Source organism: Marinomonas sp. SBI8L (assembly GCF_001624705.1).
Lineage (GTDB): Bacteria > Pseudomonadota > Gammaproteobacteria > Pseudomonadales > Marinomonadaceae > Marinomonas.
Map to the genome: position 1 here is coordinate 1 of NZ_JSEO01000018.1, position 57,671 is coordinate 57,671.

The 57,671-nt window shown below is 40.4% G+C and carries 54 protein-coding genes (1 of these 54 running past the window's edge); 24 read left to right on the forward strand and 30 right to left on the reverse strand.

Annotation, left to right across the window (positions count from 1 at the left end; all coding sequences use genetic code 11):
- Positions 1–591 (reverse strand): transposase (locus OA91_RS21245; protein ID WP_197477857.1); only part of this gene is annotated, 591 nt, incomplete at its 3' end.
- Positions 592–882: 291 nt separating this feature from the next.
- Between OA91_RS21245 and OA91_RS21250 the strand changes: the two genes are divergently transcribed.
- From OA91_RS21250 to OA91_RS21265, 4 genes are all read left to right on the forward strand, one after another.
- Positions 883–1,272 carry a VOC family protein gene (locus OA91_RS21250; protein ID WP_063339762.1) on the forward strand — a complete coding sequence of 130 codons (390 nt, stop codon included), beginning with the start codon at positions 883–885 and terminating at the stop codon, positions 1,270–1,272.
- Positions 1,273–1,380: 108 nt separating this feature from the next.
- Positions 1,381–1,800, forward strand: a complete 420-nt coding sequence (locus OA91_RS21255) for a hypothetical protein (RefSeq protein WP_063339763.1) — start codon at positions 1,381–1,383, stop codon at positions 1,798–1,800.
- 67 nt (positions 1,801–1,867) lie between these two features.
- Positions 1,868–2,365, forward strand: coding sequence for a cupin domain-containing protein (locus tag OA91_RS21260; protein WP_063339764.1), 498 nt, complete (start codon positions 1,868–1,870; stop codon positions 2,363–2,365).
- A gap of 33 nt (positions 2,366–2,398) precedes the next feature.
- A complete protein-coding gene (locus OA91_RS21265) occupies positions 2,399–2,749 on the forward strand; it encodes a DUF2956 domain-containing protein (protein WP_082828062.1) in 351 nt (116 codons plus the stop codon).
- Between the two features lie 89 nt (positions 2,750–2,838).
- Here OA91_RS21265 and OA91_RS21270 read toward each other — a convergent pair whose 3' ends face one another.
- Positions 2,839–3,336, reverse strand: a complete 498-nt coding sequence (locus OA91_RS21270) for a GlcG/HbpS family heme-binding protein (protein WP_063339765.1) — start codon at positions 3,334–3,336, stop codon at positions 2,839–2,841.
- Positions 3,337–3,493: 157 nt separating this feature from the next.
- Between OA91_RS21270 and OA91_RS21275 the strand changes: the two genes are divergently transcribed.
- Both OA91_RS21275 and OA91_RS21280 read left to right on the forward strand, forming a co-directional pair.
- Entirely contained in the window at positions 3,494–4,168 is a 675-nt protein-coding gene (locus OA91_RS21275; RefSeq protein WP_063339766.1) for a winged helix-turn-helix domain-containing protein, read from the forward strand.
- The gene (locus OA91_RS21280) at positions 4,149–5,696 is read left to right on the forward strand and encodes a sensor histidine kinase (RefSeq protein ID WP_063339767.1); all 1,548 of its coding nucleotides are present in this window, start codon (positions 4,149–4,151) and stop codon (positions 5,694–5,696) included. The genes OA91_RS21275 and OA91_RS21280 overlap by 20 nt, the downstream gene beginning before the upstream one ends.
- 130 nt (positions 5,697–5,826) lie before the next feature.
- On the opposite strand, the gene guaD is transcribed toward OA91_RS21280, so the two are convergent.
- The 5 genes from guaD to dbpA all read right to left on the reverse strand — a co-directional run bounded on the left by guaD (position 5,827) and on the right by dbpA (position 13,116).
- Complete coding sequence (gene guaD, locus OA91_RS21285; protein ID WP_063339768.1) at positions 5,827–7,128, reverse strand: guanine deaminase; 1,302 nt, start codon at positions 7,126–7,128, stop codon at positions 5,827–5,829.
- 4 nt (positions 7,129–7,132) lie between these two features.
- Positions 7,133–9,499, reverse strand: a complete 2,367-nt coding sequence (gene xdhB, locus OA91_RS21290) for a xanthine dehydrogenase molybdopterin binding subunit (protein WP_063339769.1) — start codon at positions 9,497–9,499, stop codon at positions 7,133–7,135.
- On the reverse strand, positions 9,492–10,934 hold the full coding sequence (gene xdhA / locus OA91_RS21295) for a xanthine dehydrogenase small subunit (protein ID WP_063339770.1): 1,443 nt from the start codon (positions 10,932–10,934) through the stop codon (positions 9,492–9,494). The genes xdhB and xdhA overlap by 8 nt, the downstream gene beginning before the upstream one ends.
- Positions 10,935–11,290: 356 nt before the next feature.
- The gene (locus OA91_RS21300) at positions 11,291–11,671 is read right to left on the reverse strand and encodes a hypothetical protein (protein WP_046018839.1); all 381 of its coding nucleotides are present in this window, start codon (positions 11,669–11,671) and stop codon (positions 11,291–11,293) included.
- 59 nt (positions 11,672–11,730) lie between these two features.
- Positions 11,731–13,116: an ATP-dependent RNA helicase DbpA gene (gene dbpA / locus OA91_RS21305; protein WP_046018838.1), complete on the reverse strand. Its 1,386-nt coding sequence runs from the start codon at positions 13,114–13,116 to the stop codon at positions 11,731–11,733.
- A 182-nt stretch (positions 13,117–13,298) separates the two neighbouring features.
- Here dbpA and OA91_RS21310 point away from each other — a divergent pair, with 182 nt between their 5' ends.
- Positions 13,299–15,632, forward strand: coding sequence for a bifunctional diguanylate cyclase/phosphodiesterase (locus OA91_RS21310; protein WP_063339771.1), 2,334 nt, complete (start codon positions 13,299–13,301; stop codon positions 15,630–15,632).
- Positions 15,633–15,682: 50 nt separating this feature from the next.
- Here OA91_RS21310 and OA91_RS21315 read toward each other — a convergent pair whose 3' ends face one another.
- The 6 genes from OA91_RS21315 to OA91_RS21340 form a co-directional block, all read right to left on the reverse strand.
- Complete coding sequence (locus OA91_RS21315) at positions 15,683–16,618, reverse strand: LysR family transcriptional regulator (RefSeq protein WP_063339772.1); 936 nt, start codon at positions 16,616–16,618, stop codon at positions 15,683–15,685.
- A gap of 82 nt (positions 16,619–16,700) precedes the next feature.
- Complete coding sequence (locus tag OA91_RS21320) at positions 16,701–17,714, reverse strand: ABC transporter ATP-binding protein (protein ID WP_063339773.1); 1,014 nt, start codon at positions 17,712–17,714, stop codon at positions 16,701–16,703.
- Positions 17,711–18,703, reverse strand: coding sequence for an ABC transporter ATP-binding protein (locus tag OA91_RS21325; RefSeq protein ID WP_046018835.1), 993 nt, complete (start codon positions 18,701–18,703; stop codon positions 17,711–17,713). Before OA91_RS21325 ends, OA91_RS21320 begins: the two co-directional genes overlap by 4 nt.
- A gap of 2 nt (positions 18,704–18,705) precedes the next feature.
- Positions 18,706–19,647, reverse strand: a complete 942-nt coding sequence (locus tag OA91_RS21330; protein WP_046018834.1) for an ABC transporter permease — start codon at positions 19,645–19,647, stop codon at positions 18,706–18,708.
- The gene (locus OA91_RS21335) at positions 19,644–20,624 is read right to left on the reverse strand and encodes an ABC transporter permease (RefSeq protein WP_046018833.1); all 981 of its coding nucleotides are present in this window, start codon (positions 20,622–20,624) and stop codon (positions 19,644–19,646) included. The genes OA91_RS21330 and OA91_RS21335 overlap by 4 nt, the downstream gene beginning before the upstream one ends.
- A gap of 54 nt (positions 20,625–20,678) precedes the next feature.
- Complete coding sequence (locus tag OA91_RS21340; RefSeq protein ID WP_046018832.1) at positions 20,679–22,205, reverse strand: ABC transporter substrate-binding protein; 1,527 nt, start codon at positions 22,203–22,205, stop codon at positions 20,679–20,681.
- 439 nt (positions 22,206–22,644) lie between these two features.
- On the opposite strand from OA91_RS21340, the gene OA91_RS21345 reads away from it, so the two are divergent.
- The 4 genes from OA91_RS21345 to OA91_RS21360 all read left to right on the forward strand — a co-directional run bounded on the left by OA91_RS21345 (position 22,645) and on the right by OA91_RS21360 (position 25,762).
- Positions 22,645–23,253 (forward strand): ACP phosphodiesterase, encoded by a 609-nt coding sequence (locus OA91_RS21345; protein ID WP_063339774.1) that lies wholly within the window; start codon positions 22,645–22,647, stop codon positions 23,251–23,253.
- A gap of 356 nt (positions 23,254–23,609) precedes the next feature.
- A complete protein-coding gene (gene ylqF / locus OA91_RS21350) occupies positions 23,610–24,590 on the forward strand; it encodes a ribosome biogenesis GTPase YlqF (protein ID WP_063339775.1) in 981 nt (326 codons plus the stop codon).
- A 75-nt stretch (positions 24,591–24,665) separates the two neighbouring features.
- Positions 24,666–25,046 (forward strand): YacL family protein, encoded by a 381-nt coding sequence (locus OA91_RS21355; protein ID WP_046018829.1) that lies wholly within the window; start codon positions 24,666–24,668, stop codon positions 25,044–25,046.
- Positions 25,047–25,174: 128 nt separating this feature from the next.
- Positions 25,175–25,762 (forward strand): hypothetical protein, encoded by a 588-nt coding sequence (locus tag OA91_RS21360; protein WP_046018828.1) that lies wholly within the window; start codon positions 25,175–25,177, stop codon positions 25,760–25,762.
- Between the two features lie 88 nt (positions 25,763–25,850).
- On the opposite strand, the gene OA91_RS21365 is transcribed toward OA91_RS21360, so the two are convergent.
- Positions 25,851–26,774, reverse strand: a complete 924-nt coding sequence (locus OA91_RS21365; RefSeq protein ID WP_063339776.1) for a lysophospholipid acyltransferase family protein — start codon at positions 26,772–26,774, stop codon at positions 25,851–25,853.
- Positions 26,767–27,480 (reverse strand): 3-deoxy-D-manno-octulosonic acid kinase, encoded by a 714-nt coding sequence (locus OA91_RS21370; protein WP_063339777.1) that lies wholly within the window; start codon positions 27,478–27,480, stop codon positions 26,767–26,769. Before OA91_RS21370 ends, OA91_RS21365 begins: the two co-directional genes overlap by 8 nt.
- 143 nt (positions 27,481–27,623) lie before the next feature.
- Between OA91_RS21370 and OA91_RS21375 the strand changes: the two genes are divergently transcribed.
- Positions 27,624–28,640, forward strand: a complete 1,017-nt coding sequence (locus tag OA91_RS21375) for a glycosyltransferase family 9 protein (RefSeq protein ID WP_063339778.1) — start codon at positions 27,624–27,626, stop codon at positions 28,638–28,640.
- 32 nt (positions 28,641–28,672) lie between these two features.
- On the opposite strand, the gene OA91_RS21380 is transcribed toward OA91_RS21375, so the two are convergent.
- The 3 genes from OA91_RS21380 to OA91_RS21390 form a co-directional block, all read right to left on the reverse strand.
- Positions 28,673–29,119 carry an Rrf2 family transcriptional regulator gene (locus OA91_RS21380; RefSeq protein ID WP_063339779.1) on the reverse strand — a complete coding sequence of 149 codons (447 nt, stop codon included), beginning with the start codon at positions 29,117–29,119 and terminating at the stop codon, positions 28,673–28,675.
- A gap of 20 nt (positions 29,120–29,139) precedes the next feature.
- Positions 29,140–30,303: a methyl-accepting chemotaxis protein gene (locus OA91_RS24760; protein WP_063339780.1), complete on the reverse strand. Its 1,164-nt coding sequence runs from the start codon at positions 30,301–30,303 to the stop codon at positions 29,140–29,142.
- A 272-nt stretch (positions 30,304–30,575) separates the two neighbouring features.
- Complete coding sequence (locus OA91_RS21390) at positions 30,576–31,535, reverse strand: methylenetetrahydrofolate reductase (protein ID WP_063339781.1); 960 nt, start codon at positions 31,533–31,535, stop codon at positions 30,576–30,578.
- Positions 31,536–31,730: 195 nt separating this feature from the next.
- On the opposite strand from OA91_RS21390, the gene OA91_RS21395 reads away from it, so the two are divergent.
- Together OA91_RS21395 and OA91_RS21400 are read left to right on the forward strand one after the other, a co-directional pair.
- Positions 31,731–32,276 carry a DUF1285 domain-containing protein gene (locus OA91_RS21395; RefSeq protein ID WP_063339782.1) on the forward strand — a complete coding sequence of 182 codons (546 nt, stop codon included), beginning with the start codon at positions 31,731–31,733 and terminating at the stop codon, positions 32,274–32,276.
- Positions 32,277–32,343: 67 nt separating this feature from the next.
- A complete protein-coding gene (locus OA91_RS21400) occupies positions 32,344–33,681 on the forward strand; it encodes a DEAD/DEAH box helicase (protein ID WP_063339783.1) in 1,338 nt (445 codons plus the stop codon).
- A gap of 135 nt (positions 33,682–33,816) precedes the next feature.
- Here the strand turns inward: OA91_RS21400 and OA91_RS21405 are convergent, their stop codons facing one another.
- Positions 33,817–34,044 (reverse strand): RSP_7527 family protein, encoded by a 228-nt coding sequence (locus OA91_RS21405; RefSeq protein WP_063339784.1) that lies wholly within the window; start codon positions 34,042–34,044, stop codon positions 33,817–33,819.
- A gap of 303 nt (positions 34,045–34,347) precedes the next feature.
- On the opposite strand from OA91_RS21405, the gene gcvA reads away from it, so the two are divergent.
- Together gcvA and ppnP are read left to right on the forward strand one after the other, a co-directional pair.
- Entirely contained in the window at positions 34,348–35,253 is a 906-nt protein-coding gene (gene gcvA, locus OA91_RS21410) for a transcriptional regulator GcvA (RefSeq protein WP_063339785.1), read from the forward strand.
- 132 nt (positions 35,254–35,385) lie between these two features.
- Entirely contained in the window at positions 35,386–35,673 is a 288-nt protein-coding gene (ppnP, locus tag OA91_RS21415) for a pyrimidine/purine nucleoside phosphorylase (RefSeq protein ID WP_063339829.1), read from the forward strand.
- A 97-nt stretch (positions 35,674–35,770) separates the two neighbouring features.
- On the opposite strand, the gene OA91_RS21420 is transcribed toward ppnP, so the two are convergent.
- Positions 35,771–37,507 (reverse strand): lytic transglycosylase, encoded by a 1,737-nt coding sequence (locus OA91_RS21420; RefSeq protein WP_063339786.1) that lies wholly within the window; start codon positions 37,505–37,507, stop codon positions 35,771–35,773.
- A gap of 59 nt (positions 37,508–37,566) precedes the next feature.
- Complete coding sequence (gene gloB / locus OA91_RS21425) at positions 37,567–38,343, reverse strand: hydroxyacylglutathione hydrolase (RefSeq protein ID WP_063339830.1); 777 nt, start codon at positions 38,341–38,343, stop codon at positions 37,567–37,569.
- A 95-nt stretch (positions 38,344–38,438) separates the two neighbouring features.
- Here gloB and OA91_RS21430 point away from each other — a divergent pair, with 95 nt between their 5' ends.
- From OA91_RS21430 to dnaQ, 3 genes are read left to right on the forward strand one after another with little or no spacing between them, the layout of a single operon-like run.
- Positions 38,439–39,179: a class I SAM-dependent methyltransferase gene (locus OA91_RS21430; RefSeq protein ID WP_063339787.1), complete on the forward strand. Its 741-nt coding sequence runs from the start codon at positions 38,439–38,441 to the stop codon at positions 39,177–39,179.
- Positions 39,176–39,613 (forward strand): ribonuclease HI, encoded by a 438-nt coding sequence (gene rnhA / locus OA91_RS21435; protein ID WP_063339788.1) that lies wholly within the window; start codon positions 39,176–39,178, stop codon positions 39,611–39,613. Before OA91_RS21430 ends, rnhA begins: the two co-directional genes overlap by 4 nt.
- A 2-nt stretch (positions 39,614–39,615) precedes the next feature.
- Entirely contained in the window at positions 39,616–40,323 is a 708-nt protein-coding gene (dnaQ, locus tag OA91_RS21440; RefSeq protein WP_046018815.1) for a DNA polymerase III subunit epsilon, read from the forward strand.
- Between the two features lie 46 nt (positions 40,324–40,369).
- On the opposite strand, the gene OA91_RS21445 is transcribed toward dnaQ, so the two are convergent.
- The 6 genes from OA91_RS21445 to OA91_RS24355 form a co-directional block, all read right to left on the reverse strand.
- On the reverse strand, positions 40,370–41,659 hold the full coding sequence (locus OA91_RS21445) for a GGDEF domain-containing protein (RefSeq protein WP_231870432.1): 1,290 nt from the start codon (positions 41,657–41,659) through the stop codon (positions 40,370–40,372).
- A 229-nt stretch (positions 41,660–41,888) separates the two neighbouring features.
- Complete coding sequence (locus OA91_RS21450) at positions 41,889–43,145, reverse strand: hypothetical protein (protein WP_231870433.1); 1,257 nt, start codon at positions 43,143–43,145, stop codon at positions 41,889–41,891.
- Positions 43,146–43,163: 18 nt separating this feature from the next.
- Complete coding sequence (locus OA91_RS21455; protein WP_063339833.1) at positions 43,164–43,985, reverse strand: outer membrane lipoprotein-sorting protein; 822 nt, start codon at positions 43,983–43,985, stop codon at positions 43,164–43,166.
- Between the two features lie 10 nt (positions 43,986–43,995).
- Positions 43,996–46,353: an efflux RND transporter permease subunit gene (locus OA91_RS21460; protein ID WP_063339789.1), complete on the reverse strand. Its 2,358-nt coding sequence runs from the start codon at positions 46,351–46,353 to the stop codon at positions 43,996–43,998.
- 146 nt (positions 46,354–46,499) lie between these two features.
- Positions 46,500–47,099, reverse strand: a complete 600-nt coding sequence (locus OA91_RS21465) for a TetR/AcrR family transcriptional regulator (protein WP_063339790.1) — start codon at positions 47,097–47,099, stop codon at positions 46,500–46,502.
- A gap of 235 nt (positions 47,100–47,334) precedes the next feature.
- Positions 47,335–47,922: a CGNR zinc finger domain-containing protein gene (locus OA91_RS24355; RefSeq protein ID WP_063339791.1), complete on the reverse strand. Its 588-nt coding sequence runs from the start codon at positions 47,920–47,922 to the stop codon at positions 47,335–47,337.
- Positions 47,923–48,016: 94 nt separating this feature from the next.
- On the opposite strand from OA91_RS24355, the gene OA91_RS21475 reads away from it, so the two are divergent.
- Complete coding sequence (locus tag OA91_RS21475) at positions 48,017–48,817, forward strand: alpha/beta fold hydrolase (protein WP_063339792.1); 801 nt, start codon at positions 48,017–48,019, stop codon at positions 48,815–48,817.
- 111 nt (positions 48,818–48,928) lie between these two features.
- Here the strand turns inward: OA91_RS21475 and hydA are convergent, their stop codons facing one another.
- The 3 genes from hydA to OA91_RS21490 form a co-directional block, all read right to left on the reverse strand.
- On the reverse strand, positions 48,929–50,368 hold the full coding sequence (hydA, locus tag OA91_RS21480; RefSeq protein WP_063339793.1) for a dihydropyrimidinase: 1,440 nt from the start codon (positions 50,366–50,368) through the stop codon (positions 48,929–48,931).
- A gap of 81 nt (positions 50,369–50,449) precedes the next feature.
- The gene (locus OA91_RS21485; RefSeq protein ID WP_063339794.1) at positions 50,450–51,937 is read right to left on the reverse strand and encodes an NCS1 family nucleobase:cation symporter-1; all 1,488 of its coding nucleotides are present in this window, start codon (positions 51,935–51,937) and stop codon (positions 50,450–50,452) included.
- Between the two features lie 143 nt (positions 51,938–52,080).
- Positions 52,081–53,316 (reverse strand): Zn-dependent hydrolase, encoded by a 1,236-nt coding sequence (locus OA91_RS21490; protein WP_063339795.1) that lies wholly within the window; start codon positions 53,314–53,316, stop codon positions 52,081–52,083.
- 503 nt (positions 53,317–53,819) lie between these two features.
- On the opposite strand from OA91_RS21490, the gene OA91_RS21495 reads away from it, so the two are divergent.
- The 4 genes from OA91_RS21495 to cofD form a co-directional block, all read left to right on the forward strand.
- Positions 53,820–54,458, forward strand: a complete 639-nt coding sequence (locus OA91_RS21495) for a TetR/AcrR family transcriptional regulator (RefSeq protein WP_231870434.1) — start codon at positions 53,820–53,822, stop codon at positions 54,456–54,458.
- Between the two features lie 384 nt (positions 54,459–54,842).
- Positions 54,843–55,976, forward strand: a complete 1,134-nt coding sequence (cofG, locus tag OA91_RS21500; protein ID WP_063339796.1) for a 7,8-didemethyl-8-hydroxy-5-deazariboflavin synthase CofG — start codon at positions 54,843–54,845, stop codon at positions 55,974–55,976.
- Positions 55,977–56,000: 24 nt separating this feature from the next.
- Positions 56,001–57,380: a 5-amino-6-(D-ribitylamino)uracil--L-tyrosine 4-hydroxyphenyl transferase CofH gene (gene cofH, locus OA91_RS21505; RefSeq protein ID WP_231870435.1), complete on the forward strand. Its 1,380-nt coding sequence runs from the start codon at positions 56,001–56,003 to the stop codon at positions 57,378–57,380.
- 2 nt (positions 57,381–57,382) lie between these two features.
- Positions 57,383–57,671, forward strand: the 5' portion of a protein-coding gene (cofD, locus tag OA91_RS21510; protein ID WP_063339797.1) for a 2-phospho-L-lactate transferase. 692 nt of this gene lie beyond the right edge of the window; the window shows 289 of its 981 coding nt (coding positions 1–289); its start codon is at positions 57,383–57,385; its stop codon lies off the right edge, out of view.

A 57,671-nucleotide genomic window follows, 5' to 3' on the forward strand; every position in this document is an offset into this window, starting at 1 on the left:
GTCTAAATTATCAGCTTCTGACTCTTCATTATCTAATGCATCCAACATAGCGTGGTAGTCTTGGATTTTTTGTTCAACTGCTTTTATTTGCTGCGTTAAGCGATTTTTCGTCAGAATGCTTTGTTTACTTGCATTGCCATGGAAGAAACTCCCATCAATTGCTATCAGCTCACCACCAACTAAATCAAGCTGTTTACAGAGTAAAATAAAATCACGGTTTACTCGAATGAGAAGCTTATGATGATCTTTTCTAAAGTTAGCTATCGTTTTGTAACTAGGACGTTGATGCTTGATTAGCCACATAAGCTCAATATTTCTGCGACACTCTTTTTCAAGTTTGCGTGAACTTCGAATACCGTTTAGGTAACCATATAAATACAAGCGTAACAGGTCAGCTGGGTTGTAAGCGGGCTGCCCTCTTAAGGAGGATGAAGGCTTATACACACCAACAGCCAATTGATCGAAATTCAATGTATCAATATAAGCATCAATTGCTCGCACTGGATTCGTATCAGAGATGTGCTGATCGAGGTGATCAATAAACAAGGAAAATTGTGCTCGATTCTCAGTTTTTCGATAGCTTTTATTCATAATGACGATAATCAACCTAACTCAGGACTATCAACATACTATAACAAGAATACTTTCACAGCCTGTCCTTCGTGGGAATGCATACTTGCCAGCTCTGCTGGCTAGGAACTTAATACCACCCACCATGCTTGAGTTGGAGCTCAAGGCTATGCATTCCAATGCCGAGCATGGGAACAAGACTTTAGATTTCCCAAATTAGCAAGCGTTGCTATTAGCGCTAAATACAATCTTATACGTAATAAATATACTGCTATAGTATGGGTTCAGCTATCTAACATGGAGGCGTTTAAAATGAAGTCAAATGCGGTTTGTTGGTTTGAGATTTATGTTAATGATATGGCTAGGGCGAAGACGTTTTACGAAACTGTGCTTGGGCAAGCGCTTACCCGTTTGGATAATCCAGAGGTAAAATCAGATTTCCCTCAACCTGAAATGTGGGCTTTTCCTATGGAGGAAGAGGCGGGTGCAAGTGGTGCAATATGTAAAATGGATGGGGTTGAAGCGGGAGGTAATAGCACGCTTGTGTATTTCAATTGCGAAGATTGCTCAGTAGAGCAAAGCAGAATTGAAACTGCCGGCGGTAAGTTAATCGCGCCTAAAATGTCTATTGGCGAGCATGGTTTTATCGCAATAGCTCAGGACCCTGATGGCAATAATATCGGCTTTCACTCTCTGAAATAGTTAACCATTTTTGTGAAAGCAAAGATTTGAGAAAGTTAAGGCGTATTAGAAATGTAACGAGAGGGGGTAGTACTAGCCCCTTTTTCTTAATTTCTTAAGGGATTATGAATGCTTATGAAGATGCACTACAAAGGTGCTTGCAGCTGCAACCACTGGCAGCTTGAAATAGAAGTAGATAAACCTCTTAGTAAGTTTAATCCGCGGGTTTGTGATTGCGATTATTGTCTAAGCCATCCATCAAGAATTATCAGTGATCCAAATATGAGAATTGAATTAGTTGGTGTTGAGCTGTCAATTAGTCAAAATGGGGACCAGTTGGCTAACTTCTATTATTGTAATCAATGCCATGATTTGTTGGCTGTGGGATGTCATTTAAATGACCAACTACGAGGTGCCGTTAATTCTGATCTGCTTCATTGCTCTGATCAACTAGATGAACCCATGCAAATTCAACCTAAGCTATTGAGCTCGTCAGAAAAGTTAGGACGTTGGGGAAGCTTGTGGGGCGTGTTACATGGCGTCTCTTGAATTCATCGTACTCAAGCCTTAATCTACTTTGCAAATACTTCTCTTTCACTAAAGGAATGGAATTTTCATGTCTGCTTCAAAAAAAGATACCTACCTAGTTAAAAAGTCTGAGATTGATTCGATGGAAGGCTTAGATAAAACCCATTTTCTAAATGAAAAAGCTAAGCGTAAGAATAAATCCCTTGGCGACTTGACTGGCTTAACAGGCTTTGGATTTCATATTATTGAAATTGAGCCGGGCTGTGAATCGACAGAGCAGCATTGTCATTATCATGAAGATGAGTGTGTTTATATTCTAGAAGGGGAAGGTACAGCGGTTATCGGCGAAGAGTGTTTTGAAGTTGGTGTTGGTGATTTTATTAGCTATAGAGCTGGCGGGCTATCTCATACACTACTTAATACGTCAGATAAAATGCTTAAGTGTATTGTCGTAGGGCAACGCCTTGATCATGATGTGGCCGATTATACAAAATTGAATAAGCGTATTTATCGTCAAAAAGGGCTGCCTTGGAATTTGGTAGATATTGAGAATATTGCTACCCCTGTGGCAGGTAAGAAAGCATAATCAATTAAGTTTAAGATGGAATAAGGTCAGTCTGTGTCGAAGAAAAATAAAGTATCAAATGAAGTGGTTGAAGACGCTATGAAAATGGCAAAAGCAACTCAGAAACCTGGTCAAACGAAAGAACAAACTAAGTTGATTGCTCAGGGGATTCAAAAGGGTATTGAAGAGTATAAAAAGCGCCATAAACAGAAGGCTCGCGCTTTAGACAAAGAGAAGAATAAGTTACAGAAAAAGGCTGAGTCTCAAGCTCAAGCCAATGCAGAACTTCCTGAAGAAGCTAGAGAAGCTGAAGTGATAATACAGCAGAGTAAGCTGGCTTGGTGCTTATTAGGTTTAAGTTGGGTTGGCTTTATCGCTTATCTAATGCAATCAGGCCGTTTTTAAAACGGGCCTTTTAGGATTCAATTAAAAAGTCTTAAAGCCTTTTAATTATAGATAGGAGGCCACGCTAGAGGCCTCCATTATCTTTCTTTCTATTTCATAACTCTTTTAATCGCCGCTTCTGCGCATGCTAGATCTAGGTGACCACCTGGTGCACCGCCAATGCCAATACCACCTACAATTTGGTCATTAATTTTTAATGGAATACCGCCAGCTAGGAACAATAAGTTTTCATCCATATTTTGTAATGGTCTAAGGACTGGCTTATCTTGAATTAACTTCATTAGGTTCGCTGTCGGTTGCTTCATGCTAACTGCGGTAAAGGCTTTTTGACGAGAGCTTTCAAGCGTATGTGTAGTTGCATTATTGTTTCTAAGTTGTACCAGTACACGGCCTGCTAGATCGACCACTGTGGTTGTCACGTTGTAGTTATCTTTGGCGCATTCACTCACACCGGCTACAGCTAGAGACATGGCTGTCGAAGACGATAGCTGAGTGAAAGTATGAGTTTGTTCTGACTCTTGTGCTGTGGCTAGGCCTGACATTAGAACTAGAGACACGCCTGTAATTTGCTTGATGATTGATTTCATATGACACATTTCCTCTTAAAGTGAGTATTGCTTTGAAGTTGGTAGCCAGTCTATCTGGCTCAGCTTGCAACCACCTTGCGCTAAGATTACAGCTTTGTAATGCAATGCACTTGGAGAGTCGTGCTACCCTTTAGGGTTGCGAAGAAAGAGAGAACCTATGCAAATTTTAGTGATTGAAGATGACCTTCATATCAGCAACTTCCTAAAACAAGGCTTTGAGCAATTAAGCTATCAAGTGACGGTTTGTCATGATGGTTATCTTGGTTATCAGCTAGCGAAGGACGGATCGTTTGACCTTGTGGTATTGGATTTGATGTTGCCTACTTGGGAAGGGGAAAAAGTATTACAGTACTTAAGAGGTGAGGGCTATGACATGCCGATTATTATCTTAAGTGCGAAACATACGGTGGAAGAAAGAGTTAAAGGACTAGAGTCAGGGGCGGATGATTATCTGATTAAACCCTTTGCGTTTGCCGAATTGGCAGCTCGTTGTCAGGTGCTATTAGGGCGACAGAAAAAAAGCCAAAGTAGTAATATGCTTGAATACCAAGGCATTCGATTAGACCTGTATAGCCGTAAGTGTTATCGAGAAGGTCAAGAAATCTCTCTCAAACAAAGAGAATTTGCCTTGATGCAGCTCTTCTTGCAACAACCTGAGCGGGTCTTCTCCAAGACCGTTATTTTAGAGACCATTTGGGGTTATCAGTTTGACCCACAAACAAATGTGGTCGATGTGCTAGTTTGTAGGCTAAGAGCTCAGTTAGACAAAGATTTTGACTCTTCTTTGATTCATACCATCAGAGGAGTGGGTTATGTCCTTAAAACAGACTAGAGGTGAGAGTGTAAGCCAAGGTGGTATTGAAACAACGACTCGTCTTGCCCAAGGGCAGTTATTTTCACGTTTTGTTCTCACCTTGATACTTTGCTTTGTTGTTATTCAATTAATAGTGACGGCACTATTAATCTATCAACAAGACTTCCAAGCTAAGCAAATGATGACAAGTCTTAAGAGTGAGTATCAAAGGCTTTTGATTTTTGAGTCCAGCGATAAACTTGAGCATGTCCTGTTAAGTTATCCGGAAAAGCTGCTCGATAATTCCATGAGTGTTATTAAGCAGACAGGTAAAGTTAACCAAGATTTTATTGCTGGTGTAACTATTGATCAAACACCTATTTCTCTCGACGCATTTCTTTTATCTGATTCTAGCTGGTTAGACTTTTTGCTCGCTCAACCTTACTTATCGATTAAATTAAGCCCCGAGAAAGAGGCATTAGAGGAAGGTAAGCAAAAGGTAAATGATGTTGAGTATTGGTTGGTTTTAAATGTACCAGCTAAGCTTTCAGCCTTAATTGAAAAGTGGGTGTTTGTCGGTTTGATACTAGCGTTACTATCAATTCTTATTAGCTTTATTGTGTGGCGTTTGATTGGCGACACTTTACAGCCTCTACATGCTTTAGCCAAAGGCTTAGATAATCATAAAGTAGGGCAAGGTGTATCAGAGCAAGAAGCGCTTTTAGATATGTCAGCTTTTTTTGTTGAGGCTAAATTACAAGAGAAACAACGTCACCATGCGAGTAAAGGATTGGAGGCGCTAAACCAAGGTGTAAATCAAGTTATGTACAGCTTAAAGGGGGCAAACTTAAGTATGTCTCATACTTTAGACGCGATCGCACATGATTTAAGGACACCACTTTCCAGGATATTGCTTAGTACGGAAAAAGCTTTAGCTTCTTCTCACTCAGATCTTTCAGATGAAACTGTGTATCACAAAAATGAGGTCTTACGGCTGGTTGCAGCTTTATCTGATTGCGCTGAATCGGCATCACAAGCAACGGAGTTATTAACGACTCTGATGAAAATTAACGATGAAGCAATAGGGCGGCATGAGATAGTAAAAGATAGCGTCTCCTTAAAAGAACTAAGTTTAAATGTTATGTCTTGGTATGAAGAAATAACAGAAGAAAGGGGGATTGGGTTAAGTGCTAATCAAGTACCTGATATTGTCTGTCTAACAGATCCAAAACGCTTAACGCAAATACTGGTTAACCTTGTCGATAATAGTATTAAGTACAGTGAAAAAGGTGATGAGATTCAATTGTGTTGGGGTATGAAAGGCCATGATTGTTTTATCAGTGTGAAAGATACTGGTATAGGTATTGAAGCTGACAAACAAGAAGCGATATTTGAGCGTTTGTATCGAGTGGATCATAGTCGTTCACAATCGGGTTACGGTCTTGGACTGGCTATGGTTAAGGTTATGCTGGATAGTTTAAATGCCACTATTAGCGTCTCATCAGAGTTGGGGGAAGGGAGTGAGTTTTGTGTTTTGCTTACTCAGCCTTTCTCTCCTACTCGCTAGCTTTTAGAAAGATAAAAAAAACGGCCAAACCGGAGAAAGTTTGACCGTTTTTATAGTTAGCTGTAGAGCTCAGTTAACTATTTTGTTTTCGTTCTTAGCGCTAACTTGGTGTAAAAGTCGTGAACTTTAATTAACGTTTATGAACGCATTCGCCAGCAACAATAGTGTGAGAGATTGCTCTGTCATCACCGATTGTCATTAATACGAATAGGGTTTCAGCTAGCGTTTTAGATTGGGCTAAACGGTAATCTAGCAAAGGAGTACCTTTGTAGTCTAAAACTAGGAAGTCCGCTTCTGTACCTACTTCTAAAGTACCTACCTTATCTTCTAGTCTCAATGCTTTTGCACCACCTAGTGTTGATAAGTAAAGGGATTTAAATGGGCTTAGTTTCTCGCCTTGCATTTGAATCACTTTGTAAGCTTCATTCATGGTTTCAAGCATAGAGAAACTTGTACCTGCGCCTACATCAGTACCTAAACCAACATTAACATTAAACTCTTCCGCTTTACCTAGGTTGAAGAAACCACTTCCTAAGAAAAGGTTAGAGGTTGGGCAGAATGCAATGGCAGAGCCTGTTTCTGATAAGCGGGTGTATTCTTGGTCGCATAAGTGAATACCATGGGCAAATACAGAACGCTCGCTTAATAGGTTGTGCTTGTCATAGGCATCTAGATAGTTTTTAGAATCAGGAAAAAGTTCTTGAACCCAAGCGCATTCATTCTTGTTTTCAGACAAGTGAGTGTGCATATAAAGGTTGTCGTACTCTTCTAAAAGCTGCCCCGCTTTATGAAGCTGTTCTGAAGTACTTGTTGGCGCGAATCTTGGGGTAACCGCATAATGGTTACGACCTTTTTCATGCCATTTTTCAATCAGTTCTTTGCAATCTTCATAGCTTGATTCTGGTGTATCAGTCAGGTACTCAGGCGCATTTCTGTCCATCATTACCTTACCGCAGATCATACGTAGGTTGTATTGGGCAGACGTTTCAAAGAAAGCGTCAACAGACTCTTTGTGAACCGTGCCAAATACAAGGGCTGTTGTTGTGCCGTTGCGAAGTAGCTCTTTTAAGAATACATCCGCTACTTCAAGGGCATGGCTCTTTTCTTTGAACTCATTTTCCGCAGGGAAAGTGTAGTTATTTAGCCAATCTAATAACTGTTCGCCATAAGAGGCGATCATACCCGTTTGTGGGTAGTGAATATGAGTATCAATGAAGCCTGGCACTATTAAAGAGTCTTTATGCTCACTAAGTTGTGCATTTGGGAAATCTGGTAATAGAGTTTCGGCATTACCGAGGGCGACGATTTTATCGCCCTCGGTAACCAAAAGACCATCTTCAAAATACTCATATGACGCTTCAATTCCTACTTCTGCAGGGTCAGCTATGGAGTGTAAAATGGCCGAACGCCATGCTTTTAATTGAGTCGTCATAATTTTATAGCCCTTTCGCTTTTTCACGAAGCTTTTGAATACCCATCAGAACACGCTCAGGTGTTGCTGGTGCGTCAACTTCTGGTTGATACTTGTAATCTGCAACGGATGCGATCGCATCTTTGATTGCACACCAAGCAGCAATACCTAGCATAAATGGTGGTTCACCAACGGCTTTCGAGTGATAAACCGTATCTTCTGGGTTTTTGCGGCTTTCAACTAGGTTAGTACGGAAGTCGATCGGCATATCAGCAATCGCAGGTACCTTGTAACTTGCAGGTCCTGATGTCATCAGACGGCCTTTATCATTCCAAACTAGCTCTTCTGTGGTTAACCAACCCATACCTTGTACAAAAGCACCTTCAACTTGACCAATATCGATCGCAGGGTTTAATGATTCACCCACATCTTGTAGCAAGTCAGTACGTAGGAACTTGTATTCACCAGTATAGGTATCTACTAATACTTCACAGCACGCTAGGCCGTATGCATAGTAGTAGAAAGGGCGACCACTTGCGCTATCACGATCATAGTAGATTTTAGGTGTCTTATAGAAACCTGTACTAGAAAGAGATACTTGGTTGAAGTAAGCCAACTGAATGATTTCTTCAAAGGCCATGTAGTTTTCACCCGCTCGCACATGACTGTTGTTGAACTCAACTTGAGACTCTTCAACATTAAAGTGCTTAGCTGCAAATTCTACAAGACGTTGCTTGATAGTCAGTGCCGCATTTTGAGCTGCCTTACCATTCAAATCTGTACCAGATGATGCGGCTGTTGGTGAGGTGTTTGGCACCTTGTCTGTATTGGTTGCTGTAATTTCAATACGCTCAGCTTCAACTTGGAACACTTCAGAGACAATTTGTCTTACTTTGGTGTTCAAGCCTTGACCCATTTCTGTACCGCCATGGTTAATACGGATGCTGCCATCTGTATAAACATGGATTAGAGCACCAGCTTGGTTCAAGAAAGTGGCAGTGAATGAGATACCGAACTTAACCGGTGTCATCGCAAGACCTTTTTTCAGGATGCGACTTTCAGCATTGAAGGCTTTAATCTCTTCACGTCTTTCATAATAATCACTGCTAGCCAAGATCTCTTCTGTAATTTCAGGAAGAATATTGTGCTCAACAGTTTGGTGATAAGCCGTTTCATTACGGTCGTCTTTACCATAGTAGTTGGTACGACGAACATCTAATGGATCCTTATTTAGATTACGGGCAATGGAATCCATAATTTCTTCAATCGGAACCATACCTTGAGGGCCACCAAAACCACGGTAAGCCGTGTTAGATGCGGTATTCGTTTTACAACGATGGCCATTGATTGTGGCATTTTTAAGGAAGTAAGCGTTATCAATGTGGAACATAGCGCGGTCAACGATAGAGCCAGAAAGGTCTGGTGAATAACCACAGTTACCTGCTAGATCAACTTCGATGCCTTCAATCATGCCGTCATTGTCAAATGCGACATCGTATTTAACGAAGAATGGGTGACGTTTACCTGTCATCATCATGTCTTCCATACGAGGCACACGCATTTTAGTTGGACGATTTGTTAAGCGAGCAATAACAGCGGACATACAAGCAGGTAGTGCTGCTTGAGTTTCTTTACCACCAAAACCACCACCCATGCGGCGCATGTCGATAACGACTTTATGCATATCTACGCCTAGTACACTGGCAACCAGTTTTTGTACTTCGGTTGGGTTTTGAGTAGAGCTGAATACCATCATGCCACCGTCTTCAGTTGGCATAACAGAGGCAATTTGAGTCTCTAGATAGAAGTGCTCTTGACCACCAATATGTAACTTACCTTGAATACGGTTCGTTGCATTCGCTAGGGCTGTTTTTGAGTCACCTAAAACGTGCTGGTGGCTATCAAGTACAAAGTGTTTTTTCTCTAGAGCTTCTTCGACACATAAAACAGGCTCTAGATCTTCATATTCAATGATGGCTGCCATAGCGGCTTTACGCGCTGTTTCATGATCGTTTGCGGCAACCGCCAATACTGCTTGGCCATAGTATTCGACAAGATCATCAGCAAGGAGAGGGTCACCAGAAACAACAGGGCCAATATCTAGGTTACCAGGAACGTCTTTTGCTGTAATCGCAATGGCTACGCCATCAAACTCATAACATGGGCTAGTGTCTATGCTAAGAATTTTGGCATGAGCACGGTCACTCATACGAGCATAAACATGTAATTGGTTTGGAAACTCTAATTTATCATCGATATAAAGCGCTTCACCACTTACTTGCTTGTCAGCACTGTCATGTTTGATAGAACGGCCAACACCTGTTTTAAGGTCTTTTTTAAAGATGGCTTCTAGTTCAGCTTGTGTTTTTGTTTGAATGAATTGACTAGACATGAGCGGTCACCCTTGTTTGCGTGTAAGTAGATTGAGCAGACTCGGTTTCAACGAAGTATTTGCGAAGTAGGTTTTGCGCACTCAAGGTACGGTACTCTTTAGTCGCTCTGAAATCGGTGAGAGGGGTGAAGTCAGTGGCCAGTGCGGTACAAGCCAATTCAATGTTCTCTTCTGTATAAGCTTGGCCGATCAAGGCTTTTTCAGCATTGTCAGCACGCTTAGGGATACCTGCCATGCCACCAAAAGCAATACGCGCATCAGTTACAACTTTGTTTTCTACAGTGATATTGATCGCTGCACAAACTGCAGAGATATCATCGTCAAGACGCTTAGATAATTTGTAAGCTTTAAACTGATTAAGCTTGGCTTTAGGTACAAATACTTTTTCAATAAATTCGCTAGATTGCTGAACGGTTTTCTTATAATCCAAGAAATACTCTTCAATCGGTAGGCGACGTGTTTTGTCTCCTTGACGCAATTGAATATCTGCATTTAACGCGATTAATAATGGTGGTGTATCACCAATTGGAGAAGCGTTACCTATGTTGCCACCAAGTGTGCCTTGGTTACGAATTTGTAGTGAAGCAAAACGATGTAGTAGTTCACCAAAATCAGGGTATTCAGCAGAAAGTGCTGTGTAGCAATCAGACAAGGACGCAGCCGAACCTAGGATGATTTCATCTTCGGTACTCGTTACTTCTTGCATGTCTTTTACATTACCGACATAAATAAGTTTACCGATAGGACGGTGGAACTGAGTTACTTCAAGAGCCAAATCTGTACCGCCAGCTAATAGCTTAGCATCTGGGTGCTCTAGATACATTTGAGCAAGTTCAGCTGTTGTTGTAGGCACTAGGCTTACTTTTTCACCATCAGAAAGCGATGCGCCGCCAGCTGGAATTTGTTTCAGACGGTCAACGGTAGACACTTCAGTCGCATCAAAGAAATCCACTTCCTTTGTATTACAAGCTTGTTCAGCTGCTTCATAAATAGGGCGGTAACCAGTACAGCGACATAGGTTACCAGCAAGGGCTTCACTCGCTGTTTCTTTATCATAGCCGTCAGTGTTTTTCTGCATTGCAAACATAGACATGACAAAGCCAGGTGTACAAAAGCCACACTGAGAACCATGGCAATCGGCCATTGCTTGTTGTGTGCTGTGAAGCTTGTCGTCTTGTTTTAGGTCTTCAACCGTGATCAGTTGCTTGCCGTGTAGAGCTGAAACGAAAGTTAAGCAAGCATTAAGTGTGCGGTAACGTAATGCATCACCATCCAGTTCTGCGACGACAACTGTGCATGCCCCACAATCGCCCGATGCGCATCCTTCCTTAGTGCCTGTTTTGGAAACCTGCTCACGCAGATAATTCAATACGGTTAAGTTTGGATCAAGATTCTGCTCGCTGCGCAATTCCTGATTAAGTAAAAACTGGATCAAGGTGTATCCTCCTGTGCCTTTTTATGAGGATTCATGACTGCTGAATCACTCATAAATTATGACGTACTTTAGTTATTATGTATTTTCATTCTAGCTAAACATTGTCCGATCGGTCAAAGATTTTTGAGACTTTCTTTTTTCCTTATGTGAAAAAAATTGGTAATTTTTCACTTGGTGACTGACATGACAGGGGTATCATCTTGAATTTATTTGATTTTGCTTGAGATATGTCAAAAATGAATTTTTATAAATTTCTTATAAAAAAGAATGGTAATTCAGTTTTTGTTTAAAAAACGAAGGTTAAAGTTAGGTTTTGTATCTAAGAAGGCAAAAGTGAGCCTTCCTAGATAACTCAATTAGGCTTGGTGAGGGCGCTTAATGAGGGGGTATTTTCTGATGAGAAGTACAAGAAGAAAGACAATGGTAACGCCAAGAAGGTCTCCAGCAAAATCTGCCCACTCTCCATAGCGGTTAACATAGGGTTGAATGACTTCGATAACCCCGCCCCAAAAGGCGATAAAGAGGCAAATGAAAGAGAAGCGTCTAAAATCACCTGCCGCAGGCATAATTGCCCAAGCCGCAAAACCTAAAACATGATGAAGCTTATCTGATCCAGGTGCTGAAGGGAGTTGTTCTGCAGGAAGCAGAGTTGCTAGGCTAATGCCAATCCAGCCAATCAAAAAGAGAGGGATTTGCCAACGAGCATATAGGTTAAACAAGAAGTGAAATGCAGCCATAGATCATCCTTTATAAAACAGAGGCCCAGTTAATAGCATTAACCGGGCCTGTTTTGCTATTAGCGTACGATACGTACTTTAATCGTACGGCCTTTAATTTTCTTCGTTTGTAGTTCGCTGACCACATACTTAGCTTGTTTATTTGCTATAGCAACATAAGCACGGCGATCGAAAACATTGATTTTTCCGACTTCGTCTTTAGCAAGGCCTACACCAGCTGTTAATGCGCCAACAATATCGCCAGGTCTTAACTTGTCTTTACGACCAGCATCAAAACAAATCGTTGTCATGCTAGGTATTAGACGGAATTCAGCATCATACTTAGGGTCAAGATCTAAATAGTCAGCTTGAATTTCAAACCTTTCTTCTATGTCTTTCACTTTATATGAGTCTTTATCTGTTACTAGGTTAATTGCAACCCCTTTATTGCCTGCACGCCCAGTACGGCCAATTCTGTGAGTATGAACATCGATGTCGCGTGTTGTGTCATAGTTAATGACAGTATCAACTTCTTTCACATCAATACCACGGGCAGCCACATCGGTTGCGACTAGAATACGGCAGCTAGCATTACTAAATTGCACTAAGACCTGATCTCTGTCTCTTTGCTCTAGGTCGCCGTGAATCGCCTTAGCGCTGATCTTATGATCGACTAAGAAATCTGCAATCGTTTGACATTCAAGCTTGGTATTACAAAAAACAATCGCTTGTTCTGGATTCTGGTAACGTACAGCACTCATAAGCGCATAAGGTTTATCATCCTTATTACTCTTTACAAAGAACTGCTTAATATCAGGCTTTGATTCTTGAGTTGCTTCAACCTTGATGGTTTTTGGGTTGCGTTGAAACTCTGCGCTAATTTCGCCAATTGTTTCAGGGTAGGTTGCTGAGAACATTAGAGTCTGACGTTTCTTAGGAGTGCTTTCGACTAAAGTACGAATGCTGTCGACAAATCCCATATCTAACATACGGTCTGCTTCATCTAGAACCAAGGTGTTAAGACTGTCTAATCTTAAAGTGCCTTTGCGCACGTGCTCTAATAGACGACCCGGAGTACCTACTACAATGTGAGCGCCATGTTCTAGAGAGCCTATTTGTGGTCCAAATGGCATACCGCCACACAAACTTAGCACTTTAATATTTTCTAGAAAGCGGGCTGTTTTGCGTATTTCCTTACAAACTTGATCTGCTAACTCCCTTGTAGGGCACATGACTAAGCCTTGTACCCCAAAATAACGAGGATTAAGCTTTAGCAACATACCAATTGCGAAAGCTAAAGTTTTACCACTACCTGTTTGAGCCTGCGCTAGAATGTCATTATCTGATAGAATACTCGGCAAAGTCTCTGCTTGGATGGGCGTGAAGCTTTCAAAACCTAAATCTGATAATAGAGATGTGAGTTTTGTTGGAAGTTGTATATCTAAGTTATGGGAGAAGTTAGCCACAAATTACCTGAAATTTAATAAATGAAGGGATATTTGGCCAAAATGATATCAGATACTGCTAAATGAGTGGTGTGATATTTTAATTATCTAGCTAAAGATTCGTTATTTAATAGTGGATAGATTCTTGAAGCTGGCTTAATGTGTTATTTGAGACATTTAATTTTTAATTAAGGTGCTAAATTTTGTTGAAAGGGCGATATCTAAAGCAAGCTCATCTTGTCGTTTTTTTATTTGTATCCCTTTGCGCTCTTATTGTTTTATTTAGTCTACTGCGTGAAGACAATAACCGTATTGCAGTTAAGCAGGAACAAGCTGGTCAGCAACTTAATGAATCTATTATCAATGCTTTGAATGGTTATGAATTAGAGGTTGCGGGTTTAGCTGCTTTATTTCATTCTAGTCAGTTCGTCTCGGCTCTAGAGTTCGATACTTTTAGCCAAACCTTGATCAACCACAAAAGAATCCCCGTCTATAACAGCTTTTATGCTGAGTCTGTATTAGCGACACAAAAGCAAAATTTTATTGCCGATCGAACTCAGAGGTTCAATGGCCCATTTCGGATTTTGCCTGAAGGCGAGCGCCCGCTTTACTTGCCGATTACTTACGCCTTTCCTGATAAACGCTTTGTGGGCGTAGATACTTTAGAAAAAGGGGTTTTCTTTCTTTATGAGGGGACCCAAGACTGGAATACACGACAAACAAAACTGATTAAACCAAAAACCGCTAACGATAATTTTATCGTTAAACCAAGCCAATCTTCTAGCCTTTATGTGCTAAGTAAAAATGTTTATAAAGATGAGGCTAATAGAAGTAGTAATAAAGAAAATTGGCTAGGAGTCGTTGCAGTCTCCTTCGATATGAGTTCTATGCTACAGGCGATTAGCCTCAAGTTTGATCATGACTTGTTATTTCGATTATCAGATATTACTGATTCAATTGAGGCTAAAAACTACTTTTACCGTTCCCATTCTGCCGATATTTCTGAGTGGTCAAAGCGAGAATTTGATCAAACACAAATTATCTACGGAGGCAGAATTTGGCTACTGGAGAGTAGCTACCTAGATACCAGTATTGCCTTATATGACTGGGGCTCTATTCTATTACCTGTTGTCGCATTACTTATTTTGGCGGTGTTTTTAAGTATTTATATTCGCAGTTTAAATTCGTCGTTTTTAGGCATGATGAAACGGGTAAATCATCAGTTAGAAATCGATGATTTAACGAACCTATATTCCCGATATTTTATTCATGAAAAGCTAGATAAAGCCATCTTAAAAAGCGAACAAAAGCAGGGTGATCTTGCTGTTATCTTTATGGATTTAGATCACTTTAAAACAGTGAACGAAGCTTTTGGACATGAAGTGGGTGACAAGTTACTTAATAAAGTTGCCCAAAGGTTAACGTCGGTTTGGCCTTCTGATGCTGTACTAGGCCGTCTAGGTGGTGATGAGTTTTTAGCCTTCATAGAACTTAATGGCAAGATGAGCCATGATGATTTAAAAATTCTTTGCCATGAAGTGATCACCCAAGTTAGCCACAGTTATTTAATTGATAATCGTACTCTAACGATAGGTTGTAGTATTGGTGTTGCTCTATATCCAAACTTTGGCGACGATGCTATGACCTTGGTAAAAAATGCCGATATGGCGATGTACAAGGCTAAAGCTCTGGGACGTTCTACTTATCATTTTTATGATGGTGATATCGGAGCTCGTTTAGCCCGTAATGTGAAGATAGAAACCCGTTTGCGTTTAGCTATGCAGAATAGCCAACTAAGACTTTATTTTCAGCCTAAGGTAAATTTAGACACGCTTGAATGTGTAGGATTAGAAGCTTTGTTACGTTGGAATGATGAAGAGTTAGGCCCAGTTTCACCGATGGAATTTATTCCGATCGCAGAACAGTCTGGCATTATTCTGCCTCTTGGTGAGTGGGTAATAGAGCAATCATGTCGACAAATAGCGGCTTGGCAGTCTCAAGGCTTAACGGTTCCTCCTATTGCGATGAATTGCTCCGCTGCTCAACTAAAACGAGATGACTTTTTCTCCATCTTGCTACAAAACTTGAATAGCTATGATATCTCTCCTGATCAAGTTGAGTTAGAAGTCACCGAGTCTATGTTAATTGAAGACTCAGAACGTTGCTCTAAGCTGTTACAGCAGGTGAGTCGTTTAGGTGTAAAGATCACCATAGATGATTTTGGAACAGGCTACTCTAGCTTGAGCTACCTAAAAGACTTGCCTTTCAATTGTATTAAAATTGATCAGGTATTCATTCGTGATATGATTGAAGATGTGAACCACGCAGCGATCACAGCAGCCATTATTAAGATGAGCCAAACATTAAACTTACAGGTAGTCGCAGAGGGCATTACCAGTCATAAGCAATTAGACAGGCTGCGTGAGCTAGGTTGTACGATAGGCCAAGGTTTCTTATTTGGGGAAGCATTCCATGCCGATCATTTAGCGATTAATGATGAAAAAATTAAACAGTCATTATTAGCTGAAGATGGTTAAGTTTTAATTGAGTGTGAAATGAAAAAAGGTGCTGATTAGCACCTTTTTTGTTAGCGAATAGGAGAACTTTTTAACTCAGTAACAAGCTGCTGCCAGAAGGCGGTGAGATTCGGGTTCTGATTAAAACGTGATTTATATAATCTGATTTCTAATGGGATATGCCACTGCTTTTCACCCGCTTGTACTACCTTGCCATACTCTAAGTTATCTGACATAAGACGCTCTGGTAACCAACCTAAACCAAAACCTTCCTTAACCATGGCTTTTACGCTGACTGAGTGTAAGTTTTCACTCAAGGTTTGTAGTTGAGCCACTTCTCTTTGGCGTTGTAAATGATGCTGGATAACAGGTTGTAAAAAGGTCGTTTCTGTATAACTGATTACAGGCAGTGGTTTACGCCTTGAGCCCGGTAAAGAATATTTTGCCTGACCATCTTCATCTGTTGCGCTGTATGGTACAAGTGTTTCTTGAGCGATAACAAGATACTCATAGTTCTCATCATCTAAGCCGCGTACAAAGTTGATAGCGGGGTGCCAGAAGCAAAGCATCAGATCACACTGTTTCTCAACCAAAGCATTCACGAAGTCTGCCGCAGCCCAAGAACTGGACTTCATATTAACATCCATATCTAGGTTGATACTTTGGCAAAAAGGCTCTAACCAATCTTTGTAAAAGCTTAAAAATAGGGTTTGAGTCGTAACAAAGCTTACCTGTGATTCTTCTTGCTTACGGATCTCTTGGCAACGTTCTTTCGCATCTCTCAATTGTCTGGTGATGAGTTCGGCACTTTGAAGAAAGACATCCCCAGCTGGCGTTAAAGACAAAGGCAGGGTATTTCTATCTATGAGGGTTACCTTCATCTCATCTTCAAGTAGTTTTATGCGTCGGCTAAATGTAGGTTGAGTCACATGTTGCTCGTCTGCCGCACGGGAGAAATGTCTCGTTCTTGCTAATGCAATAAAATCTTCAAGCCACCTTATTTCCATAATGAGGCCTCCAAAGATAGTGTGTCTTTATCATTATTATTTTCATTTAAAACTGTTAAACAAAAGAGAGAAAATTTAGTCATTAAATTCGTCCCTCTTCCATGGCATGACAAGCAACAGAGCTTAAGTCATCATGCAGTACCATTTTAGGTTCTTCGTGTTTGCAGCGTTCATTAGCATGGGCACATCTTGCTTGAAACACGCAACCTTGTGGTTTGTTAAAAGGGGTGGGGACTTCACCAACTAGACGAATAGGTTGGATAGAGTTGTCATCAAGACGAGGTATCGCAGATAAAAGCGCCTGAGTATAAGGGTGTTTAGGGCTCTTAAATAGGGTTTTTGTATCTGCTAGCTCGCATACTTTGCCTAAGTACATAACCGCAACACGGTTGGAAAAGTGCTCTACCACGGTAAGGTCATGGGTTATGAAAAGATAGGTTAAACCACGTTCTTCTTGTTTATCCATCATCAGGTTGAGAACCTGTGCTTGCACAGATACATCGAGTGCTGCTAGTGGTTCGTCAGCCACAATAAAATCAGGGTCTACAGATAAAGCGCGAGCAATGCTAATACGCTGTCTTTGACCGCCTGAAAATTCATGAGGGTAGTAATCACTCAAGTCAGGGCTTAGATCGACAGATTCCATCAGCTTTGCCACTTTATAATCCACATCGTCTTGAGAGAGTTGCGGGTTATGGAAAGACACTGGCTCAGATAATGTTTGGTAGATTGTCATTCTTGGATTTAATGAAGCATATGGATTTTGGAAAATCATCTGCATGCTACGTCTAAATAGCATTCGTTGGCGTTCATTAAGATTATCAATGCGCTGATCTTGATAATGAATTTGTCCAGCACTTAACGAGTTAAGGCCCATAATGACCCGTGCTAAGGTAGATTTACCACAGCCAGTTTCGCCAACAACGCATAAGGATTCACCTTTTTGAATGGTGAGGTTTACGCCATTTAGTGCATGTACTTGTTCTTTTTTACGGCTAACCTTGCCTTTATTAAAGCGGATTTCGTTAAGCCAACTTTGCTCAATATCAAAGCGCTTTTCTACTCCACTTAACTGAATTAACGGCGATTGTTTCATACTTCGTCGTACTCCGAAAATTCACTTAACATATCCTCAACCATGTAACAGGCTACGGTTGAAATACCTGAATAAATATACCCCGGTTGTTCTACACTGCATTTCTCTGTCGCGTATTTGCATCTAGGATGAAAAGCACAACCACTAGGACGATTCATGAGAGAGGGCATACTGCCGGTAATTTGGTTAAGCCTTTGCCCTGGCAGTGCCATTTGCGGTAAAGCACTTAATAAGCCTTGAGTATAAGGATGCTGTGGATCATTGATTATTTCTAGGGTCGGGCCTTCTTCTACAATACGTCCTGCATACATAACCATGGTACGTTCTGCCACACGAGAGACTACGCCTAAGTCATGGGTAATCAATATTAGGGCGACATTACAGACTTCGCACATGTGTTTTAGTAGTTCAAGAATCTCAGCTTGAATGGTCACATCTAAGGCTGTTGTTGGCTCATCGGCAATAATGATGTCAGGATTGAGTATCATGGCAATCGCGATAATAACCCTTTGTCTCATACCTCCAGAAAGCTCATGAGGAAACTGATCAAACCTGAGTTCAGGTGATGGAATTTGTACCTGAGCAAGTCTATCTATGGCTATCTTCTTCGCATCTTTTTTACTCATGGTCGTATGGCTGCGAATCGCTTCAACCATTTGCACGCCAACACTGATAACAGGATTAAGCGTCATCATGGGGTCTTGGAATATCATGGCAATACGCTTGCCACGAACATGTCTCAATTGACGATGAGACAATTGTGTTAATTCTTTACCATCTAGCTTAATTGAGCCCGACTCAATAAAACCAGGTTTGCTGATAAGGTTCACAATCGAGAAACCTAGAATGGATTTCCCCGCACCAGACTCACCCACGAGAGCAACTCTTTCGCCTCTTTCTAAGCTAAAGCTCACATCATAAAGAGCTTGCATAACGCCTGACTTTAAACCAAAGCAGACATTTAAATTTCTTACGTCTAATAAGGTCATAATTAGTCTTTGTAAATCTTTGGATTTAAGTGGTCTCTTAACCAATCACCTAATAGGTTCATGACTAAGATAAGAAGGATCAAGGTTGCGCTAGGGATGATGCATATCCACCAAGCGCCAGAAAATACGTAGCTAAAGCCAATGGAAATTAATGAGCCTAAAGAAGGCTCAGAAACAGGCATACCTAAGCCTAAAAAGGATAAGGCAGCCTCAGCCACAATCGCGTTAGCAATTTGAATCGTAAAAATAACTAATAAAGGAGACATGGTATTTGGCAAGATATGTTTGAACATAATACGCATAGGACCGATGCCCATAATTCTTGCAGCATCTACATATTCTTTTTGCTTTTCCGCCAATACGGAGGCTCGTATAGTTCTTGCAAAAAGAGGCCATTCAGCCAAACCAATAACAAGTATGAGCATTATCATGGCAAGTTGTTGGTAATAGTCACTGCCAAACAAGGTCTGAAATATAGCGAGAAAAACGATCGCAATCATCATGGTGGAGAAAGACAGTTGAATATCCGCACAACGCATGAAAAAGTTATCTAGTCTGCCGCCAGCGTAACCGGCTGTTAAACCAATAAAAATGCCTAATCCCGCCTGAATAATAACGGCTAATAAACCTATGCTTAAAGATAGGCGTGTGCCATATAATATGGTGGAGAGTAGGTCTCTACCTTGGGCGTCTGTGCCTAATAGAAAGCGTTCATCACCACTTATCCAATAGGGGGCAATTTCTGAATTTTCAAGATCCATAAATTGAGGATCATAAGGATCAAACGGTGCAATGAGTGGAGCCGCTAGTGCAACCACACAATAGAAAATAAAGATAACCAAAGATAGAACGGCAAGTTTATCACTTAGAAAGCCATTCCAAATATGTTTCCATCTTTGTTTACTAATGGGTAGAAGAGACAACTCTTTAACTGAATACTTCATAGGCCATGACTCGCCAGTTTAACGGTAGGGTTGATATAGCCGTAGATTAAATCAACTAGGGTGTTTGAAATAACGAAGATAGCGCCTACTACAATAAGGTAAGCGGAAATAAGCGGACTATCGACTCGGTTTACGGCATCAAGAAATAAGCTCCCCATGCCAGGCCATTGGAAAATGGTTTCGGTCAAAATGGTATAAGCAACCAAAGTACCTACTTGAATGCCACCAATGGTTATAATTGGCAACATGGTGTTTTTAAAGGCGTGCACAAAGTAGATACGTGCAGGTGACAAACCTTTTGCCCAAGCATACTTTACATATTCTGAGTGCAGCACTTCTAACATCTCAGAGCGAATCAGCCTGACAAACATAGGAAGCAGGGCAATGGCTAAAGAGAAGCTTGGTAAGATCAAATGACTAAGTCCATCTAAGGTTAGAAAGCCTGTCTCCCAAATACCAAAGACTAAGACGGTATCGCCACGGCCAAAACTAGGTGTCCACTGTAATTCAATAGAAAAGGTATAAAGCAAAAAGATACCGACAATAAAAATCGGAACAGACAAGCCAATGGTACTGGAGAACATTAAAAATCTTGCGAGTATGTTTTTAGGCCGAATGGCAGCAAAAATACCACATGGGATAGAGACCATAATAATGATGATAATAGCGGAAAAAGCGAGTTCAAAAGTCGCAGGTAGCTTTTTCAAAATGACATCTAATGCGGGCTCCTTATAAAAATAAGAGGTGCCAAAGTCTCCTTGTAAGACGTTTTTTGCATAGCGTGTGTATTGTTCAAACTTGGTGTCATTAAAGCCTTGCTCTTGGCGTATTTGCTCTATCTCAGCAGGAGAGACGCTTTGCCCAACCATTTGTCGAACTGGGTCGCCAAGGCTGTCTTGAATGACAAAGCTGATAATGCTGATAACTGTCATCACCACACAGGCTTGTAACAATCTTCGTAATAAAAATATTAACATCTAATAATCGTTCTTTTTGGAATCTGTGGTTTATTAATAGAAGAGGCTAACGACTTAGTCTATGACAAGGTCACCTAAATAAGGCCAATCTTGAGAATTAATCACGTCTTTAATATTAACGTTTTGCTTAGCACCCCAAGCAAGGTGTTCCCATGCAATTGGAACAATCACAGCATCTTGCGCTATGGTTGATTCGATTTGCTGTAATAAGCGAATACGCTTTTCAGGGTTTAATTCACGATTGGCAGACTTAATACGATTATCTAGGTTAGGGTTACAATAGCCGTTTGCATTGTAGACACCATACCCCGTTTTTGCGTCTGGGCAGGCAATGATAAATTCAAAAATATTATTAGAATCTAGGGTGTCAGACTGCCAACCTAGCATCATAATGTCGGCAGAACGTTTATCAAATTCCTGAAAATATTGAGCTTTAGGTAAGGTTTTTAGATCCACTCTGATTTTAATCTTCGCCAGCATTGCTGTGATTGCTTGCGCTATTTTCTCATCATGAATATAGCGATTATTCGGCGCCATCATGCTAATTTTAAAGCCTTCTTCATAGCCTGCTTCACGCATTAACTGGCGTGCTTTATCTAGTTCAAAACGTGGCGTCAGTGAATCTAGATGGCCTAAGAAATCATCAGCACTCAGTTGTGCCGCTGCTGTTCCAAAGCCTTTTAGTATTTTATCAACAATGATTTCTTGGTTGATGGCAAGGTTAATCGCTTGGCGAACTTTAGTGTTTTTAAGCTCTTCTCGGCGGTTTTGGTTAAGCTGTAGGAACAAAATTCGAGTACTTGGTAGCGTCACTAATTGAATATTGCGACTGCGCTTAACTCTTGGCATATCTAAAGGTGAGATAGGAAAGATAAAGTCAACATCGCCAGAAAGAAGAGCTGCAAGCCTTGTTGCATCAGACTTGATAGTCGAGAATTCAATGCGATCAACATTGCCTTTACTTTTTGTGTCCCAGTAATTGGCATTACGAACAAATTCAATACGAGTACCAGGCTCTCGACTGGTAATAATAAAAGGGCCGGTGCCAGATAAGTTGCGGGAGGCGAAACTATTACCGAATTTAACTATGTCATCACGACCTTGATAAAAATCTTTATCCATAGGGAAAAGGTAGGCCATCAAGTTAAGCAATAAAGGGGTTTGCTTATGGGTAATAATATCAATGCTATGACTGTTTCGTTTTTCGATGTGTTTGATATTGTCGAATAATGCCCGAAACTCTACCGATGATTTAAGGCGCTTTACTGTATAAATAACATCATCAGCGTCAAATTCATTACCAGAGTGGAAGTAAACCTCTCTACGAAGTTCGAAGCGTGTCGTTAGTTTATCGATACTCTTCCAGCTGGTGGCAAGGCGTGGCTCGAAAGTATGATCTTGTCTCCAGCGAAGTAGAGGATCAAAGGCTAAGTGAGATAGTTGTAATGTGCCTTGAGAAAGTTGTTCATGAGGGTCTAATGAAGACGGATCAGCGTCCGTAGCCATATGAAGTGTTGCCGCATAACTGGCTGAACAAATTAATAAACTCAAAAGAGTGATGAAGCGTGCCACAACCTTCATTTCTTATCCTTAAATTTTAAATGACCAAAGGCAGGGGATTAGCCTATCTAAGCAGAAGTCGCTAAGGCTTTTATTATTTAAAGTGTGGAATAAATCACGAAATACATAGTGTAACTGAATGTTATATCAAGGTTATTATTCTAATTTTTATATTTGGTTGTAAAAATCCATTTAAACCAAGTCGCTAAATATAAGGTTTTGCCTGCCCCGACACCTTATATGTTAGATGAATAACAATATCGTTTTTCGAAAGACTTGCCAAGCTTTGAGCAGTTTCCTATGTAAAACAAGGTAATAAACCGTGACTTTAAGCCGAGAAAAGCGCATAAAGTCTTACATCATGTTTTTTCTTGAGAGCTACTCAGGCAGTTATACGCGTTTTTTAATGTCGTATTAATCACTTTAAATTTACAGTTTTTTTGCGACAAATAGGTTATTTATGAACTATCTGGCACACCTACATCTAGCAAAATTATCTAATACCTCCTATTCAGGCAGTTTAATGGCAGATTTCTGTCATGCTAATCAAATTCAGCTTTTACCTGAGGTAGTTCAAGATGGCATTAAACTTCACCAGTTTGTTGATAAGACATTTGATAGCCACCCGTTAAGTATTGAATTTAGGGCAGAACAAAAGATCGGCAGAAGACGTTTTGCTGGCATAGTGCAAGATTTATTAATGGACTATTGGTTGGTGAATAAATGGGCAGAATATAATGATGCCCCATTGCATCAGTTTTATGATGAGTTTATTCCTGACCTTTTAGCACATAAAGATCTGGCTAAGCCTGAGTTCCAAAGACTTGTTTTATCACTTAATGAGAGTCGTTGGTTGCAGAGTTTAGGGACTTTAAAAGGTATTGAAAGAGCCTTGATGTCCATTATCCGCCCTTGGCGTTATGGCGAGCATTTATTACCTTTTTATCAGGCGCTTCCTTATCTTCTAGAGCAGAGTGAAACCTTATTTGATGGTATTTATCCAAAGGTGATATCTGATGTTAAAGAGGAAGTTGCCCGAACTAATGGCATAAAAAAAGCTAACCAGTAACCCTTACTGATTAGCTAGAAAGACATACCTTTGACATTATGTCTGATCGAGAGAACGCTCAGACCAACAAGGCCTCTTGTTCAGGGATGCACCTGCTGATCTGAGTAAAGCGAGTATAAACTTAGGTTAAATTACTGTTTTGATTTACATCATAGCTAATGGCTTTGAGTCGATAGTCTTTATCTTAATGTCGTTTTAAGCCAATTTGGGCCGTATTTATTGATGAGTATCATGTGGTTTTGCTGCTGAATGAAATTACCTAGAAGGCCTAATGACAAGTGTTAGCGGCTTACTTCGAGCGGTTAGTGTGTTAGAATCCTGCGCCTTATATGTTTAGAAGATAAAAGGTGAGTTTAGTGAGCGTCCAGTGGTTCCCCGGGCATATGAATAAAGCCCGTCGTGAAATTGAAGATGTCATGACGCAGGTGGATATTGTTATCGAAGTGCTCGATGCAAGAATTCCAGATTCAAGCCAGAATCCTATGTTAAGCCAGCTCAGAGGTGATGTACCAGTATTGCGTCTTTTGAATAAAAAAGACTTAGCAGATAAAGATCGTATCAGCACTTGGTTGGATTATTGGCAAGAGCAAGAATCAATCACAGCAAAACCTTTTTCAACCTTAGATAAGCAAGATCTTGCGAATGTTAAAAACTGGGTAGCTAAGCTTGTGCCTCACAGGGGCACAGCAGAAAAGCCGATTCGCGCCATGATTGCAGGTATTCCTAATGTGGGTAAGTCTAGTCTGATGAACGCTTTACTAGGTAGGCGTGTCGCTAAGGTTGGGGATGAGCCTGCTGTTACTAAATCTCAGCAAAAGTTAAAAGTTACTCCAGGTTTTGTCTTGCTAGATACGCCTGGTATTTTATGGCCAAAGATTGAAAATCCTAAAGCCAGCTATCGTTTGGCTGTCACAGGTGCAGTTCGCGATACGGCGATTGATTATCAAGATGTTGCCTTGGTAGGGCTTGAATTTTTTATTGAGCATTACCCTGATTATATTATTAGTCGATATAAGTTTAAAACTGAGCTAGGCACGGCGGATGAGGTGCTTGGTATTATAGGTTCGAAACGTGGTGCATTAAGAGCGGGCGGTGTGATTGATATGCATAAAGCTGCTGAAGTCTTTTTGCATGATGTACGCAGTGGTGCTATAGGAACCTACGTGATGGAAACACCAGAGATGATCTTAGAAGAAGAGCGTCAGGTTGAGATAGTTAAAGCGGAGAAAGAAGCCAAGCGTCAAGCTAGGTTGGCAGCTGCTGTTCCGCAAAGGCAACAAAGCCAAAACCGTACAGAAAGAACACAGGATATTCCTCCGGAAAGTTTGAAAAAATAATCCTTTTTAGTGAATTAATAAATAGCAATGAAGTTGAATAGAATAAGCGTAAAGCAAGGTGTAAGAGGTTAGGTTATGGACTATGAAATAGCATTTGATGATACAGAGCAAACCTACCGTATAGCGACTGAATATGAGTTTTCAGCGATAGCAGATTGGGTAAGTGAAGAGTTAAAAGAAAGAGAAGATATCCAAAAAGTATTGCAAAGTATCCACTTAGTTGACGCAGATACAGAAACACAGATTACCCAGCAAGGTGTTTATATTGTCAGCATAGGTGCAGAAGGTGTGAGCGTAAATCGCCAAGTTGATATGAGTGATGTTGGCGAAGAGATTAGTGCCATGTTTGATACTCAGAGTGATTTTTATCAAGCTTCAGATGAAGGTATTAAGTCTGAATGTGGTTTGGAAGATATGGTGGGTTTGTTAGAAGATTGGCATAACTTACTGTATTAAATATTTTTGTCATGCAAATTGTATGTAATTAATATTGTTCATGATCCTAGCTAAGTTTACACTTAGACTAAGTGGTTAAGATTTGAATCTTAACCACATCTTTCTATTTTACGTTTTAGGGATTCAACATGCTTATCGAACTAGAAAAGGCACAAACTCGAAATAACCTAGTACGAATTTTTCGAGAAGAACTTGATGGTCCGGATAACTGGAGTGATGGATTCATTATTGATGCCAATGAAGAAATGGTGCTTCTACAACTGGTAGATGACAGTATCCGTTTAAACGGTTATCAAATTTTATTTTTAGAAGATATTAGCGACTTTGTGCATCCAGCGCCTTTTAATGATTTCCAGAAAAAGGTGTTAGAGCTTCGTGAAGAAGAAGCACAAAACCCTGAAATTGAGCTAGGTGACCTTAGCCAGATATTACTTGATATCAGTGAAGACTTTGGTCTAGTGACATTACATCGTGAAGAGCTTGAAAGTGACAGTTGTGAGATTGGTCGCGTTGTCAAAGCTGACGAAGTGAGTTTTGAATTAGAAGAGATTGGTTCTGATGCTCGCTGGTTCGATGAAACGTATGAATACGATTTGTATGATATTACTCGTATTGAGTTTGGTGGCGCATACGAAGAAGCACTGCTTTTGGTTAATGATGATCTTGGTGAAGACTCATACGAACTTAACACCAGTCTAGAAGAAAGCGAACTATAAATTAGTTCTACTTTTGCTAGACATAAAAAAAGCCCATATGGGCTTTTTTTATGTCTAGCATTCTTACCAAATTGATTTTTAGAGAAATCTAATAAGGTGATTTAGCCTCAGGATCTTTTTGAGTTTTAAAGCGTCTATGAGTCCAATAATATTGTTCTTTTTTAGGCGCAATCACAGCTTCCATTTGTTGATTCATAATACGAGCATTATCAACATCATCACCCGTTGGTAAAGTATCGATTCTTTCTACTCTCATTTTATAGCCTGTTTCTGTTCTTCCATAATCGTATAAAAGAACCGGTGCTTTGGTCATGCTACAAATGCGTCCAATGTGAGCGATAGTCGCACTTTCTCTGTTAAAGAATGGAGCGAAGACTGAATGTTTACGGCCATAGTCCTGATCAACTGCATACCAGATGATTTTATTGGCTTTTAAGGATCTAAGTACTTCTCGCATATTGCTACGTTCTATTGTTTTCTCGAAAATACGTGATCTTTGTCTTTCCATGATAAAGTTAAAAACAGCATTGTTTTGTTGCTTATAGATAGGGTGGACGACTGCATAGCGAGACATCAAGTTTCCACAAATATCCAGTGAAGAGAAATGTCCGCTAATAAAAACACAGCCCTTACCTTCTGATAGGGCAGCATCTAAAACCTCTTGTCCTTCAAATTCTGCTTCAACTTTCAGTTCATCTGTTTTATGGAACCAGCTACTAAAGGTTTCAAGAAAACCAAAGCCCATGCTCTGAAAGTGCTGTTTGCTTAAGGCAAGCTTTTCATCTTGAGACATTTCAGGATAACAAATGGTTAGATTCGTCATGCAAATATGGCGACGTCGCTTAGCAACCAAGAATAAGAATTTTCCGAGTAAATGACCTAACTTTTTCTGGGCACCAAAAGGAAGGTGGCCAAGAAGCCAAGCTAAGCCCATGAAAATCCATGTAGGCCAGTGTTTAGGTGAAAGTAATTGAGTGAATGGAACTGACTTTTTTGAGTTCTTTTTAGCCATGATAGCCTTCTAATAATAATTGCCAGTGTGTCAGTTCGAAAAGAAACTTAGCATGTTTTCCTGCTTCCTTTTCAAACGAACGCTTTAGTCTTTGTAAATTGGCTTCTTGCCACTGTGAGTTGACACTTCGCTGTTGGCATTTATCAAAGTCGATAAGCCAAACTTTACCGCTTTTATCTAGCATAATGTTGTGACAGTTTAGATCAGTATGGTCTATGCCTTTTTCATGAAAGCGTTTAATCGTTTTGCCAATTAATGGCCAGTCTAGGGCCGCAGCTTTTTCCTTATCCATCAAGCATGAAAAGAGTTCGTCTGCGTCTGGGATAAGTTTGGTAATGATTTCTGCTTGATAGTGTAGACCAGAGCGCTGACAACGGCCTGCAATCGGCTCAGGGACAGGTAGGTTAGATTCCAGCATAAACTCTAAAAGGGCCAACTCTTGATAAGGGCGAGTTTTTTTGAAGCCGCTAAAGAAAAACTTAAACTGAGTTAATTTTGCAATTAAGCCACCGCGACGATAGCGCCTGAGAACAAAGTTTCCTTTTGCAGTATTTAAAAACCAAACAGTACCTCTGCCTGACGCCGTGCCTTTAACTGCATCTTGAGACTGCCAATAATCCACTGAAAACCAGTTATCATTAACGGCTAAATCAGGGTTGCTGATAAATAAACGATCAGGCCCCGGTTTGGTTTGCTCTATTGGCATCTTTTCCACTCTGTTTCGATGAAGTCACACTTTTGTCGATAGCTATTCTATAATAAGCCACTTTTTAACGCAGCAAGACTTTGTTAAACAATAAGTTTTTTAGTTAAATGCTAGATAAAATTTGGATGGGGAAGCGAAAATAAATGAAATTATCTGAAAATGCCAAGATAGCCATAGTGCGTTTATCAGCATTAGGTGATGTCTGTCATGCTATGTCAGTTGTCACTGCGATTCGAAAACGCTACCCAAATGCTGAGATTACTTGGATAACAGGTAAGCTAGAAGCCGACTTAGTTAGTATGATGCCTGATATCAAAATAGTGACCTATCAGAAATCGTCTGGTTTAAAAGGCATGTTGGCTATTCGAAAGCAGTTTATTAATGAATCTTTTGATGTTTTGTTACACATGCAGTGGTCCTCTAGGGCCAGTTTGTTGACTCGCATGCTTAAAGCTAAAACACGCATTGGATTTGCTAAAAGTCATTCCCGTGAAAAACAGCATTGGTTTGTGAATACCTTAGCGCCTGAACCAAGAGGCAGACATGTACTGGATACCTTGATGAGCATGGCAGAGGCAATCGATGTTCCCCATGCAAAACCCAGTTGGCAATTAGAGGTGCCAAAGCGCCAAACTGAGTTACCGAATGATTACATCATTATTAACCCTTGTGGGTCTAAGGTGACTAAGAACTGGACGTTAGAAGGTTATCGCAAACTGATTGAGCACCTTATCTCAAAAGGGGAGAAGGTTGTTTTAACGGGTGGACCGACCAAAACGGAAATTGAATTTGTGAAGGCTATTGCTCAAGGTTATGAGCTGGATAATCTAGTTGGTAAAACAAGTATTAAAGAGTTAACGGCTGTGATTCGAGATGCCAAGCTTATTATTAGTCCAGATACTGGGCCTGTGCATATTGCTACGGTTGTGAATACGCCTATGGTGGGTTTATATGCCTTGTCTAACCCTGAAAGAACGGGCCCTTATTATGGGCAAGCATCTGTGGTGAGTGTGTATCAAATGCTAGCTGAGAAAGAGTATGGTAAACCTATATCAGACATTCCTTGGGCCTCTACTGTTCATGATCCAGAAGCTATGTCTTATATTTCTTATGAGGCTGTACTTGAAAAAGTAAACAATGAACTTGAAGATTTAAATTAAAGACTAACTCGCTAATTAACTAGGATAGAAGGCTAATTAAGGTCTTCATCTTGTTCAGCCTGCCATAGGGGGATGAGCTCAGGTTTATTCTGAACAATATCCGCTAGAGAATATTCTTCCATCTTGGTGAGAAATGCTTCCATAGCCAGAGCGAGAGCTTGCTTTAGCTCACAACAGCTGGCTATTTGACAGGCTGGTTTAGAGCAATTAACCGCATCAAGGTGATTCTCTAGCTCTCTAATTACTTTGCCAACATTAATGTCTTCTGCCTTTTTAGCTAATCGAATACCACCATTTTTACCTCTGATGGATTGTACATAACCTAGCTTGGTTAGCTGGCCTATCACCTTTACAAAATGGTTTTGAGAGGCATCATAAACTTTGGCTACCTCAGGCACACTGCTTAATTGCTCAGCTGGAATGCTGGTGAGATACATAAGAGTTCTCAAACCAAAATCTGTAAAGGCAGTTAGTCTCATTTAATTGAATTAGCTCTTAGTTAAAGTGTGAATGAACTCAGCTTACTGACTAACCCAGCACTGATCTCATTAAGCCTATGTCCTTGGTATTGGAGCTGCTCACAGTCTTTGCTGTTTGAATGAGATAGTTTCTGAAGCAAGTTAATATGTTGAGAAACCTCAGTTACCATCTTATGAACTTGCATTAGGTCGACGTCGTTATGCTGATTTTGCTGACCAATGATAGCTAAAATACCATTTAAGTGCTTGCTTGCAATAGCGATTTGTTCTCGGCTACTCATAGAGGTTTGAGACAAATCAGTTAAGTTTGAAGACTGTCTTTGTATTTGTTCCCCTGCCTCTTTCACCGCTGTACTGATAGCTTGAACAATTAAGTTAATTTGATTCAGACTGTCTTGAGTAGAGAGAGCAAGTTGTCTAACTTCATCTGCCACCACGGCAAAACCACGACCATGTTCGCCTGCTCTCGCGGCTTCAATTGCAGCATTCAAAGCCAATAAATTGGTTTGGTCGGCCAGAGTATCTATTACGGAAACAACACTGCCTATGGATTTTGCTTGCTCAGAGAGGGACTCAAATTTATTACTTAATTGGTTGCTGCTCTCAATGTAATTATCAATTATGTTAGCCATTTCAGACATTGAGCTGGTGGACTCTTCTAACCCTCTTTGAGTGTTTTGTACTTCTCGCTCTGTCTGCTCCGCCCTGTGTTGTAATAAAAGAGATTGTTGGTCTAGTAATTCACATTTATCAGCGAGAGTTTGTACACTTTCGTCTTGGCTTTGGATACGGTTGACTAGGTCTTGATTTCGGTTGGCGAGTTCATCCGCCACATCATCACAGGTATGAGCCTGCTTTTGAATATCGGTTAGGGTGTCTCTAACATTCAGCCTAAAGGAATCAATCACTTTTAGTATTTTTCCCATCTCACTGTTGTATTGGCTATTAACACTACAAGCTTGGGATAAATCTTTTTTCTCGAATGCTTTCATGTATTGAGTTATGCCATGTAGTGCATCTACTCCCCAATACTTCTCATCGATATCATGAATTACCAAAAGTACCACAACGACGTATTGCAGTACTTGCGAGTAGGTTTCTTGGGTGAAGAAGAAAGCATTAATAAATAAACCAATGGCACCTAACCAATGAATAAAACGCATTCTAAAAAAGAGTGATTGCATAAAAATATCCTACTTTAAGTCTTTGCTTGCTTGCCTGATTAAAGTTTGAACAGGCATTGAATGATGCAAGAATATATAACATGCATTTCAAATACAAGTTTAAAAATATAAGAAATAACCTTTCTTATTGGTTGAGTTAAAGGGTTGTGTCGTTGAATTTTTAGAAGGGGGTGAGAGGTGAGCAAGAAAGAAAAAGGGCGGCTGCATAACCTGCAGCCGCCCTTAGGCAGACAAAGGGATTAAGTAATTAATCTCTATAATGTTTTAAAGGGTTAAGCCTCTAATGATCTTTCTGCTAGCTTTAAGTCTAGTGTTGCTTTGAGTAATTTATAAAGGCGAATAGATGCATCAATTTCATCTTTACGGTTGGTTAAACTTTCTATGTTTAAACCAAGTGGTATGCCTAAAGGCAAGGCAGTTTCAATAATTTGTTCAAGAGCATTTCTGCACACTTTAACTGACTCAGCAAGAGGGTCTTTAGCATCTAAAATACGATGTTTGGTTGCCTCTGGAACAGAGATGCCTAACCATTCCATAAAGTCTAAGGTTTTAGCACTACCACATGGAGTGAAAGTTAAAATTAAACGCTTAGGCTTAATACCTCTTTCTTTACAAGTGCGAGCATAACGGCTGATTAGGTCAATGGTTGCCTGTGCATTATAAACCGCTTGGGAGATAAAAAAGTCACAGCCAGAAGCCGACTTATTGAAAATACGTAAATGCTCATCACCTTTAACAGCGTGGCGTTCTGCTATCGTTACACCACCAAGATGATAAGGATGATTATGTTTGTCTAATGTTTTGTATGCCTGACTTAGGGGAAGTTTAATATCACCATCCGAAGAAGGTGAGCCAACAAGTACAATGTCTTTAATGCCGTATTGAGTCCAAGAGTCGTCTAACCATTGGTTAAACTCTTGTTCTGATCGTGCTGAAACGCTTTTATAAGTGATAACAGGTAAGTCTGAACCTTCACGTAGGCGCTTAGACCAAGCTCTTGGGTCTTGAGTTGACATAAAAGGGAAAGGGCGCGGCTTGTCTGTTCTGCTGCTCTCATCTTGAATATCGTACACAATTAAACCATCAACTTCGACTTCGCTAATACGCTGTAGCAACTTGGCAGAAATTTCAGCTAATTTGTCTTCTTCGACAGAAGATCTTGGCGGAGTTGTGCCGATTAAATACACGCCACGATTAGGGTCTTGAAATTTACTGCTCAATTTGGAATTCATTCAACTCACCTTTTGACCCTATCTAGTTGTTAATTTTTCTAAACAGGGTGATAAACTATTTAATAAGGCCATTTTATCAGTGAATTGAATTCAAGATCATCCCATTCTGTTTGAATAATATTGAAGTTGAGGTGAATGAGACTAATCCTTTCTGATTTAGCCTGAGTAATTTAATCAATTATAAAAGAGTAGAGCATGTTAGATGTTTCGCAATTAGCCGAATACGGCAATGATAATTTGCCACCTGTGCACCTTTGGAAGCCAGATGCATGTGGTGATATGGATATGTTGATCAAGGCTAATGGACAGTGGTGGCATGAAGGCAGTCCAATAAAACGCCCTGCTATGGTAAAAATGTTTAGCCGTATTTTGTGGCAAGAAGAGGGTGAGCACTTTCTCGTCACACCTGTTGAGAAAGTGAGAATTCAGGTTGAAGATGCCCCATTTCTTATTACTCATATGAAAGTAGTTAAACGTGATGAAGGTGAGTCATTAGAGTTCATTACCTCAGTGGGAGACCTCCTAGTACTTGGAGAAGACGATATCAGCTTATGGATGGATGATTATCAGGGAGAAGCTCACCCTTATATTTCTGTACGCTATGGTATGAAAGCTTTGATTCATAGAAATATTTTTTATGATTTGGTTGAGCTGGGAGAAGAAGTTGAAATTGATGGTGAGCTACATCTTTGTGTGAAAAGCAAAGAGCAATATTTTAGTTTAGGAAAGCTAGAGGATTAGGGCTTTTGACAATGGCTTAGGATATAATGCCTCAATTCATATTTAGGTTTTCATTGAGGTTCTGTCTTTGCAATTTTCTGATTTTGGTTTTGATGCCCGTATTCTACAATCACTTCGCCACTGGGGCTTTGACTCAGCGACACAAATCCAAGCCCAAGCGATTCCCGAAGCCATGGCTGGGCGTGATTTACTGGCATCTTCAAAAACAGGTTCAGGAAAAACACTGGCGTACCTAATACCTGCGTTACACCGTGTTTATCGCGTTAGAGCCTTGTCTAACAAAGATGCTCGTGTACTGATTCTCGTGCCAACCCGCGAATTGGCAAAGCAGGTATTTTCTCAATTAAGGCTATTAGTGGCCAGCAGTAAGTTGAAGACTGCCCTTATTCTTGGGGGGGAAAACTTTAACGATCAAATTAAAGATCTACAGAAAGATCCTCAATTTATTGTAGCCACACCTGGTCGTTTAGTAGATCACCTAAATCAAAGAAATATGTTCTTAGATGGGCTTGAGTTACTTATTCTTGATGAAGCTGATCGTATGTTGGATTTAGGTTTTGCTGATCAACTTAAACAAATTGATGATGCTGCTAGCCATCGCTTGCGCCAAACATTATTTTTCTCTGCAACCTTAGATAATACAGAAGTCAACGAAATTGCTCAAAGGCTGTTGAATGAGCCTTCGCGAGTAGCAGTAGGTGCAGGAACAGATGTTCATAGTGACATCAAACAGAAGTTTTATCTTTGTGATCACCTAGATCATAAAAAAGCGATTTTGACTCACACATTAGAAAAAGAAACTATTAAACAAGCCATTGTTTTTACGGCGACTAAGTTAGACACAGTTCGTTTGGCGAGTCTATTAGAAGAAAATGGTTTTACTACTCAAGCGCTAAATGGTGATCTAACGCAATCTGCTCGTAATAAGGTTATGGACAGCTTTGCTCGTGGCCACTTTCAAATATTGGTGAGTACAGATTTAGCATCACGTGGTTTGGATATTGCCAATGTTTCTCATGTGATTAACTTTGATATACCCAAACACAGCGAAGAGTATGTTCATAGAACAGGCCGAACAGGTCGTGCTGGCTTCCAAGGCGACGCCTATTCATTGGTAGGGCCAAAAGATTGGCATAATTTTAAAGCGTTAGAAGCTTTCTTATCCCGCACTTTTAGCTTCGATACCATAGAAGGTTTAGAAGCAAGCTTTAAAGGCTTAGCACCTAAGAAGGTCTTTAAAAAGTCGAAAAAACCTCAAGAGAAGAAAGTGAAAGCAGAAACGAAAGCACCAGTAAAACGTCGTGGCCCGAGTAAGACAAAACTTCATACTAATAGCCAGGATGGTTTTGAACCTTTCAAAGTACCTAAGAAAAGTAAAGGTATTGCCTTAGACGATAAGGAATAATAGAAAAGACAGCTAAAAGGATAAGTACAGACAGGATGTCTATTAAAAAGAAGTCGTAAAAGCAGAGAGTCTATTAAGGTAGGAAAATAGAGTATTAAAGTAAGAAGCTATAACTTGCTTAGGTCGCGACTGCCCCTAAGCAGTTTGGGTCTTGCTTAGGGATAGTGCTGGTAGTGCTTTGGTGAAAAGACTTTTAATTGCTGTTGCTACGGCTTTAAAAGTGGCTTTAACTGCCATTGCACGCATTTGTCTTGCACGGTTTTCGTAGTAGATGAAATCTATGTTGTTATCTAATTTAGCGTAAGTTTCAGTTGTTTGGTTTAGGCTGAAAGGGGCTAAACTATCGTATGTTGCTTTGTCCATTGTGTGCTCCAAGTAGTATGTTTTGTTGACATGCATATAGTAAAAATTTTAGTCAAAATTAACAAAGTATCCTTTTTCACGTTATTGATGAATTAATTTCACCTATTTGTAGATAGGGCGTTTTTTTAGTGAAAAGTGTGTTAAAAATGACCTATAACTAAAGTATAAAACGGCATTTAAACTAGGGAGCCTGCGAATAAGTCCTCCCGCCTCAGCGTGTGGGTAAACACCGCTAGATTTATGGCGAGGAGCGCAACTTAATCGCAGGTTCCCTAGATTCCTCATAACTATGGAGTTTGAGATATTAATCGTTTACCCCCTTTAAATACGCTACGTTGCTTTGAAGCGGCTGCCCGTCACGGTAGTTTTATTAAGGCTTCCCATGAACTTTCTGTTACGCCTTCTGCTGTGAGTCATCAAATCAAAGCGCTTGAAGAGTTTTTAGGTATAGAGTTATTTTTAAGGACAAAACGAAAAGTACTCTTGACTGAAGCAGGAGCTGATTACCTAGAGCCGATAGCGTCAATATTTCGGCAGCTTGATGAAGCCACGACTGACTTGATTAATAAGCAGTCTTTAGGTGGTGTTTTACGTTTAAGTGTTGCTCCAGCCTTCCTCTCTCGTTGGCTAATGCCAAGAATGGAGAGCTTTCAAGATCAATATCCTGATGTACAACTTGAATTAAACGCTTCTTCCGGCCTTGTTGATTTCTCGGCGGGTGATATTGATATGGCTATCTATTTTGGTGATGGTGATTGGCCTGATGTTGAAAAGCAATTTTTAAGAAACTCTGCCTTAGCACCTGTTTGTAACCCTAATCTAATCAAACCTCATCAACCAATCCGTACGCCAGATGATATGCGCTTCTATCCATTGCTGCATGTGGCCAAACGCAAAGAAGAATGGCACAGCTGGCTTAAACAGAACGGCCTACAACCAAAGTTATTCCGACGTGGTGTAATGTTCTCGAATGGTTCCTTAACGGCAGCAGCGGCGGCTCAGGGGTTAGGTATAGCCTTAGCTGATCCAAGTTTGGTTGCTCCAGAGATTCATGAGGGCACTTTGCAGGTATTGTTTGATCAACACCTTAAAACACAAAGTGCTTTTTATATCGTCAATCAGAAAGATCGTAAAATGACCCAACCTATGGAGGCTTTTAGGTCTTGGGTCATTGAACAAATGACGGACGAAAGTGACAATGAGTTTTAGACTTGAAAATTGTCAGAACTGTAGAATATCTTATTGATTTTGATGATGAATTTGGTTTAAAAAACCATGACCTTAAAGTCTAAAAACCGTATTCTTGATGACAGAAAATTTATCAATTCATGGGAGAAAAAAATGTCTGAGCTTTCAGTAAATAGCTATTTTGACAATCAGGTAAAATCCATTGCACTAGAGAATGCAGAAGGTGTGTCTACAGTCGGTGTTATGGCTGTTGGTGAATATGAGTTTGGCACGTCACAAAGAGAATACATGACAGTTGTATCTGGTCTGTTAACCGTTAAATTGCCTGGTTCTGAAGATTGGGTTGAAATTAAAAAAGGTGAAACCTTCATTGTGGAAGCAAACCAAAGTTTTGGTGTTAAAGTGAGCGAACAAACTGCTTACCACTGTCGCTATGAATAAGCATTTATTTGCTTAGATTAGAAATAAAAAATGCGCCTTAGGGCGCATTTTTTATTGGGTTGTAGCGGCTAGCTATTAAGTTAGCTTGACTAATGAATTAGCCAGCGACCACATTGATTAATAAGGTTAATCTGTCCCCAGGTTGAACATATTTCTGCCCAGTTACCTTTGGATTCCATTTCTTAATATCAGCCAGTTTTACTCTAAACTTACCAGCCACTTTAGCGAGTGAGTCACCAGGTCTAATGGTGTAGATAATTTTCTTAGTTACACTACGACCAGTGCTGTTGACACGCTTTTCACCTTTTAACCAAACAACCAGTTTTTGGCCTGCAAATAACGGGTCTTTTAAGCCCATGTTATTCCAGCGTGCAAGTTGCTTAGAAGTGGTTTTATACTTTTGCGAAATTTTCCAAAAACTGTCACCCGATTTAACTACATAGTTAATTTTTATGCGGTTTTGACTTGGTGAGCGATTTTGCTTCGCTAGCAATCTTTGGTGAGAGCTTAATGTGTAGCTTTCAATCTTGCTACCTGCAACAGGTATCATTAACTGCTGGCCAACACGAATAAGGGTAGAAGACATCTTATTCACGTCTTGTAGCACGTTTACCGTTGTATTGTGCTGTTTAGCAATTAAAGCCAAGTTATCGCCAGACTCAACAGTATAACGAACCCAAGTAACGCGTTCATCAGCAGGGATAGAAACCAGCTTGCTTCGGAATGTCTTAGCCTTATCTACTGGGATCAATAATCTGTGAGGGCCGGTTGGAGAGGTTGCCCATTGGTTGAAACCAGGGTTTAGAAGGTAAACTTCATCAATACTGATGCCAGCCATATTCGCCGCTTGTGCCAAGTCGATTTGGCCACCAATATTGACTATTTCAAAATATGGTTCATTTGGCATGTCTTTTAGCTGGTAATTATATTTTTCAGGATTTTTGAAAAGTTTACCAAGAGCAAGTAATTTAGGTACGTAAGCTCGGGTTTCTTTTGGTAGCTTAAGTGACCAGAAGTCAGTTGGCTTACCCGCTTTTTTATTACGACGAATCGCACGAGAAACTGTACCTTCACCTGAGTTATAAGCGGCAAGAGCGTGTAGCCAGTCACCTTTAAACATCTTGTTCAAGCGAGTAAGGTAAGCAATAGCAGCACGGGTAGAGCCGACAATGTCACGACGACCGTCATACCACCAATCTTGAGCTAAACCATAACTACGACCAGTTGATGGAATAAACTGCCAAGGGCCTGATGCGCGACCATGGCTGTAACCAAATGGATCAAATCCACTTTCCACAATAGGTAGTAACGCAATCTCTAGAGGAAGGTTCGCTTTTTCTAGCTCTTCAACAATAAAGTATAGGTAGCGAGAACCACGACGTGAAACACGGTCAAGGTAACTTGGGTGTGAAACAAACCACTTTAGTTGGCTAGAAATTCTAGGTTTGTTCAGCTCTAGGTCAAGCGCAAAACCAGATTGCATACGTTGCCATAAATCTATCGGTGGAAGTGGTTCAGGAATGACTTCTTCTACAATCGCTTCGGCTTCTGCTTCAGTTTTTTCAGTATCAAGATTGGCCAATTCCTCAGGAAGTGGGATATCGTCAATAACTGCTGGCGACATGGCAACATCGCGAGTATCTAGAGGGAAAACCAGTTCATCTTCTGTTTGATTGTTTTCATCAGAGTCAATTACATTCGCGTCTAGATTAGACGTGGCTGTATTTTCCGCATCGATCGCTTGGGTTCCTGCTTGATCTTGCTCACTGGTTAACGATTGGCAACCGGTTAACGCAAGGCAAAATGTTGCTGCAATAAAAGTTTGTTTAGTCATCTAGTCATTTTTAGTTGGCAAATTTCGACACATTTTATAGTGCAAACCACTCAGGTCAACTAAAAGCTGTCTTTTGCTTTACGTATTTGTGTAAACCTTGCATCTTTTGTCTTGCCTACTTCTTGATCTAATTGCTTAGCTGCATTGTTCGAAACTTGATCAATGTGAGCTCGAAGAAAGGGATTAACCTCTTGTTCTATAGAAATTTTTGAAGGGAGAGTAGGTAAGTTTTGAGCTCGTAAATCTTGGCATTCTTGCTCATATCTAATTAAATTTTCGTTATTTTCGTCGAGAGAAAGGGCGAAAGAATAATTTGCTAAAGTATATTCATGAGTGCAATAAATTAAGGTGTCTTGAGGTAATTGAGCCAACTTTTCCAGAGAATGTTGCATCTGCTTTGGGCTACCTTCAAATAATCGACCACAACCGCCACGAAATAATGTGTCTCCACTAAAGAGAATCTTGTCCTCTTCTTGGCTTGAGCTGAAATAGCATAAATGATCGAGTGTATGTCCAGGAGTCGCTATGACTTCAAATTCACGACCCAGTACTGAAATAGTATCACCATCGACTAAAGCTTGATCAATAAGCTTTACCAAGTGCGCAGGGCCCGCGACATGGCAATTAAACAGCTTTTTAAGCTTTGCAACGCCACCAGTATGGTCAGGATGATGGTGAGTAATTAAAATGCCTGCCAAGGTCAATTTATGTGCTTCAAGATAAGCGAGCACAGGTTTGGCATCACCCGGGTCCACAACCCAAGCTTGTGAGCTATCATTGTCGGTCAAAATCCAGATATAATTGTCGTTAAAGGCTGGAATGGGATGAATCAAAATAAATCTCACTTTTCAGGTGTCAAATGGGGAGAAAATTACTCGTTTAAGTTATCCTATCAAACTGAGTAATGATACAGGTCAGCAGAGTAAATTGTATGGCGGACAAGCAAGTTAGGCAATTTTTCCAGCAATGGTACCAGTCTGAGCTCGGCCAAAATGTATTAAAGCAAGAAACAGAATTGTTAGATCGCCTGCTAAAAGAAACAGTGGGTTATTATCTTTTGACGCAAAGTCCGCTTAAACAGTTGGATATCTCCCATTCACTTCTTCGTACCAAGCTGATGATAGCTCCCTGTCTTGAATTGGGTGCGCCAGATAACTTGATCGTAGCTAACTCTCACGAATTGCCAGTCGAATCTGATGGTATTGATGTTCATATCTTGCATCATACGCTAGAGCTGTCTGAAGACCCTCATGGAGATCTGCGTGAAGCGGCTAGAAGCCTATTGCCAAGCGGTAAACTCATTATTGTGGGTTTTAATCCTTGGAGCTTTTGGCGAGCAAAACAGCTTTTTTCAAGCCGAAGTTATGCTCCTTGGTGTGCCAAATTTATTGCTATGAAGCGTTTGGAAGATTGGTTGAAAGTAGCAGGTTTAACATTAGAGAGTACAGATTACCTGTGTTATACGCCTCCTTTTAAATCAGCGGCATGGCAAGCCCGTTGGCAGCCTTTAGATTCTTTAATGTCTATGTCAAAGCTAGCGCTTGGCGGTGTTTATGTTATTACCGCCACAAAACAAACCCATAGACTTATTCCACATAAACCACGTTGGCGAAGAGCTTCTGTTCGAGTAACTCCGTTAAGAAAGCCAACGGTGAAAGAGATTAAACAGTGAAACACGTAGTAATTTATACAGATGGTGCTTGTAAAGGAAACCCAGGACCTGGTGGTTGGGGGGCTTGGATTACCTTTGGTGAACATGAAAAGCGCCTATGTGGTGGTGAGAATGATACAACTAATAACCGCATGGAATTAAGTGGAGCAATAGAAGGCCTCAAAGCGCTGACTGAAGCCTGTAAGGTGACTTTATATACTGACTCCTCTTATGTACAAAAGGGGATTACACAATGGTTAGCAGGCTGGAAAAAGAAAGGTTGGAAAACAGCATCCAAGCAACCTGTGAAGAATAAAGACTTATGGCAAGCTCTGGATGATGAATGTCAAAGGCATGATATAGAGTGGAAATGGGTGAAAGGGCATGCTGGTATCAAGGGAAATGAAATTGCTGATGAACTTGCTAACCTAGGCATAGAGAAGATAAGAGATTAATTATGAGACAGATAATTCTAGATACGGAAACAACGGGTATTGACCCAAAGCAGGGCCATAGAATTATTGAAATTGGTTGTGTAGAAATGGTGGACAGGAAGCTCACTCAGAATCACTTCCATGTATATATCAATCCAGATCGTCAAGTCGAAGAAGAGGCTTTTCAAGTTCACGGAATTGGTGATGAATTCCTCGCCGATAAACCGAGATTCCATGAAATAGCACAAGACTTTTTAAATTATATTCAAGGGGCTGAGCTTGTTATTCATAACGCGCCCTTCGACGTAGGCTTTATCGATCATGAGTTTGCAAAGCTAGGCAACTTCCCTAAGGTTGCAGACATTTGTTCTGTTTTTGATACTTTAGCTTTTGCTCGAAATAAGCATCCGGGGGCTAAGAATAACCTTGATGCTTTATGTCGACGTTATGGTATTGATAACTCCCACCGTGAACTCCACGGAGCCTTATTAGACTCTGAAATCTTGGCTGATGTTTACCTATTAATGACAGGTGGGCAAACCAGCTTAGGTTTAGGTGATGACGACGATGACATGATGGGAGGAGCTGCCTTAACGATTAAACGATTAAGCCCAGATAGACCTATGTTAAAAGTGCTTAAAGCAAATGATGCTGAATTAGAGCTTCATAATGAAAGGCTTGATCTAATCGAGAAAAAGGCGGGTAAAGTACTCTGGCGTGACCTTAATTAGGTTTTTATAAGGTCACATGGCTTAGTTGTTTTAGTGAATAATGTGATTACTCGGTAATCGCATCTAACACACAAATTTGATTACGACCATTTTGTTTTGCTTGATAAAGCGCTTTATCTGCGGCTTCAAATAATTGTTTACAGTCAGATTGAGAAACCTTATCTGCTTCAATATGCGCCACACCAAAGGTCGCTGTGATTGAAAAGTTTGATTGCTCATTTAATGTGAAACGGTTTTGAGATAACTTTGTTTTAACTTGTTCTAGCAAAAACTCACATTCTTGTTGGCTTTTATTGTTAAAGCAGATCACAAATTCATCACCGCCAAAGCGGCCGATAATATCTTTCTCTCCTAATGTGTCCATTAAAATCTGAGCGAAGCCAGTTAACGCTTTATCCCCCGCCTGATGACCCAGCGAATCATTAATGCCTTTAAAATGGTCTAGATCACACATACATAAATTGAAAGCAAGCTTATCTTGTTTGTGTTGTAGCAATGCTTGATCAAAAAGATCAAAAAAGTAGCGTCGGTTAATCAATTTAGTTAACGGGTCATAATGGGCGAAGTAGTTAATTTCTTGTGTGGCGGCATCTCGGCTAGCCATAATTTTAACTATCATATAGAGCAGTAATGTACCTAATAAGAAGGAAGAAATATTAAGTGTCACCGTACTTCTGATGACTTGGTTTTCATGTTCTTCAACTTCTTCAGCTGCTTCTTGAGTAAATCTTTGTAGGTCGTCTCTTAAGTCGATTAGCTCTCGTCTTAGTTCCACTTCTTCATTATTAAGTAAGGTAATTAAGGCAGGGTGATACTCTCCTTGGCTGGATTTAAGCGCCTCCATCATATCGATTACTTGGTAATGGTATTGTGTATGTTCCAAGCTGATTTTATTGAGTGTCGTGATAACACGTGACATTTGATCACGCATTATTTGGCGGCTGTCAGTTAACATAGGCTGAATAAAGGCAATCAGTTCATCAATGGTTTGTTCGAACTTTTCACCGCTCCTGATAAAACTCCCTTCAAGAGTGTCTAATACGATTAATCTGTGATCTTGGCTTAGCTGATGTAGCTTTTCGATCAATAAGGTTTGCTCAAATTGACGATCAATCAGAGGTAGTAGCTGAGAAATAAGAGGTAAATCACGGTTAGCAACATCGTAAAACTCATCTTTAATCTGCTGCATTTTGAAGAATGAAAAAAGACCATTTACAACAATGAGTAGGGCAATGAGAAAACTCAAAAGAAAAATGAGCTTGTTACTTTTACGATAGTTGATCATGTCTTTTAAAAGGTGCTTATTTTGGCTGCTAGTTATGGGAAAGTGAGCCATAAAAATGCTACTAGCTCGTATTTAAATAAAGCGCTGTCAGTTATGCTTTATAAACAATATTTTTCAGCCCAAGTTTAAACTAAAATATTTAAAATGATATGGCATTCATAAAAAAGCAAAACTTCTCCATAAAGCGTGGATAGAGAAAGAGAGGAAAAAGCGGGTTAAGGGGATGATGGAGAAAGAAAAAACTCATTCACTAAGGGGAGAAGTGAATGAGTTTTTAGCATTAAAAATAGCGTCTTACTTCAACTTGAATATAGTCATCATTGCGTAATTGATAGCTGCTATCTTGTGTATCTGTATTGGTGAAAACTCTTGCTTGGGTTTCGATAAACCAATCGTCATTTAGTCGGCGGCTGCCTTCTAAACTGATAAATTGGCTTTGATTATCAAGGTCGAAACTGATGCTTGAGATAACCTCAGTTCCTTCAATATCATTAAGTACCCATCGAGTCCCTAAGGCTAGGTCATTCTGATTAACTGTTGCTTTATCTCCATGCCTATCGTCGAATTGATACTCAACAAAAACACCTAAGTCTGAGACAGATTCGTTGATGCCAACATAGGTATATTCAAAGCCACCCACAGCGGCAGTATTTCTATCATCGCCTTTATACTTAATAGAAATACCTTCTAATTTGAATAACCAATCTTCATGGATCGCTTGAACATCTAAGCCGGTTTGCTGAATCTGGGCATAATAAGGCGCAAGTCCTATGACCTGATTGGAAGAGTTAGTAATGGTTTGAAATTGGGGATCTCTTGAGGTACCAATAAATTGGCTTAAACCCACATCCCAATCCCCATAGACTTGAGACCATCTTGCAGCAAAATCAATATGTTCATCTTCTCTAGATGACTGATATCTAGCCGCATCTGTATCTACTCTAAGTTCGCTTCTTAATCGACCATCACTACCGGTGAAAGTACGCTCGCGAAAGCCAAATAGAGCAAAGGCTTCAAAGGTACCCCAGTCTCTTTCCATCAAAACGCTAAGCATAGGCTGGCCAAGTTTATCCTCGCCATCTATGTCCTCTACGGCGTCATCTTGGTTGACGATATCCACTAGGTGTAGTGTTTCAGTAACACCCCAGAATACTTTGCGTACACCAGCGTAAACTTCGTAATCTTGATAGCCGCGCCAAACATAAAGTTCACGAATATCTAGATGGCTTCTTTCACTATCTTGCTCGTCATAACGGCCAAAGGTTGTTGCAACAAACCTTTTGTTTCCATCATCCCAGTCACGGTAATACTCAAGATTAAAGGCAGTGGAAAGGCTGCTGTCATCTTGTCCAGAATAAAGGGCATCCTGGGGGAAATAACGAGCTTCCAATGCACCATAACCTGTCAATTCACTATAGGTATCCTCATACTCATCAGCCATAAGGGCTGATGAGTAGTTTAGAGACAGTAAACTGGCAAGAGTAAGGGCCGCAGTAGGTAAATTTTTTACTTTTAATAAGGGCTTCAAACTCATCATCTTTATCTCTCGTTAAGGTTACTTAGCGCGAGCTAAACTGTTTTTTGTGAAATCTTTTTCACGGAAGCCATTGGAGAATTTCCATCCTTGGTAGTTAAGCTCAGTTGATTTACCTGTTTGGTGGTTAATCATTAGCCAATTATCAGCGCGCCAAAACTTATTCTCGTATTGATTGTAACTAGACAAGGTAAGTGTCTTTAATAGGTCTGATTTACGATCATAAAAATCAATCTTAAAAGCACGATATTCTTGTGTATCTATCCACACATTTTGTACCGAGTAGCCAGACTTAGGATCAACTGGATCTCTTTCTATGACAAAGTGATCACGGCCATCAAGAGTCTCATTGCGTAGGTACTTATAGGTGTATTTCTCGACCTCTTGTGAAGAGATGTCTTCGAAAGCAAACTCACTGCCCATGAAAGGGCCAGATTTGTTGCTAGATGAAATACGTTTTACACGCTTTAGAGCGGGTAGGTAAAGCCATTGGTCATCCGAAGTGGTCTTATGAGTAAAAGATAAAAAGGCTGTGCCTTTCACATCTCTTGGGTTGTCAAAAATGATGAGGGCTTTATCGCCATCATTATCTTGCTCTAGGGTTTTGCTGCGCATACGGCGAACACTTTCTTCACCGTATTTGTTTCTAAGAACCATGGTCATCTTGGTTGAGTTATCTGCAAAACCAAGATCACGTTTGTCTGCTTCAATTGCTATGTCTAGCCCTTTTTGTTCAGCAGGAGATAGGTCTGCTGCTACAAGGAAAGTGCTACCGAAGAATAAGCTACCTGCAACGGCTAAGGTGCTTAATTTAGTGGTTTGACTATTAAATATCTTTTTCATTTTATTCACCTTAGTTTGCTGCTGTGAAGCGAGTGTTTGAATCATTTGATGCGTTTTCTTCTTCTGTTTTATAGGCTTTCTTGTCCAGTTTTAATAACAGAACAGGTAACAATAAGAAGTCAGCGATTAATGCCATAACGATAGCGATAGCGGTTAATACCGCCATATTTGAATTCATACCGAAAGATGATTGAGCCAGTACGCCAAAACCTGCAACCAAGATGACAGATGTTACTATGATGGCCACACCCACCGATGAAAACGCATAACGTACAGCTTTTTCGGCAGACATACCTTGACGACGAACCCTTAGATATTTACTCAAGAAGTGGACCGTATCATCTACAACAATACCCAGTGCCATACCCGTTACCATGGAGACAGCGACATTCACTTCACCAACGAGTAGACCCCAAAGGCCGAAGGCAAGTGCGGCAGGCAGTAGGTTAGGGATAAGACTCAAGAAACCTAGTTTGACACTACGAAGCGCGATGCCAATCAATAGGGAGATAAGAATCATAGCGACCCCAGTACCTACTAGCATGCCTTCAATGTTTCTATCGGCAATGTAGGAGAACATGATCGCAGGACCTACGCCATATGCAGTAATACCTGCATTGTCTTGTAGCCATTGAGTACCACGTTCTGCAATTGCTTTAAGCTGAGTCGAGCCAAGATCTTGCAAAGACACAACAATCTGAGTGGAAGACTTACTTACGTTAACCTGATTGTTAAGATCCAAGCCGTATGGCAAAGATAGCTCGTAAAGCAGTAGGTATTGAGCTGCGAGTTCTGGATCTTCTGGTAAACGGTAGTAGCTCTCATCATCCCCATGAAGGTTCATGTTAAGACGTTTGAATGTATCACTAATACTATTTACATGGATAACTTCAGGCTGAGTACGTAGCCAAGTTGTAAAGTTATCTAGTTTAGCTAGGAAAGCAGGGTTGCTGATGCCATTACTTTCACCGCTATCTAGAGAGTATTGCAGCTGATAAATACCAGTCAGTTCGTCGGTAACAAAGTCAGAATCAACACGGAAATCTTGAGTCTCATCAAAATAGCCAATGAAATTATCTTCAAGTTTGTTCATTTGAATTGAGCTAACAAGCACTAGGGTAATCAGGCCAGAACCCAGCAGGATCTTTCTTTGATTATTAATAACATAGTCCGCAAGCTTATCCATGCTAGTACCAATCGATGTGCTGCTTTTCGTTGCTTTAGCTGGCAAGATAGCCATCAATGCAGGTAGTAGCGTTACCGATAAGAAGAAGGCCATCATAACGCCAACGGCTGTGATATTACCTAGATCGTGGAACGGCGGTGCATCACTAAAGTTCATAGATAAGAAGCCGATCGCAGTCGTTACCGATGTTAAGAAAACAGGGCCAAGGTTTACCTTGATACTTTCTCTTAGAGCATCATGTTTATTTAAACCACTTCGCATACCTGCGAACATGCTGACTAAGATGTGGATAGAGTCGGCGACAGCGAGTGTCATAATAATAGTGGTTGCAGAAGCAGAAGGCGGTGTTAGTTGAACGCCAAAGTGACCAGCGAATCCCATTCCTGCCATCATAGAAAGCATGATAACAATAACAGCGCTGACAGTTGCGCTAATAGAGCGAACAAGAAGATACATGATGGCAATGATAACCAAGTACATGATAGGTACTAAGGTAGACATGTCTTTCATGGTTGCTTCAAAGAAAGCATTAGACAGCATTACCATGCCAGTTAAGCGTACATTTACATCATATTTAGCTTCTATTTCTGCTGCTAACGCTCGGGCAGCATTCACTGCTTGAGGCGCTTCATCGAGCGATTTTTGTGGCATTTGGAAGGTAATATTAACGCCAGAGACAGTGCCCTCTTTGTTAACAATACGGTCAGCCAGCAGTGGCTCACTTAATGCAACTTGCTTTAATAGCTGAAGATTAAGCGCATCAATATCTTTTGCACCTGTTACCAAGTCTTCAACAATCAGGTCATCTTCTTCAGCATAGGTGTGCTGGAAGTTGCTAATTGAGTCCACTCTTAAGGCGAAAGGCAGTAACCAAGACTTTTCAGTTAGCTCTTCTACTGCGGCTAACGCGTCGTTAGAAAAAGCATTGTTGTCTTTTGGCTCGATCGCAAAAAGGACATTATCTATCTTTGTATAGGTACGTTGTAGTTGTTCAAACTCTTGCAGTTGCGGGTTATCTTCACTGAAGAATACGCGGTAATCATTGTTAAAAGCTAACAGTCTAGCCCCACTTGCAATGAATAAGGTAATCAAGACAGATGCGATGAGCACTAGCCAGCGATTACGTATAAGCCAATCCGCATAGCGGCTAGCCCAATCTGATGTTTTCTGTGAAGGTTGCATTTTAATTGCTCCTACAAGGTGTTAGAGTAATCTATACCAACCGCTCGGTATGTTGTCATCTAATCATTCCGACCGTTCGGTATGTTAAAGGTTAAATAAAAACACCTATTAAGGTGCTTTTATAAAGGGAATCTTTTTTGTAACGACTAAAGTTTTAACGTCCTAAGGTATTCGATAAAGGATTCATGAAGCTTCAACATACATTCGGATGAGCGACAGCTTTTAACTATGCTACCTATGCCTTGAAAGCTTGAAATGATAAACCAAGCTGTCTGTTCCACTTTTAAATCCGGTTTCAAAGTTTTGTTTTCTATGCCTTTCTCAATGGCTGTCATCAATAGGTCGCAATGAGTTTTGTACATATTTGAGGTGCACTGTTGAAAGCCTTCATCTGTTGCAGACATTTCTTGTGAAACACTGTTTACAGGGCATCCTTTCATTATGTCATCGATTGAACAATGAGCTTGGAACCCAGCTAACATAAGGCGAATACCTTCAACCATGTCATCATAGGCTAGTGCTGTACGCCAATGGCCCAAATATTCTTCAGCATAAACTTCATCAAATACTGCATAGCCGAGTGCTTGCTTATTAGCAAAGTGGTGATATAGCGCACCCTTAGAGACTTCGGCTTTTTCAAGAATTTTAGAAAGGCTAGCTGCTTTAAAACCATACAAGCGCATCTCTTCAGCAGACACCTCTAAAAGGTGACGACGGGTTGCTTCTGAATCACGAGAGTTTGACATAAAAAAACCTATACCTTGAATAAAGTGAAGTCTACAAACCGATCGGTCGGTTTGCAAGTGTTAAATCTAAAAAAACATCAAATTCCATTATACAAAAAGTTAAGCCTTTGTTTTCAGTAGAATAGAAAAAGTGGTATTTTTGTCACAAATAAAGGCTAAAAGCCCTTATTTCGTGCAAAATCTCTGACATCTTGATCACAATTGATGAGATATAGTACGGATTTTCTTCTTATTATTAAGTGTCTATGGTTTGACGTTTACGAAAGTATTCTGATTTTTCTCTATTGCCACAGGTGCTCATTCGACACCATCGCCTTCCCCTGCCTCTGCCTGAATTCAAAAATAACCAGGTACAACGGCCACATTCTCTTAGCTTGTTCATATCATGAGTTCTTAAAAAGTTGTCTAAGGACAGAAAAAACGTATCCATTAACCAATTTTCAGCTTTGGTATTTGATCGCCACTGATACTGATTGTTTTCTCTAACAAAAGACGCACGGGATATGGCCGCCTGAATACCAGTCTCAATAGGTTTAGGTATCTGATAATTGGTTGATTTTGATAATAAGTTTTTGAACATGACATGGAATGCTTCTCTAATCATATGAAGCTCTATTAAAGCCGCGTTAGACTCAGCTTGGCTATATTTGTGCAGGCTTGCTTTATGCTGAGCATTAAAAAGAGGAGAAAGCTCGATCCAATTTAAAAAACTTTGCCAATCATGAATATGACTAACTAATCGGCTTTTATCTTGATCCTCGACTGTATTAATGAAATCTAAAATGGGGTGCCCACCAATAAAACTATCCTGTGTTTTTATCATACTCAAGTAACCTATTAATTCAAAATAGCGGTTGTTGTTAATCTTTTATCATTATAACCTGTAAATTCAATTTAATGGTTTTTTTGAGATCCATATGCTTAATTTACCTAATCGCTTTCTTTTTGAAGGGCAGAGTGTGGCTTGGAGTGTCATAGGAGAGGGTAAGCCTTTAGTGCTTATCCATGGAACACCGTTTTCATCTCAAGTTTGGCGAAAGATAGCGCCTTTACTTGCCTGTAAATTTAAAGTGTATTTTTTTGACTTACTGGGCTATGGCTTATCTGAAAAGTCTGATGATCAACAGGTTTCTCTCGAAGTGCAAAATAGACTGTTGGTGGCTTTGTTAAATGAGTGGGAACTGACGGAACCTGAAGTGCTTTGCCATGACTTTGGTGGTGCCACTGCGTTACGTGCTTACTATCTAAATGGCATAAGGTATGCCAAATTAACCATTATTGATCCTGTTGCAATTGCCCCTTGGGGGTCTCCTTTTGTGCAGCATGTGCGCAAACATGAAGCGGCTTTTAGTGGTTTGCCTGAATTTGCTCACAATGCATTATTAGCGGACTATCTACAAACATCTGCATACTCAGAGCTTACGAAAGATGCGCTTGAAGTTTATATGACACCTTGGCAAGGAAAAGAAGGGCAAGCGGCATTCTATCGACAAATTGCGCAAATGGATCAGGTTTACACGGATGAAATAGAAAATCTTTATCGGCCGATGGACAATGTTCAACTACTTTGGGGGGAGAAAGATGAATGGATACCTCTTTCACAAGGTAAACGCTTTGCTCAGATGGTGGCCAATAATCAATTGACTGTCGTCCCTAATTCAGGACACCTGATGCAAGAGGATGCGCCAGAGGCCATTATTGCAGCACTTTTGCTCTAAACCTTATTAGTAGGCTCCTTACTTGAATAAAGCGATAATGACGAAAAAAGCCACTCAAATTAATCAGGTTAAACTTGAGTGGCGTAATCTTATTGCTAAGTTGTAATTTACTTAGCGCTCTACGGATTTCGCTTCGTTTAGCTGGTTTTTCTTAATGATGGAATCGTAGTAGCCGGCGAAAGTGGGACGTTCAAAGTGCTTACCGTCCCCAGGTTGGGCTAACAACTCTCCTTCGTGCCAAGCTAGCTTGCCGTTACATATGGTTGAGGTTGCACAACCATTTACAGTCATGCCTTCAAAGATATTGAAATCAATTTTAGACATCTGGGTATCAACACTTAGGGTCTTACTCGAATTTGTATCCCAAATAACTAGGTCAGCATCAGAGCCAACAGCGATAGCGCCTTTTTGTGGGTAGATATTGAATATCTTAGCTGTGTTGGTTGAGGTAATAGCAACAAACTCATTTGGTGTCAGTTTACCTGCGTTAACACCTGTTTCCCAAAGAACAGCTAACCGTTCTTCAACCCCCGCTGTACCATTTGGAATTTTAGTGAAATTATCTTTACCCATGGCTTTTTGTTCTGCACAAAAAGCACAGTGGTCTGTCGCTGTGGTATGTAGCGTACCAGATTGAATCCCTTTCCAAAGTGCATCTTGGTGGAATTTAGGTCTGAAAGGAGGGCTCATTACATGAGCGGCTGCTCGACCCCAGTCAGAATCTTGATAAACACTGTCATCTATTACTAGGTGGCCAGCTAGACATTCACCATAAATTGTATGGCCAGAGTTTTGTGCATACTGAATGGCATCGACCGCTTCTTTTGTCGAAACATGTACTAAATAAAGTGGCGCGCCTAACGTGTTCGCAATACTAATTGAGCGGTTGGCCGCTTCACCTTCAACCGAAGATGGGCGAGAGAGTGGGTGAGCTTCTGGGCCCGTAATACCTTGTTCTAATAATTGTTGCTGAAGGTGGTAAACCAACTCGCCGTTTTCGGCATGTACTGTTGGCATGGCGCCTAATTCTAAACAACGACTAAAGCTTGCTACCAAGATATCATCGGTCGCCATGATGGCATTTTTATAGGCCATGAAGTGCTTAAAGCTATTTACACCATAGTTCTGGGTTAGCTCTGCCATTTCTTCTTTAACACTTTCATCCCACCAAGTAATGGCAACGTGAAAACTGTAGTTCGCATGGGATGACTGGGCCCAGTCTTGCCATTGGTGATAGGCTTCAATTAAAGACTGCTGAGGACTTGGGATAACAAAATCTATAATAGAGGTTGTACCACCCGCTAAAGCGGCTGCTGTGCCTGCTGCAAAATCATCTTTTGCTACCGTCCCCATAAAAGGCAATTGCATATGAGTATGGGGGTCTATACCACCAGGCATAATTAACTTTCCACTGGCATCGACGACTTGTGTGTCTTTATCAATTTCTAAGTCTTGACCTATTGCGGTAATTTTACCGTCTTTACAATAAATATCTGCTTGATAGCTAATTTCGTGAGTGACTATGGTTCCGCCTTGTATTAGTAAGGACATGGCTTCTCTCCCTAAGAGCAATTAAAGAATAGGGCACCTAATACAACGAATGAATAGGTGCCTAATTTGATAAAAGATGAATTATTGAGCTGAGGTTGCACCATCAGAGATGGCTTGGTTTTGCTGTTGACCTGCGACAAAGTAATAAATAACTGCACCAGAGATGGCACCAGTAAACCAACCGTAGCTATAGAACCAGGTCAGTACATCAAAGGTTAATGAGATAACAGTGACGGCAACAGGCAGGCAGAAGGCAATAAAGCCAGCGCTATTAAACAAAGGGTATTGATTGTCTTTGCTATAAAGAGAAACAAGATCCAGTTGTTGGCGTTTGATTAGGAAGTAATCAACCATCATGATGCCAGCGATCGGGCCTAATAAACTTGAGTAGCCCAGTAGCCAGTTAGAATACATACTCTCAACACTGACATCTGAAACAATCCAGCCCATCTTTTTCATCAGTTCCCAGCCCATCAGCAGAATACCGACAACCCCTGTCATTAATACGCCACGTGTGTGGTCTATGTATTTAGGTGCAATGTTTTGAAAGTCATTCGTTGGTGATACAACGTTAGCTGCGGTATTGGTTGAAAGGGTGGCAATAATGATTAGGAACATAGCAATAGCAACCCAGAATGGGTTGTCTATTTTACCAATAAGACTGATAGGGTCTGATACGGTTTCACCAACTAGGTTAACGGATGCTGCGGTTAAAACAACGCCGAGTGCCGCAAAGAAGAACATAGTAATAGGTAGGCCTATGATTTGACCTATGATCTGGTCTTTTTGTGATTTTGCATAGCGGCTAAAATCAGGGATATTAAGAGACAGCGTCGCCCAAAAACCTACCATGGCGGTTAAGCCTGCAAAGAAGTAGCCCCAAAAGCCAGCATCTGCTGGACGGTTGGCTGGAATCGCAAGTACTTCTGAAATCGATACTTTATCGCTGGCCCAAAACATCAACCCAAGACCTACCACTAATAAAAGAGGAGCAGATAATGTTTCAAGCCACTTAATAGATTCTGAGCCTTTTATAACGATGAAAATATTCAAAGCCCAGAATATAAAGAAGCCAATCACTTCTCCTACAGAGCCTAGGCTTGCCCAGCTATCTGAAAAAGAGGAAAAGAGTAGATGTATCGCTAATCCGCCAAACATGGTTTGAATACCGAACCAACCGCAAGCGACAAGACCTCGGATTAAACAAGGAATATTTGAACCAACTATACCAAAGGAAGAACGTAATAAAACAGGAAAGGGAATACCATATTTGGTACCAGCAAAAGCGTTTAATGTGAGTGGTAAGAGTAGAACGACATTAGCAAACAAGATGGCTAACAAGGCTTCGGTAACAGATAAACCAAAATAAGCAGTTAATACACCGCCAAGGGTATAGGTTGGAACACAAATAGCCATGCCTACCCAAAGGGCGGCTATGTTTACTTTATTCCAGGTTCTTTCTTTTACTTTGGTGGGCGCCAGGTCGGCATTATAATAATCACTTTTTTCTAGGTCTGGGCCCACTTGGAGCTCATAAAAATCATCTACTTTAACTGACTTACTGGACATGACACTTACCTCATAATCGTTAATTGGATGTGACAAAAACTACCTATTGAGCAAATCTATTTTCTTACGGTTAACCCTCAGATTTGTTTGCTTTAAAGGTAAACCCCATGCAATTGCCCCATGGGGTTGTTAAGCAGACGTTTTTATTGCTCTGCAATACGTTTACTTGCTTCTAGCATTGTGTGTAACAGTACATTGGCACCTGCTTCACACTCTTCTAAAGTGGTTGATTCGGCTTCATTATGACTAATGCCGTTGAAACAAGGGGTAAAAATCATCCCAGTTGGAACGAGATCCGCCATGTAGCAAGCGTCATGACCTGCACCAGCATAAATATCCATGTGAGAATACCCCAGCATTTCTGTTGCCGCTTTAACATCATCAGAAGCATTAAATTCTACTGGTGCAAAATACCAAAATGGATCTACTTCAATTTCAATATTACGCTCTAGTGAAACTTGCTTACAAAAAGCGAGCAATTCCTGATGCATGGTTTCAAGTACGGTGGGGTCAGGGTTTCTAAGGTCAGCACTAAAACTGACGCGTCCTGGAATGGTGTTACGTGAATTTGGATAGACATCCATATAGCCAACTGTACCTAACCCATTTTCGTGACGGTGGGCTATTTTCTCCATTTCACTGACTATCATGGCACTTGGAATAAGGGCATCTTGTCTGAGGTGCATAGGTGTGGTGCCTGAATGGGATTCACGACCTTGAATTTTGATGTTGTACCAGCGAATACCTTGACCTAAGCGGACAACGCCAATGCTTTTCTTTTCATCTTCTAGAATGGGGCCTTGCTCGATATGGGTTTCAAAAAAAGCACCTAAATGACGGCTACCTGGTTCATCTTGACCTTTGTAGCCAATACGCTCTAGCTCATCACCCAATCTTATGCCGTTAACATCGGTTTTATTTAATTCTGTTTCTAAATCAAAGCGGCCGACATAAACCCCAGAACCTTGCATGGCCGGTTGAAAGCGAGAGCCTTCTTCATTTGTCCATACGGAGAATTCCATGGCTGTTGGGGTTTGAATATTGTTTTCATGTAAGGTTCTAAGCACTTCGACACCAGCAAGTACACCAAACACACCATCAAACTTACCACCTGTGGGTTGAGTATCTAAATGACTCCCAGTGCCAACAGCTGGAAGAGAAGGGTCTGTTCCTTCACGACGAGCAAAGACATTACCCATCTTATCAACACTGATTTCGCAACCTGCTGTTTTACACCAGCTAACGAACAAATCCCTTGCTTGACGATCTAGGTCTGTTCCTGCGAGGCGGTTACAACCTCCTTTCTCTGTGGCACCAAATTGTGCCATTTCCATTAAAGTGCTCCATAAACGATCACCGTTAACTCTTAAATCATTCATCTTCTTTCCTCAACTCAGTCTCAATTTATATATTTTTATTTTAGTTTTTAAAATAAATTAAAGTCTTCCAGTTCCCATGCAATGCAAGGTAAATAGGGGCTTTAAGGCAACTTATCTTTAATATTTTAATTTACCAAATGGTCAAAAAAACATTCAAAAAAATATGACTCAATTTCAATATTTAATTGGAGTCTGATTTCACAAAGCTAAATCTATGCCAAAAATAAGTTTGATTAAAGTGATGAGCTTTTTACTCAGTGTGAGTTAATAAACTTTAAAATTTATTTAAGCGTTAATCAACTCTATGGATTCGATATAATTAATAAATTAAAAAATATTAATCTTTAGTTAACGGATTACTTAATTAAAAGAAAATAGTTTATAGAAAAGGAAAGGCTAATATTCTCTTAGGCGGCGTACTATCTGACTATTTCGAAGGCTTGAAGTATGCTATGTTTGCGGCAATTTCGCATCATTGATACATATTTAGGACACTCTGTCTGATGATAATGAAAACACCACGAAAGCCATCAAGTAACCGAGTATTACTTGAAAATCGAATTTTACGTGCTGCAGAGAAGGCGTTTGCAACCAAGGGTTTTAGTGGAACCTCTATGGAATCCGTGGCGGACTCTGCCGGAATATCGAAACAAAATCTCATTTATTACTTTTCATCTAAAGAGGCGCTTTACCACAAAGTGTTGCAAGTTATTCTAGATTTGTGGGTCGAGAAAATGGTGTTTAGTGATGATGAAGATGCTTCACCAAAACAGGTTATCGAATCCTATATTGTTGAAAAACTTGCACTTTCTAGAGACTACCCTGATGCCTCTAAAGTATTTGCACATGAAATAATTAATGGTGCTCCCGTTTTAAAAGATTATATGGTGAGCCATCTTAAGCCTCAGTTTGAACGAGATGTACAGCTGGTTAAGCGTTGGATTGCAAAAGGGTTGATTGATCCAGTTGAACCTGAGCATTTGTTTTTTACCATTTGGGCGTCGACTCAAACCTATGCAGACTTTTCGATTCAGATTCAACTACTGATGGGTAAAACCAAGCTAGAAGCGGATGACTTTGACGTAGCGGCTAAGTTCTTATCAAACTTTGTGCTTAAGGCCCTAGGTGCACAAAACGAATAATTTTTTGTTTTCTCTCTTCAGCTAGAGAATTCTCGCATTTTATCTTATCAAATTGCTTTTTTTAGTATTTAAAATTAAAGACTAAAAAAAGCAAAAAAACCTTCAAAATCAAATTCTTCTTTTAAAAACTAAATGTCGGTTTTCTATTTTTCGTGTTATTTAATTCGGTTATTAAATTTACGTTATTCTGACATTTAAATAAAAACTTTCTCACTCTCAATTTAAGAAAACACTTTACCTTCAAAAAATAATTGTGTTATTTATAAAATTATACCAAATGGTAAAACTTTTTATTTAACGAAAAATATTATGTTTTTAGATCTTATATTCGTTATTAGGTAAGAGTTGAAATACCTTGTGACCATATAGTTTGAGGGTGAGTAAATGCTTAAAAGAAGTGAGGCTTTACAGCTAGAAGGGATTACAGGACCTGATTTGTTCTCCTTGTGCCAAAGTGCAGGGCGAATCAGGGATGAGCACTTTGGCAGAGTGCTCACCTATTCTCGAAAGGTATTTATTCCACTGACCAATATGTGCCGTGATACCTGCGGTTATTGCACTTTTGTTAAAACACCAAAATCTGGTGAAGGCAATATTATGTTGCCAAGTGAGGTGCTAGAGACAGTTTTAAAAGGTCAAAAACAAGGTTGTAAAGAAGCGCTTTTTAGTCTGGGAGAAAAGCCAGAAGCAAGGTATCGCTATGCTAAGGATAAGCTTGCTATGTTGGGCCATGATGCCATGTTGGATTATGTGCGAGAACAAGCCCAAGTCGTTTTAGAGAAAACTAGCTTACTACCTCACATCAATGCGGGTGCCATGAGTTTAGCTGAAATGCGAGCGTTAAAACCCGTAGCGGCCAGCATGGGAATGATGATTGAGAGCACAAGCAAACATCTAATGAAAAAAGGCCAAGCCCATTTTGCCTGTCCTGATAAAGAGCCCGAGATACGCCTGAATACGCTGAAATATGCAGGCCAACTAGATATTCCCTTTACCACAGGTATTTTGATTGGCATAGGTGAAACCTGGCAAGACAGAATCGATAGCTTACTCGCTATTAATCAAATCCATCAGGAATATGGCCATATTCAAGAAGTCATAGTGCAAAACTTTAGAGCAAAAGCTGGCACTGAAATGGCAAAGCACCCTGAACCCGATTTAGATGATATGCGCCGCACCCTCGCATTAGCACGTTTAATTTTAGATCCGTCTATTAGCTTACAAGCACCACCAAATTTAGAAGAAAGATATGGCAGCTATGTGTCTGCTGGAATCAATGATTGGGGTGGTATTTCTCCAGTTACTCAAGACTTTATTAACCCTGAGAGGGCATGGCCACAAATTGATAGTTTGGCAGAAGCTTGTCGTGGTTTGGGTTATGACTTGAAAGAAAGGCTAACCGTATACCCGCAATATTTGGATGAAAAGCGTGGCTATCTAGATCCTGCATTAGCATCGAGAATGCCTTTCCTTGCAGCACAAAATGGGCTAGCAGCAGAGCAATGGAAAAACCTTTAATTGGTTATGAGAGAGAAATTTAAAATGAAAAATAATAATCTAATCAATGCTCAACAGACAGAATCAACGTCAGCTTTATTTCACTTTGAGCAAACTGAGAAACAAAAAGATGCCAGTAGAGACTCACTTATACCCATTAGCAAAGATGCTAGACACCAATTTTTATTAGCCTCAAATGCTGCCTACGCCAAACAATCTAAGCAGCTCGTCGCCAAACTTAAAACGATAGATTTACCTACTGCGGAAATACTTTATCAGGCGCTAAAAGGGCAAGAAATCAGCGTGGAACAAGGGACTTATTTATTTAAGGCTGAGCAGAGTGAGTATCAAGCTTTATTGGAAACGGCAGATTTAGTGAGACAGCAAAGGTGTGGGGATGACGCAAGTTTTGTCATCACTCGCAATATCAACTTTACCAATGTGTGCTACATGGGCTGCCGCTTTTGCAATTTTGCTAAAACAAAAGAGCAAGAAGGTGCTGAGTTTTTAAGCTTTGATGAAGTTGCAAATCGAGCAGAAGAAGCTTGGAACCGAGGAGCGACAGAGGTTTGCATTCAAGGTGGTTTACATCCTGATATCGATAAATACTATTATAAAAACCTTATTATCGCTGTTAAAAAACGTGTTCCTGATATCCATATCCATGCTTTTTCTCCTTTTGAAATTTGGTATGGGGCTAAAAAAGCGCGTATGACGCCGCAAGCCTTTTTGACTGAATTAAAGGCTGCTGGTTTAGGTTCTATGCCAGGCACTGCTGCAGAAATCTTAGATGTTGAAGTACGTAAGCAATTAACTAAAAACAAACTAACCACGGAAGACTGGATCACCATTATTAAAGCGGCCCATGAAGTTGGGGTGAAAACTACTTCAACCATTATGTATGGTCATGTTGACCAGCCTCACCATTGGGCTGCTCACCTAGGTTTACTAAGAGACATCCAAAAAGAGACCGGAGGGATTACCGAGTTTGTGCCTCTAGGTTTCATTCATTATGAGACCAAACTTTATAATGATAACCCTGATTTAGTTCGCCCAGGGCCGACTCGATTAGAGCATTTTAAAATGCATGCCGTGGCGAGACTTATGTTGCAGGGCCACATAGATAATATCCAAGCTTCTTGGGTAAAAATGGGGCCAGAAACGGCGACTCAAATGTTACAGGCTGGGGCAAACGATCTGGGTGGCACCTTGATGAACGAAAGTATTTCTCGTGCTGCTGGCGCCAAACACGGTCAGGAAGTTGTGCCTGAAATGATGGTCGATAATATTCATAAAGCCGGTTTGAATGCCACAAGACGTAGCACTTTATATCAAACCTTAGAAAGATATCCTTCTCCTAAGCATGCTCTTAATACAAATATTCCTAGAGCATCTGAGCAGATTGACCTCTTGGGGGTGGTTTAATTATGTTAAATCACACATCCCATAAAGGGCTGAATGTTTTGTTATTAGCAGGTGGCGTTGGTGGTGCAAAAGCCGCTGAGGGGCTAGCTAAAACAGGACACAAGGTCACAATTTTAGGCAATATTGCCGATGATCAAGAGTTTCATGGACTATGGGTATCGCCAGATATCGATACATTGGTTTATAGCCTTGCAAATGTGATTGATAGAAACCAAGGCTGGGGACTGAGCGGGGAGTCTCATCGAGTATTAGATAGACTTGAAAAGCTGGGTGCGGATACTTGGATGTCAC

Coding starts and splice junctions, on each gene's coding strand:
- OA91_RS21370 (WP_063339777.1), bottom strand. CDS start 27,480: ATGCCAATAGAGCAAACCAAACCGGGGCCTGATCGTTTATTTATCAGC.
- OA91_RS21450 (WP_231870433.1), bottom strand. CDS start 43,145: ATGATGAGTTTGAAGCCCTTATTAAAAGTAAAAAATTTACCTACTGCG.
- OA91_RS21380 (WP_063339779.1), bottom strand. CDS start 29,119: ATGAGACTAACTGCCTTTACAGATTTTGGTTTGAGAACTCTTATGTAT.
- OA91_RS21360 (WP_046018828.1), top strand. CDS start 25,175: ATGCTTATCGAACTAGAAAAGGCACAAACTCGAAATAACCTAGTACGA.
- OA91_RS21420 (WP_063339786.1), bottom strand. CDS start 37,507: ATGACTAAACAAACTTTTATTGCAGCAACATTTTGCCTTGCGTTAACC.
- OA91_RS21375 (WP_063339778.1), top strand. CDS start 27,624: ATGAAATTATCTGAAAATGCCAAGATAGCCATAGTGCGTTTATCAGCA.
- OA91_RS21490 (WP_063339795.1), bottom strand. CDS start 53,316: ATGAATGATTTAAGAGTTAACGGTGATCGTTTATGGAGCACTTTAATG.
- OA91_RS21280 (WP_063339767.1), top strand. CDS start 4,149: ATGTCCTTAAAACAGACTAGAGGTGAGAGTGTAAGCCAAGGTGGTATT.
- OA91_RS21465 (WP_063339790.1), bottom strand. CDS start 47,099: ATGTCAAACTCTCGTGATTCAGAAGCAACCCGTCGTCACCTTTTAGAG.
- OA91_RS21335 (WP_046018833.1), bottom strand. CDS start 20,624: ATGTTAATATTTTTATTACGAAGATTGTTACAAGCCTGTGTGGTGATG.
- OA91_RS24760 (WP_063339780.1), bottom strand. CDS start 30,303: ATGCAATCACTCTTTTTTAGAATGCGTTTTATTCATTGGTTAGGTGCC.
- OA91_RS21275 (WP_063339766.1), top strand. CDS start 3,494: ATGCAAATTTTAGTGATTGAAGATGACCTTCATATCAGCAACTTCCTA.
- hydA (WP_063339793.1), bottom strand. CDS start 50,368: ATGTCCTTACTAATACAAGGCGGAACCATAGTCACTCACGAAATTAGC.
- OA91_RS21325 (WP_046018835.1), bottom strand. CDS start 18,703: ATGACCTTATTAGACGTAAGAAATTTAAATGTCTGCTTTGGTTTAAAG.
- OA91_RS21405 (WP_063339784.1), bottom strand. CDS start 34,044: ATGGACAAAGCAACATACGATAGTTTAGCCCCTTTCAGCCTAAACCAA.
- OA91_RS21340 (WP_046018832.1), bottom strand. CDS start 22,205: ATGAAGGTTGTGGCACGCTTCATCACTCTTTTGAGTTTATTAATTTGT.
- OA91_RS21455 (WP_063339833.1), bottom strand. CDS start 43,985: ATGAAAAAGATATTTAATAGTCAAACCACTAAATTAAGCACCTTAGCC.
- guaD (WP_063339768.1), bottom strand. CDS start 7,128: ATGACGACTCAATTAAAAGCATGGCGTTCGGCCATTTTACACTCCATA.
- cofG (WP_063339796.1), top strand. CDS start 54,843: ATGCTTAAAAGAAGTGAGGCTTTACAGCTAGAAGGGATTACAGGACCT.
- OA91_RS21300 (WP_046018839.1), bottom strand. CDS start 11,671: ATGGCTGCATTTCACTTCTTGTTTAACCTATATGCTCGTTGGCAAATC.
- OA91_RS24355 (WP_063339791.1), bottom strand. CDS start 47,922: ATGATAAAAACACAGGATAGTTTTATTGGTGGGCACCCCATTTTAGAT.
- OA91_RS21320 (WP_063339773.1), bottom strand. CDS start 17,714: ATGAAACAATCGCCGTTAATTCAGTTAAGTGGAGTAGAAAAGCGCTTT.
- OA91_RS21495 (WP_231870434.1), top strand. CDS start 53,820: ATGATAATGAAAACACCACGAAAGCCATCAAGTAACCGAGTATTACTT.
- OA91_RS21255 (WP_063339763.1), top strand. CDS start 1,381: ATGCTTATGAAGATGCACTACAAAGGTGCTTGCAGCTGCAACCACTGG.
- OA91_RS21485 (WP_063339794.1), bottom strand. CDS start 51,937: ATGTCCAGTAAGTCAGTTAAAGTAGATGATTTTTATGAGCTCCAAGTG.
- OA91_RS21365 (WP_063339776.1), bottom strand. CDS start 26,774: ATGGCTAAAAAGAACTCAAAAAAGTCAGTTCCATTCACTCAATTACTT.
- cofH (WP_231870435.1), top strand. CDS start 56,001: ATGAAAAATAATAATCTAATCAATGCTCAACAGACAGAATCAACGTCA.
- OA91_RS21345 (WP_063339774.1), top strand. CDS start 22,645: ATGAACTATCTGGCACACCTACATCTAGCAAAATTATCTAATACCTCC.
- OA91_RS21355 (WP_046018829.1), top strand. CDS start 24,666: ATGGACTATGAAATAGCATTTGATGATACAGAGCAAACCTACCGTATA.
- OA91_RS21270 (WP_063339765.1), bottom strand. CDS start 3,336: ATGAAATCAATCATCAAGCAAATTACAGGCGTGTCTCTAGTTCTAATG.
- ppnP (WP_063339829.1), top strand. CDS start 35,386: ATGTCTGAGCTTTCAGTAAATAGCTATTTTGACAATCAGGTAAAATCC.
- dnaQ (WP_046018815.1), top strand. CDS start 39,616: ATGAGACAGATAATTCTAGATACGGAAACAACGGGTATTGACCCAAAG.
- OA91_RS21460 (WP_063339789.1), bottom strand. CDS start 46,353: ATGCAACCTTCACAGAAAACATCAGATTGGGCTAGCCGCTATGCGGAT.
- OA91_RS21315 (WP_063339772.1), bottom strand. CDS start 16,618: ATGGAAATAAGGTGGCTTGAAGATTTTATTGCATTAGCAAGAACGAGA.
- OA91_RS21395 (WP_063339782.1), top strand. CDS start 31,731: ATGTTAGATGTTTCGCAATTAGCCGAATACGGCAATGATAATTTGCCA.
- xdhB (WP_063339769.1), bottom strand. CDS start 9,499: ATGTCTAGTCAATTCATTCAAACAAAAACACAAGCTGAACTAGAAGCC.
- OA91_RS21475 (WP_063339792.1), top strand. CDS start 48,017: ATGCTTAATTTACCTAATCGCTTTCTTTTTGAAGGGCAGAGTGTGGCT.
- OA91_RS21250 (WP_063339762.1), top strand. CDS start 883: ATGAAGTCAAATGCGGTTTGTTGGTTTGAGATTTATGTTAATGATATG.
- OA91_RS21330 (WP_046018834.1), bottom strand. CDS start 19,647: ATGAAGTATTCAGTTAAAGAGTTGTCTCTTCTACCCATTAGTAAACAA.
- OA91_RS21390 (WP_063339781.1), bottom strand. CDS start 31,535: ATGAATTCCAAATTGAGCAGTAAATTTCAAGACCCTAATCGTGGCGTG.
- OA91_RS21430 (WP_063339787.1), top strand. CDS start 38,439: ATGGCGGACAAGCAAGTTAGGCAATTTTTCCAGCAATGGTACCAGTCT.
- OA91_RS21445 (WP_231870432.1), bottom strand. CDS start 41,659: ATGGCTCACTTTCCCATAACTAGCAGCCAAAATAAGCACCTTTTAAAA.
- OA91_RS21260 (WP_063339764.1), top strand. CDS start 1,868: ATGTCTGCTTCAAAAAAAGATACCTACCTAGTTAAAAAGTCTGAGATT.